Origin of the sequence: Phenylobacterium sp. VNQ135, assembly GCF_049445735.1 — a bacterium.
Classification (GTDB): Bacteria; Pseudomonadota; Alphaproteobacteria; order Caulobacterales; family Caulobacteraceae; genus Phenylobacterium.
The window spans coordinates 495,354-543,698 of sequence record NZ_JBMSDS010000001.1; the positions used below are offsets into that span (position 1 = coordinate 495,354).

Genomic DNA, 48,345 nt, shown 5'->3' on the forward strand with positions numbered 1-48,345 from the left:
TCTGGCGACCTGCGGCTTGGCGCTCGCTGTGCCGGCCCTTCGGCTTCCACTGGGGCTCAAGCCCCTGGCTCGCCATCCCGCGCCCGCCCCGGCCGCGGCCTGACGGACAAAGAAAAAGCCCCGGCCGCTGATGCGACCGGGGCTCTCTCGTCTTGTCAGGCTTCAGCCTTAGTCCGGCAGCGTGAAGCGGATCGGGATCCGCACCGTGCCGCCGTCGACCGGCTGACCGTCCTTGGTCTGAGGCCGCATCTTGAAGAGGCGGCTCATCCGCATCGCAGCTTCACCGAAGCCCATGTCGGCCGGAGTTTCCGACACGACCGAGCAGCCATCCAGCGTACCGCGAGCGTTCACGGTGCAGCTGATCGTGGCGCTGCCGGAGACCTCCATCCGTTGAGCCCGGTCCGGATAGTACCGGGCCAGGTCCTCGGCCGACGGGCGACGCTGCCAGTCGGGGTTGGTGATCACCGACGGACGCGGCGGCTCGGGCGGCGGGGCCCGCGGCGGTTCCGGCGTTTCGATCCGACGCTCAACCGGCGGAACCGGCAGAGGCGGGATCGACGGGATGTCCGGCACCGCGACCGGCGGCCTGGGCTGCAGCTTTGGCGGCGGCGGCGGCGGCGTGTTCGGCGGCGGCGGCGGAGGCGGCGGCGGCGGCGGCGGCGGCACTGGTTTGATCAGCGCCACATCCGTCACCTCGTCCGAGTACTCCTTGTACTTCGGCTCGAAGCGCGTCTTCCAGAGGTAGACGCCCAGAGCCGCGTGAACCGCAATCGACAGGGCGATCGCGACCGTCACACCCTTGCTGCGCTTGGGCTTCGGGTCGTCGAACGGGTTGTGCCGAACGTGGACGGCTTCGTTAGGTGATGTCTCAGCCATGGGTCACCACCTACTGATCTTCGCCGACCAGGGCCACGCTGTAGAACCCGTTGTCCTGCAGCATGTTCATCACGCCCATAAAGTCGCCGTAGAGCACGTCCTTGTCGGCGCGGATGAAGATCCGTTCCTTCGTCGGATTGCGCGTGCCGCCCAGCTGCGTCCGGAGATCGTCGCCCAAGGTCGCCAGATCGGTCCGGAAATCCTGGATGAAGATCCCGCCGTTCGACTGGATCGAGATGTAAACGGGCTTCGGCGGGTTCGTGCCCGGCGGTGCGACGGCGGGCGGCAGGGCCACCTTGACCGTCACGGCCGCCATAGGCGCGGCCACCATGAAGATGATCAGAAGAACCAGCATAACGTCCACGAAGGGTGTGACGTTAATTTCGGCGTTCTGCTCTTCCTGATAGCGGTCCGCCCCCCCGGAACTCGAGAGTTTGGCGGCCATCTAGCTTAGGCCCCCTTGTCGAGCTGGCGGGAGATCGCGTTCATCAGTTCGGCGATGAAGCCTTCGGTGCGGGCGCCGTAGGCCGAAATCCGCGTCTGGAAGAAGTTGTAGAAGATAACCGACGGGATGGCCGCGAAGAGGCCCAGACCGGTGGCGAGCAGCGCTTCGGCGATGCCGGGCGCGACGACGGCCAGGTTGGTCGTGTTGGTGTTCGCGATGCCGATGAACGAGTTCATGATCCCGTACACGGTGCCAAACAGACCGATGAACGGGCCGTTCGAACCGACCGAGGCCAGGAACTGCATGCCGCCCGAGAGGCGACGGGCAAGCGAGGCCTGCACGGCGCCGACGGCGGCCGAAGCGCGCATCAGCGTGGTGTCGCGGTGTTCGCCGGTGATCTGCAGGCCGGCTTGGCGCGACAGTTCGATTTCCTGAGCGGCGGCGGCGGCCATGTCGGCCAGCGGGTTGCCGTCGAACTCTTCCGACATCGCGATGCGGTTCATGTCGTTGATCGACTTCGCGCCGCGGAAGTTTTCGAGGAAGTTGTCGGTGACGCGGTTCAGCGAGCGGAACTCGAGCATCTTGGTCACCAGGATGGTCCAGGTGAACACCGAGGCGAGCGCCAGACCGATCATGATGACCTTAACGACCGGGTCGGCGTCCATGAACATGGTGCCGACGTTCAGCTTGCCGGCGTGCTTCATGGTCGGCGGGTCGGCCGATTCAGGGGCGGCCGGAGCCGCGGCAGGAGCGGCGGCCGGGGCCGCAGCGGCGTCGGCGGCGGCAGGCGCGGCCGGGGCGGCGTCCTGAGCGAACGCCGGCGCGCTCGCCATCAGCGCAACGGCGCCGACGAGAGCGATGAAAGGAGTCTTCAGTTTGTTGTCGAGCATCTGTCGCCAGTTCCTGGTTGGTCTAGCACGATTGGCCGGAGGGTCGTCGCGCGAGAGCGTCTCCACCCTAGTTGAACATGCCCGGCGCCCCCACCAGCTATAAAACCGGCCGAGGCCCCAGAGCCGCTGTCGCTGCGCCCGACCCGAACGCGCCCTCCCAACTTACGTGGGACTTGGCGTTACGAAGGCGGGCGACCTCGAACTCCCGTGAGGAAACCGAAGTCTTACCGCTTTGTTAGACGTGCGGCTCGGGTCCTTTGACAACCCCTTATCGAGGCGTCAAGGGGCAGAAGCTTGCGTGGCTCGGCGAAATTATTGTGTCAGGCGGGATGATTGTGCGCTGCACACTAGGCGATCGCAGTCTGCCACTCGCCTAACCATCAATTGAGCGGCTACAATGCTGCGGCGCAGCAACTGAATGAACTGCGATCTCAGAACAGAGTGCGTGGATACGGGGAAAGTGGTGCCTGGGGGCGGATTCGAACCACCGACACGCGGATTTTCAATCCGCTGCTCTACCAACTGAGCTACCCAGGCCTGAGGCCGCCGTCGCGGGAGCCGCGTCTATAAAAGAGGCGATCCGGGAAGTCCAGCGAGCCCACGCACACATTTCGCGCCTGCGTCATTCGTCGCTGAAATCGTCCTGCGCTCCTCCTTCATCCTCGCTGGTCGGGACGGCGTAGACGCCGGCCAACCAGCGTTGGAGATCGACGTCCGCGCACCGTCGGGAGCAGAACGGGCGGTAGGCCGGATCGGCCGGCTTGCGGCAGATCGGGCACCCTGGCTTGCTCATGCGCGGCCCACGTCCAGGTGGTCGCGCGCGTGGCTTGGATCGGCGCTCACCGAGAACCGGGCGCCCATGCGTTCGCGGAGTTCCGCGATCAACGGCTCGGCGGCCTTGGCGACATCGGGCGCGCAGATCGCATTCAACTGCGCACCGGGCTGCGCTTCGCCCTCCGCCTGCAGGCGCCGCACGAGGCGCTGGGCGAGCGTGCGGTCCGAGAGCGCGCCATCGGCACGGCGAAGTTGCTCAAGCACGGGACAGGCTCGCCGCGGGAGCGAGATCTCCATGGTTCCGAAACGGCCAACGGGTCCTATCGCCACCCCCGGATTGTCGGGGCCGAAGGCCGTCCGGGCGGCGGTCATCAAGGCGTTGCCGTCGTGGCCGCGCCCGACCAGATCGAGGACAACCAGGCCTCCAAGGCCCTTGAGGCGCAGCAGTCGCGCGGACTCCCTCAGAGCTTCCATGTTCGCCTGACGCGTGATCCGCTTTGCGTCTCCCTTGCGCTCGCCGAGGTCGACATCGATCGCGGTCAAGGCGCGCGTCGGCTCGATGGCGAGCGTGCCCCCGCCAGGCAGCGGGTGGACGATCTCGAGAGCCTCGGCCTCCGCGTCATCGGCGGTTCGCCTCGCCTCTGCGCCCTGCACCAGCTCCGCATCCCGTGCGGCAGCTCGCAGCACTTCAGCCACCTGCGGCGGCGGGGTGAGCATCCTGGGCGTCCCCTCGGCGGGACCGATCTGGCGGGCGACTGCAAGCTTGCCCCGACGCGGCTCGCTTCGAAGCTCGATCTCGACGATGGCGCCGCGGATCGGCCGAGCGTCCGCCTTGAACGGAAGGATCGCCTCTGCGCCGTCGCCCAAGTCTAAAAAGGCGGTGTTCAGCGCCGGCTCCACCGATTCCACCCGCGCGGCCAAGCGCGCGCCGAGGAGCAGCCGCTCGTCGTCGCCGTTCCGCCGGATGATGAACCGCTCCGGACGGTCGTCGAGCGTCACGACGCCGCGCGTCTCTCCGATCCCGCGGTCGAGGTAGAGACGGCGAACGCTCATGGCCGTCGGAAGCCGAGGCCGGTCAGCAGGCAATCCGTTTCGTAGAGCGGGAGGCCGACCACGCCTGAATACGAACCGTGCAGCGATGTCACGAACGCCCCTGCCCGCCCCTGGACGGCATAGCCGCCCGCCTTGCCCAGCCCCTCGCGCGAGCGGACGTAGGTTTCGGCATCATCATGGGAGAGATTCTTGAACCGCACCCGGCTCTCCACGAGCCGGACAGCACGGCGGTCGTTGGGCGCGGACACGGCTACCGCTGTCAGCACGCGATGGCCTCGGCCCGAGAGCAAGTGGAGGCAGGCGCGCACCTCGTCCTCGCTCTCGGCTTTTGGGAGGACACGACGGCCGACGGCGACCACCGTGTCGGCGGCGAGCACGAAGGCGTCGGCATGTCGCGCGCCGACCGCCACCGCCTTAGCCGAGGCCAGCCGGACGGCCAGCTGCCGCGGCGTCTCATCTCGTCGGGGGCTTTCGTCCAGATCGGCCGCGTCGATGGCGTCCGGCTCAAGGGCGATCTGACGGAGCAGTTCCAGCCGGCGGGGGCTCGCGGAGGCCAGGACGAGGCGTGGCGTTGGCGGCAAGTGTTCGTCCCTGTGCCGCTCAGCGGACGCGGAAGGTGATGCGACCCTTGGTGAGGTCGTACGGCGTCATCTCGACGAGGACCTTGTCGCCTGCTGCGACGCGGATGCGGTTCTTGCGCATCTTGCCGGCGGTGTGGGCGATGATCTCGTGGTCGTTTTCAAGCTTCACGCGGAACATTGCATTAGGCAGCACCTCACTGACGGTGCCGGGGAACTCCAACAGCTCTTCCTTGGCCATGCAGGCTTCCTGATCGACATAAAACGACGGCTCGCGCCTGCAGGGTGCGAGCCGGATTCTCGTGTCGAATATAGCCCAGGAGCGCTCGGGAGGTCGATAACCGCAGGCTCAGCTTCCGAAGCGCTCGGCGATGCGGGCTGCGAGGGCGTCGCGCACTTGGCGGTAGGCGTCGAGCCTGGCCTCGCGGGAGCCTTCGCAGAGCGTCGGATCGGCAACCGGCCAGTACTCCATCCGAACAGCCCGACCGCGCGCCGTCTCGGCGGCCCGATGATGCGCCTCCGGCGTCAGCGAGATCACCAGATCATAGGAGTCGTCTTCCAGATCCTCGAAGGTCTTGGCCTCGTGGCCGGACACGTCGCAGCCAACTTCGGCCATCACCGCCACCGCCAGCGGGTCGATCTCCGTCTCGTCGTATCCGTCCGCGGGGCCGCGGAGCCCGCAACTGTCGACGAATACCCGGTCGCCCAGAAGGCGTTTGAGCAAGGCCTCAGCCATAGGCGAGCGCACGCGGTTCAGATTGCAGGCGAAGAGCACGGCGTCAGGCAGCCGGCGGGTCTCGTCGATCATGACGCCGCTCATCCCCGCCAGTGCAGCGCGCAGATGAGGGTGAAGAGGCGGCGGGCCGTGTCGAGATCGGTGTCGACCTTGCCGGCCAGACGCGTGCGCAGCAATTCGGAGGCTTCGTTGTGCAGGCCGCGTCGACCCATGTCCAAAGCCTCGATCTGCTGCGGCGTGGAATTGCGGATGGCCTGGTAGTAGCTTTCGCAGATCATGAAGTAGTCGCGGATGAGCCCGCGAAACGGGGAGAGCGAGAGGATGTGGCGCCTCTCGTAGGACGGGCCGCGCACGTCAAGCACGAGTCGGTTGTCGACCAGACCCATCCGCAGGTCGTAGGGACCGCCGTCGGCGCCCTCCGGCGCGAAATAGTTTTCCTCCAGCAGATCGAAGATGGCGATCTGCCGCTCCTGCTCCTGGTCGCGGGAGACCGCCGCGAGCGACTCCTCGTCGAGTTCCACGCTCTGCAGGCGGTGCTTGTTACGCGCGTCGTCAGCCATTGGGTCCGGACGGAGGATTGCCGCGAGCTTTATTGCAAACTGGGGGGCCGCGTCATCCCGCCACCTTCCGAACCCTGGGCACAGATAAAAGAAAACGCCCGGCGCGGGGCGCGCCGGGCGTCATTCTCTCAAGTTTCGGACCTAGTAGCCGTAGGCGTACCGCCGGCCCTCCGGCCGCACGAAGTCGTCGCGGACATATCCGACGCCGACGCCGCCCTGCCCGACCAGGATCCAGTCGCTTCCGCGCACGTGCGCCAGAGCCTCGAAGCGCTCACCGGCCCGCAGGCGGCCGACCCGCGACGAGTTCGTAGTCGGCGCCGCACGCAGATTGACGGAGTCGGTCACCACAAAGGTCCGGCCGATTCGGCTGTAGCTTGCCGGCGCCACATCCGAGGAGAGCCGATAGCCGTTCCGCATGTAGGTTCCGCCGTTCTGTGCGCGGTCCTTCTGCAACTCGCAGCCGATCGCCGAGCCCGCGGCCGCGCCGACACCCGCGCCGACGACGGTCTCAAGGCCGGGCTGGCGGCCGCCGACCTTGTTGCCGATCAGCCCGCCGGCCAGGGCGCCGATCACCGCGCCCACTTCCTGCTTGCCGCCGGGCGCCGTGCAGCCGGTGACGCCCGCGTTCGCCGACGAGGCGCCGCCCAGAGCCAGGGCCCCTGCCAGCATCACTGCGGCCGCGCCGCCGCCGATCGAGGTCTTCATCGAATTGCGCATGATGATCTCCGTCCTTCGCGTTGATCCGATGATGCGAAGGTACGAAGCGCTGCCTGAACCGGTTCGGAGCGGCTCAGACAGCTACTGTTCAGCTTCCCGAACGACTGTTCAGCTTCGGCCCAGACGGATGGCCGCGGACCGTGCGTGGGCCGGCAGGCCCTCCGCCTCGGCGAGCGCGATCGTCGCCGGCGCCAGCCGGGCGAAGGACGCCGCGTCGCACTTGATGATCGAGGTGCGCTTCAGGAAATCGTACAGTGACAGGCCCGAGGAGAAGCGGGCCGCACGGCTGGTGGGCAGGACATGGTTGGATCCCGCCACGTAATCACCCACGGCTTCGGGGGCGTGGCGACCCAGGAAGATGGCTCCGGCGTGGCGGACGCGATCGGCCAGGCGCTCCGGCGCGTCCAACGCGAACTCCACATGCTCCGGCGCAATCAGGTCCACCAACGCGGGCGCCTCGTCCAGCGGCGCGATCACTATGGCGCCGTGGTCCTGCCATGACGCGCGCGCGTCCGCGCCGGTGGACAGTGTGTCGAGTTGCTGTTCCACAGCGAGCGCCACGGCATCGGCGAAACCCGCGTCATCGGTGATGAGGATCGACTGGGCCGCCGGGTCGTGCTCGGCCTGCGACAGCAGATCGGCGGCGATCCAGGCGGGATCGTTCGCTGCGTCCGCGACGACCACGATCTCGGAAGGCCCGGCCAGCGCATCAATACCAACGACGCCATAGACCCGTCGCTTGGCAGCCGTGACGAAGGCGTTGCCCGGACCGACGATCTTGTCGACGGGGAGGATCGGACCGGCGCCATAGGCAAGCGCGGCCACGGCCTGGGCTCCGCCGACGCGCCAGATTTCGGTCACGCCCGCCGCCTGGGCCGCGGCAAGCACCGGGGGCTGGAGTCGGCCCGGCGGCGTCACCATAGCGATCCGTCCAACGCCGGCCGCAGCGGCGGGCACGGCGTTCATCAGCACGGTGGAGGGGTAGGCGGCGCGGCCGCCGGGGACGTAGATTCCGACCGCTTCGAGCGGGGTCCATCGCCAGCCGAGTTCGACCCCTGCCTCGTCGCTGAAGCGCTGATCTTCGGGCCGCTGACGTTCGTGGTACGCGCGGATGCGCTGCGCGGCGAATGCGATCGCGTCACGAACCTCGCTTGGACAGGCGGCCGCCCCCGCCGAAATCTCGTCCTCTGTCACGCGGATGGTGGCCTCGGTCAGTTCGATGCGATCGAACTCGCGCGCGAACCTGAGCAGCGCAGGCAACCCCTCTGCGCGTACCGCCGCCAGCACATCGCGCACAATCGCGTCCACGTCTTCCGGCGTGTCTCGGCGCTCGGCCACGAAACCGGCGAAGGCGGCCTGGAAATCAGGGTCTGTGTAGGCGAAGCGGCGCATGGCGCGCCTCTTTAGCCGCCCCCGCGGCTCGGCGCTATGCCGTCAGGCGTCGTGACCCGGGGTGCGGGGCGTCGGCCACGGGTCGGAGAGGTCCGCCAGGACCGCGTCTACGCATTCGACCTCGGCACGAAGGTCTCCGCCGCCGGCAAAGCTCAGCGTCACCGTGCCGCCCGGCGCATCCGCCGGTTCGAAGGTCAGGGCGAGGAGTTCGACCACCGCTTCAGGTCGCTCGCGTCGCACCTTCCGCGTCTGGACCTTCAGGACGCCGCCAAACTGCAGTGCGGATCGCACCCGCTGGCGGACGCCGGCCTCCCAGCGGAACCGGTTGAACGCCACCGTCAGGCGGCGAGCCTTCGGCTCGTAGTCGATATCGCCGACCTTCCCGACGGCGTCCTGAAGAGCGGCCGAGAGGATCGCCAGGTCGTCGGCGTCCTGCGCGAGGAGCCGGAGCGGCGCAGTGTCGGCCATCCCTATTCTTCCTCCGCCTCGCCGTCGCCTTTCAGCCGGCGGACCTGGGCGCCGCACGCGCCGAGCTTCTCTTCGAGGCGTTCGAAGCCGCGGTCGAGATGATAGACACGATTGACGACCGTTTCTCCTCGCGCCGCCAGACCCGCAATCACGAGACTGACCGAGGCGCGAAGGTCCGTCGCCATCACCTGCGCGCCGTCCAGCGCCGCCACGCCGCGGACCCTGGCCTCGCCACCGTGGACGGTGATGTCGGCGCCGAGCCGACGAAGTTCGGGCGCGTGCATGAAACGGTTCTCGAAGATCGTCTCACGGATAACGCTTTCGCCGTCCGCCAGGGTCATCAACGCCATGAATTGGGCCTGCAGATCCGTCGCGAAGCCCGGATAGGGATCGGTTTCCACCTCGACGGCGCGAAGACGACCGCCGTTGCGTTTGATCGTCATGCCGTCGTTGTGCGGCGTCACGTCCACACCGGCCTCGACCATCTTGTCGATCAGCGCCTGGATGAAATCGGTCCGCGTGCGCGTCAGGCGCACCTCGCCGCCGGCCATGGCGGCGGCGAGTGCGTACGTCCCCGTCTCGATGCGATCCGGCAACACGGCATGCGTCGCGCCCGAGAGCCGGCCGACGCCCTGGATGTGGATTTCAGACGTGCCCGCGCCAGAGACCCGCGCACCCATCTTGTTGAGGCAGTCCGCAAGATCTTCGATCTCGGGTTCGCAGGCGGCATTGCGAACCACCGTCTCGCCGTCCGCAAGGACGGCCGCCAGCAGAGTATGTTCGGTGGCGCCCACCGATACGAACGGGAAATCGATCTCGCCGCCCTTCAGCCCCCGAGGCGCCTGGGCATACACATAGCCCTCGTGCAGATCGATCCGCGCGCCGAGAGCCTCGAGCGCCTGCAGGTGCAGGTCCACCGGCCGCGCGCCGATCGTACATCCGCCGGGCAGCGAGACCTTCGCCTGCCCTGAGCGCGCGAGCAGCGGACCAAGCACGTTGAATGATGCGCGCATCTGACGAACGAGGTCGTAAGGCGCGAAACCGCTGACGATCTCGCGCGTCGTGAGCAGGGTTTCAGAGCCCTCCGGCCCATCGCGCTCGACGACATCGGCGCCCAGCCGCTGCAGCAGCTTGCCGAGGAACCGGGTATCGGCCAAGCGCGGCATGTTGGTGAGCCGTAGCGGCTCCTCGGTCAGCAGGCTGGCCGCCATCAGCTTGATGGCCGAGTTCTTGGCGCCGCTGATCGGGATTTCCCCTTCCAGCCGTGCGCCGCCGGTGATGGCGATGCGGTCCAATCCCGTTCCTTCGTAAGCGGGCGCCGAGCCGCGTCGCCCTGCGCCGATATCTAACGCGCGCGCCGAACGGCGCAATGGCCTCAGTCGGCCGGCCGATTCTTGGCCGACGGCTTTTCGCTAACCGCGCCGCCGGACTTTCGGCGCCTCAGGTTCGCCCGCAAAGCTGCAGCAAGCTTGGCTTCCTTCGATGTCGCGGGCGCTTTGCCGGTGCGGTCCTTGTGGTCCATGCCGGAGGGGTGCGGCGCGAAGTCTCTCCCGTCAAGCGGCCTTGCTTTCGATTGGGGCTTCACGAGCCGCGTCTCGCCCGCTATAGCGCCCGCCTTCGCCGCCGTAGCTCAGTGGTAGAGCGCATCCTTGGTAAGGCTGAGGTCGGCAGTTCAATCCTGCCCGGCGGCACCATCAATAAGCCTTGTCTTTCAAGGCACTTAGACGAGCCGGAGGCCCGAAAGGGTTCTCCGGCTTTTGTCGTTTCGTGCTGATACGTTCCGCGAACATCGACCTCTGGTTGGGAGATTCGTGGGAGGCGACGCGCTAGGCCGAGCGCCTTGACTTGCCATGTCCCCCGTGAACATTTCCAGAACATGAACGACAACCGCCCACCTCCCGGCGCGAAACCCACCCCCATGGTCCCGATCGTCGGGATCGTGGGTGAAGGCGGACGGGTGACGCTCCTACAGCCGATCCGCCGCCCGAAGCCGTCGCTGAGCCTGGTCCCCCGCGAATGACGTTTGAGGTCCCCGGCGCGCTCCTCAGGGACTACACGGTGGGCCATTTGGCTCGCTGCGGCTGGATCCTGCGCGCCCGGTGCGCCTGCGGGCACATCGCGGAGTGGGCGGCGGCGGACCTTCCAGGTCTGCCTCAATACGCCACCGTCGGTGAGCTGGCCGAGCGGCTGAGGTGCCGATCGTGCGGCGGCTCCGAGGGCATCGTAGACCACATGGACGACACGTCGGCGCGTCACGTTGGGCTGAGGGCCAAACGGGAGGCGGAAACGCAAAAGGCCCCCGGCGTGAACCGAGGGCCTTCGTTCGGGGAGGCGTGAGCCTTCAACCCTGGTGATGCTGCGTAGGCCCGCCGGCGTGGTCATCGCGTGGGCGCGGGACAGCTTATGTCCTTCATGCCCACAGAGACGGCCCACCGGCAGAGGCGGTCGACCTGGGCTTCAAGGTCCCTGCCCCACGTCAGCACGGCCGCGCTGTAGTCGTTGGCGGCCTTCTCCGACGTCAGGGCTTCATCGGGAACTCGCGGCTCCGGGGGCGCCAGCAGATCGGCACGGCTCGGGTAGCTTTGATGCACCTCCGGCTTGCTGTGCGCGCACGCGGCACAGGTAAGCGAGGCGAGCAGCACTAGGGCGAGTGTCGTCTTCCTGGTCATCGGCCTTCTCCAGTTCACGTTGCAGGGCGTCGAGGCGTCTCGCGTCGGCCAGCCTCTGTTCGGCGGCGACCTCCTTGGCCGCGGCGTCGATCGTCACGGCTTCGGTGATCGCGGCGGCCCTGCGCTCGGCCTGACGGGCTGCTTCCAGGCGCTCGCCGACATGCACGGCGACGAGCCATGCGACGTAGGCAGCCAGCAGGAGGGCGCAGAAGCCGAGCCCGGCCGACAGCAGCTTGTTGGAGCGGATCCACAGTAAGGCGGTGGCGATCATCGGCCAGTCCTCATCGTTTCGGCGAGGCGGACCGCCCGCCCCTTCACCTGCTTGGCCCACAGGCTCTTGAGCATCGCGTCGGCGGCGCGCTCGTACTCGCCGCGCTCGATCATCCCGAGCGTGTTCTTGAAGCCCAGCAGACCCTTCTTTCCGCCAGGCAAGCCGACGCCGAGGTTGAAGGCCATGTTCTGCAAGACCCGCAGACGGGCGGGGTCGAGGCGATCCACCCACGGCAAGTGGGCGGCGAGCTCGGCATTGTGCTTGATGATGTCAGCCAGCAGCGCGGCCTCGGCCTGGGCCTCTGTCCAGATCAGTCCCCGATGCACCTCCGGCCCTGTATGGCCGTAACCGATCGTCCAGGGCTCAGCGCCGCTCAGCGGGTCCGGATAGGCCTCCAGTCGCAGGCCTTCATCGCGCTTCAGGTCCGCGACCAGCTGCGGGTCGACGTTGTGGACGACGGGCCGATCTCGAAGCAGCTCGGCATCGATCCGCCTCAGGACGTCGTCCAGGGCGTCACGAGCGGCCTGGGCGCCCTCTCGGATCGCCTCCAGCGCCTCCCGGCTCATGCCGGGTCCTCCAGGCTGCGCTCAGGCTCACCGGCCTTCACTGTCGCGGCCGGCGTTTGGATCGCAACCGGGGGCGGCGCTGTCGTCAGCGTCTCCTTGCGCGTCGTCCGGACCGCGCTCACCAGCTGAGCGACGTCGGTGACGGACGCCCCGACGCCGTAGAGCAACACAGCGGCCCAGACGGTGTAGAAGCTGTAGCGGATGATCAGCTGGTAAGTCGGCAGGTGCGGCGGGACGTGCCGCAGCACGGCCCAGACGACGGCCGAGAGGATCACGAGCGAGGCGACGGTGCAGCCGTAGATGAGCCAGCGGCGCCAGAACCATTGCGGCTCAGGCAGGCGCGATGCCTCAGCGTGCTCGACCGTCTTTACGGTGGCTTGTTCCATGTCAGGTGCCCTGGTCGGTGAGCAGCGGCCGGAAGGCCTTGTTGGTGGCGAGGTTGGCCAGCTGCCGGTTCACGCCTTCGATGTGGCGGTTCATGCTCGCGAGCTGATCGTTCGCGTGCTTCATCTCGACTTCGAGGCGGATCACCTTCTCGGTCACGCCGGCCTCACCCGCGGCGCCCTTCTCCAGCACCTCTACCTTCTGGAAGAGCCGGCCCATGAAGAAGGCGAAGGCGGCCGTCTGCAGCAGCGTCGTCACAAAGAGGCCGGCAAGCGCCAGCCATGCCGCGTGAGGCATCGTTCCATCCTGAACTGAGGGGTAAAAGGGATGCCGACGACGCCGGGCGGGTACGGGAGCGATCTATGAAGGTGCGCGAACTGCTCGCAGCGCTCTCAGCGTTTGATCCTGAGTTCCTGGTGATGATCCCAGGACAGGCGGGGCACGTCGATGTGCCAAGTGCTGTTGGACTGGGCCGCGCCTGAAGGTGGACGGCTACAGCTCACCTAGCCTGACGAGCCGGGACAGTCGGTTGTGCGGATGGTTGGTCCGGATGGACCTGGAGAGGACTACTATCGGAACACAGCGCCGGAGGACGACTGAGGCGGTTGACGGCCTGCGCGTCCGGTGCGCCTGCTTAGATGCCGAGCGCAGTCCCTCCGGTTCGCGCGGCACGGCCGGCGCGAAGTCGCATCGCGTCGGCCATCTTGCTCCCGGACATGCCTTCGGCTTAGCTGCGACCGTCGAGCCTTTCGTCCCCGAAAGCCCAACTCGGCAGGCCGGCGCGGAGTTCGACCCCTTCGTGTCGGCTACTCCGCTACGCGATCAGGGCCGCGATCCGCGCATAGTGCGTGTCGTAGAGGTCCGCCGCGACATCGGCGATGGAGCGTTCGGAGAGCGTCAGGTCTTCCCCGTGGAACAGGAAGAAGTCGACGATCGCGTCGCCGCGGAGACGCGTATTCTGCCCCATGGCGCCGCCATAGACGCTCGTCATGGCGACGGAGCTCTTGAGGACGCCGTTGACGTAGAACTGCGCTTGGGTGCCGTTCCAGCCGAAGGTCAGGAAGTTCAGCACGCCGAGCGTTTCGAGCGAGGTCAGCGTGACGCTCTTCGTCGTCGGAACCGCATCCTGCAGGATCATACGGATCGTCTGCCCATCCGCGCCGAGGTCGACGTACCACTCAGCGTCCGTGGTGTTGCTGTTGAGCAGGCTGGCCACCGTCTGATAGGCGCCCGCGTCGTAGCCGCTCGCCGGCACCTTCAGCGCGATCGTCCGCGCGAAGTGGTTGCCGTCGATCCCGTGCCGGTAGGTCTTGCCGAGGTCGAGCCGGTCGGCCACGTCGCCATCCGACCTGACGCCCTTTTTGCCGGTCGGCACGGTCCAACCCGTGGCGGTCAGGGTGGCGTCCGGATAGTTGACCGTGGTGTCACCGCCCCGCGCCACGTTGCGGAAGGTGGCGCCGCTCGCAAGCGCGCCGTCCGCGTGAGGATTGGAGATGTCGCGCGTGAAGTCGAAGAAGAACTCCGTCCCGTCGTTAATGACCGGATCATAGGCCATCAGGGCCGGATCGAAGGCGGCCGCGGCCATGGCCGGCTGCAGGGCAATTCCGTTGTCGCTCATGTGATTACCAGCCCATCTCTAGGTTTTTGCGGAGCAGGGTGAGGAAGACCACGAAGTTCCCGTAGTCGTTCAGGTGCACATCGTCGGTGCGGAGCGACCGGGGAACGATGTCGCGGGAGATGTCCGTCAGGTCGCCAGCGCTCGGGGTGATCCCGCAGATCGCCAAGCCGTCGTCGATCAGGATGCGCCGGATTGGCACGTACCGGTCGCCGTACAGTTCGGCGAGGTCGGCTTCGTAGTCCGTGAAGTAGTGATAGTTGGCGCCCGTGCCGCTGTACTCGCTGGCGTAGTTGCCGTTCAGCGGCGGCAGGACCAGGTAGCGGTCATCGCCCTCCTGACGTGCGGCGACCATGGCGGCGATGTCCGCGAGCACCGTGGTGTAGGCGTTGTAGTTGTTCCGGCCGAGCCAGAGGGTGGTGATCTTGTTGCGCCAGGCCCCGTAGACATCCGGCACGAAGTCGAGGCCATCCGGGCAGGCGATGGGGTTCACCGTCGAGGCTTCGGGCGTGATCGTGTAGGTCTCGGAAGTCGACGGCGGCCCGCCGCTGGGCGTGCGGGTCACCGTGCCGCGGAAGGCGATGTCCGTCCCCGTCACGTAGAAGGTGCCGGTCGAACTGCGGACCGCGTTGTCGGCGGCCGTCGAGAGGAACATGGCGTTGGTGCTCGGGGCCGTCGCCGTCCCAGCCGGGGCTGCGCCCTCGATGCTGGTGACGCTGTTCGAGCCCGCCGCGACGGAGCCGCCGGACACAACCATGTGCGCGCCGAGAAAGCGCCGGCGGATCTGGATCGACGTCTGCCCGCCGATACCGCCGTTCGTGGCCGTGCGGCCCAGCGCCGTGCCCAGCAGCAAACCCCAGCGCAACGAAGCCGTGATGCTGTCGCCGACCAGATAAAGGTTGGGGTCCGCCACCTGACGGGCCATGGCGGCTATGGAAGCCGCGACATCCGGCGCCAGCATGTCGAGCGTGATGCTGCCCGCCGGGGCGGCGAACTTCTGCGGGGCCATTGTGCCGTCGCGCTTGAAGATCCGCGCGAGGCCACTGGGCAGTTGAACGCCCAGAGCCGTGTCGAACTGGGCCGGCAGCGCCGTATCGACGCGCGGACCGATGCGCAACGCCGTGGCGGTCACGCTCGCCATAGCCGCAGGCGTGACCGACTTGGCGGGTTCGGTGCCGGCCTCGACTTCCGTGGGGTTCGACCAGAACGCACCGCCCAGGGCTGCGCCGTCAATCGATCCTGCCGGAGCCTGGAACTTCTGCGGAGCCAGCGTGCCGTCCGGCTTCAGCAGGCGCACCAGGCCCGACGGCAGAAGCGCACCAAGGGCCATTCCGAACCGCCCCGGGATCGTTACGAGCTTCGTCGCAGCTTCCTGCGCTGCTGCCGCATTCGCCTCGACCTGCGGCGCCAGTTCCTCGACCTGCGCCGCCGCGATCTCGACGTTCGTCTCAGCCTCTAGGACAACATCCTGCGCCGCCAGCACGGCCGCGAACTCTGGAGCCTCCGAGAGAGGCCTGCGCGCTACCATCTATTCGCCCTCCGAGTAGTACAGCGCGCCGTCGTTGGGATCGCTGTAGTAGGTCTCTTCGTCCTCATCGCTGACCACCCACGCCGCCCCCTCAGGCGGCACGAACAGGTCCGCGCCCCGGGGCAGTGGCCCGGGGACAGTTCCGATGCGAAATGTCATGGATCTCTCCGATCAGCCGACGATGGCGGCGATCTCGGCCTCGGTGCAGCCGGCTTCGGTCAGGACGGCCAGCAGGCCTTCGTCGTCGAAGTAGACGTTCGGGCAGTCCGGGGCGAACCAGCGGCCGAAGCTGATGGGGTCGGCTTGCAGGACGGCGAACGCAGCGCCCAACTTGCCGATGGCGTTCACGCGCTCCTGGATCACCGACTTGGGGATCAGGCGGCGCTCCACCGGAGGAAGCTCGTCGTGCTCGACCAGCTCGGCTTCCCCGGTTTCGCAGTTCACGACGGTGCTCACGAACATGCTCAGGGCCTCGCGTAGAGAGTGAAGGTTCCGGCGTCGAAGGTGTCCGACGCGACGGAGATGCGGACGCGCTCAATCCCGCTGGCCACGCGCCAGGTCGCGCCCAGCGGCGTGAAGCTGCCGGGCAGGATCAGCGAGTTGTCCGAGGCGTGAACGCCAGCCCCGCCAAGGACCGAGCCCGCATCCTCCCGATAGTGCGGGATCAGCACCGAGCCATAGAAGGCGCCGGAAGCCCCAGACGGTGAGGGACTGATCGCCTGGGCGGTGGAGAAGCTGGAGCGCCCCACGGACAGCTTCACGTCCGAGATGCCGGAAGCGGTGCTCGCACCCTCGATCACCACCAGCAAATCGCTGTAGCCCTGCGGGATGCTCGTGAAGTCGATCGCGCTGGTCCCGCCGGGGGCCGCCTGCGATGCGATCTGGATCCAGCCCACAGGCGTGCGGATCACCTCAAGCTTGTCCCGATCCTCGTTGTACTGCGCCCTAACCTTCGTCCAGGCGCTCGGGCGCAGGTAGGGCGCGCTCTCCGGGCCGAAGTCCCAGATGGCATTCCAGGTGGGCGTGTAGGTCGCCGGGTTGACGTCCAGCGTGTAGATCAGCCCGTCCTTGAGGTTGGAGGGCTCGCCGATCTGGTGGTTGCCGGTCAGCGTCAGGCGGGCGTTCGCGCCTTCCGCGACATCCCAAGCTACCGTCGCCGCGCTGGTCAGCGTCTGCGCCGCCTGGGCCAGGGTTCGAGACCCCGGCGTCGAGTTGACAATCTTGGACTCGCCCGCCCGCTCCTCCTCCACGCTGGCGCCGACGCCCAGCAGAGAGGCCGAGATCACCGCCCATCGATTGTAAGGTCCACCGGAGCCGATGACGCCGCCTTCCGCGACCGTGACGGTCAACGTCTGGCCGGCGATGGCGTCGATTGAACCGATCATGCGGTTCTCGACGTCTCCCAGGTAGATCAACACCACCTGCTCATCGTCTTCGAGCGTTCGGCCGGTCTCCTGCAGGACAACCGTTTTCACGCCAGCAGCCAGCGTCAGGTTGGAATAGCTGGTGGCGACCTTCGTGGACGTGGCTAGGGCGCCTGCTTGCGCGGCGAGAGCAGCGTTGGCGCTTCCCAAGGCCTCTTGAGCGTTCTGGTTCGTGGCCGCGGCTACCTCGTTGATGGCCTCGATGCCGCCAGGGAACCACGCCAGCATGTTGTCGGCGCGAACGTCGAAGTTGCTCGGGTCATCGGTCGACGGGACCGGGGTCGGAACCGGATCGATTGTCGGAGGCGGTGTGATCGGCACGGTCAGGCGTCCTCAAGTTCGAGGTCGATGCGAACGTCGGGGTGCCCCGGCGTGATGGTGAAGCGGGTGAAGACGCCGATGATCGTGGTCGGCTCGAAATACTCGTCGGTCGCGTCTTCAAGGCCGGACCAGAAGCAAGGCACGCCATCCAGCTCGGCGGGCAGCGGACTCACCCTCGGCAGTCGGCTCTTGGGCAGGAACAGCAGCCATTTGTTCGCGGGCTTCGGAGGGCGACGGATCAGGATCGCGTTGCCGTCCAGGTCCCGTTCGAAGGTGACGAAGCTGCGGCGGTCGATGCCGGGCTCGGTCTCTAGTTCGCCCAGATAGACCGCGTCGTTGATCCAGATGCCGCCAACGGTGACGTCGCCATTGTCGCGCTCAAACGTCAGCTCGATCTCAGCTTCCGCATACTTCGGTATGTCGAAGACGCCGGCCACGCTGCGGTAGGTGAAATGGCCGAAGAAGTAGTCTGACCAGGACAGCGTGATCCGCGTGCTCAGCTTCTCGGTGCGCGTCCACTTCACCACCCCGCCGACGCGGACCGTGATCGTGAAGCGGTCGGCCAGCAGGCCGGAGAGTCCGACGGCGCTGATCCGCTTGCCGGGCGTGATGACATAGGTCATCGGGGATGGAGCTGTCGCTCCGGTGTTGCGGAGCACATCCAGCGCCCGCCAGCGGTTCGTCGCGCCCTCGACCTTCCACTTCGATGCGTCCGAAAGCGCCACGCCCGTCGATGCGGCAAGTGCCAGGTACTGAAGGTGCGTCGTCACGTCGATGACGCGGTCGCCCTCGGCGTAGGGCGTCCCCGCGTTGTAGACGCCGTAGGTCTGGCCAACGAACCGCCACCATAGCGGCGAGGAGGCCGGCGTGTGGCCGATGTTCCCCGGCTCAAGGCTCTCGTACACGTCAAGGGCGTTTCCTGCCGCTGCAACGCTGACCTGCGCCCCATCGGCGTAGGTCGTTCCGCTGCTGTAGGCGGCCGGGGCTTCCTCGGGCACCGTCGTTGACGTGAGCATGGCCTCGCTCACGACGAACAGCGCATCTTCCCCGGCGACGCCGGGCGAGATCGCCACCAGAGGCGGAATGACGCGAGCGCTCATGCGGCGACCGTCGTGAGGACGCCAGTGCCCTTTTCGACCCGCGCCAGCGTGTCGGCGCTGTCCTTGGTGTTCCGCTTGATCTGGCGAGCGTCCTCGCTACGCTCCTTGCGCAGGGCGGCCAGTTCGGCCCGCACGGCGCGCAGTTCGGCCACGACTTCGGAGTTGTCCCCGCCCAGCATCTTCGCCGTGTCGCGGGCGCTGTAGTAGCGAGCCGGACCCGTGGCCTCGATCTCGGGGCCTTCCTCGCCCACCATTCGCACGCCGCCGGGGTGCCAGCCGCCGGCCGCGTAGTAGCGCAGTCCGCCCGCGATCTCGTCCTTGCCGGTGCGGCGGTAGTGCTCCCGCGCTGCCTCTTCCAGCGATCCGCCGAGCTGGCGCATGATCCCGCCCGCCATCCAGTTCGCGGCGAGGTCGGGGTTGTTGGCGAGGTAGCGGGTCACGTCGATGTTGTCGTTCGCCGCGCCGCCAAGCTGCTGCTGCACGGCCAGGGCGCTCTGCAGGTTCGCGATCGCCTGGGCCACGGTCATCACGCCGACGTTGAGCTGGACGAGAAGCTCAACCTGGGTTGTGAGAGCGTCGAGCTGCTGTTGCGCCTTGTCCGCCTGATGCTGGGCCGCGATCTCCGAGGCCTCGGTCGCCCGACGAACGGCCTGGATGTCCCGGTTGAAGGCCAGTTCGGTCGGGGACGCGACCTTGCTGGCTTCCGCGAACGCCCTGCCCACGCGCTCAAGGTTCGCCAGCCGCTCGGGATCATCCGCCGCGAGGGCGTTGATCCGCTCGAACTCGCTCTTGGCCAGGCGGTACTGAGCCACGGGGTTCGTCGCCGCCATGCCCTGAAGCTCGCGGTTGAAGCTGCGCAGCCCGTCCGCGATCTGGCGATAGCGGTCCACGGCCTCGCGATGCACCGCAGCCTCGCGCTCGTAGGCCTGCACCAGGGCGTCCTGGGCGCTCGCCACCTGACCCGCCGCCCACTCCTGATCGCGGGCAAGGTCGAAGGTGACTTCGGTGACAGCGTCGGCGTAGCGCTTCAGAACCTCGTCCAGCCGCAGGCCTTCCAGGGTGGCGAGTTGATCGTTGATGGTCGCGAGCTGCTCGGCCGTCAGGTAGCCGTCCTTGGCCAACTGAGCGGCCGCCTTGCGCTGCTCCTCCATGTCCCGCCGCACGGCCTCCAGGTCGAAGGCTTTGGGGTCGGTGAGACGCAGGATTTCGTCCGCCAGGCTCTTGCTGATGCCCTGGGCGGCCTCCCACTTGGCCAGGATCTCCTGAACCGCGTCGAAGCCCTTGCCGGCCGCCAGCGCCGAGTCCACCAACCCCTTCTGCGCATCCGAGACGTAGGTCGCGCTCTCCAGCAGGGCGCGCATGGCCGTGTCGACCGCCGCGCCGCTGTCGCCCACCGCCGAGCGCAGTTCGCGCCCGCTCTGCAGATAGATCTGGGTCTGATCGCGAGTTCCGATGACCAGGCCCGTCACAGCGTCAGTCAGACCTATGCCCGCCGCCTTCAAAGCCTCCTGGATGCCGCGGATCGCTTCTCCGGCTGACCGGGCTGCGTTCTCGGTATCTTCGTCGCGCTTGTTCCCGCTGATCGCCCCGGTGATGAGGTCAAAGCCCGCGCCCTTGTTCGACGGCTTGCCGCCCACGTTCAGGAGCTTCGCGGCCGCGTAGAGCGCGCCGGCGGCGAGGCCGATGGGCCCCGCCACGGCGGCAATGCTGCTCGCTAGCCCGCCAAGGCCGATCGAGCCGAGAGCGGCCGCGCCCGCAGACGTGCCCGCGAAGGCGCCTATGCCAAGGCCGCCAGCGGCGATACCGAGACCGCCACCGATTGCGCGTCCACCCCGGCCGCCGATCGCATTAGCAGCGATCGAGCCCAACGACAGCAGGCCGGCGGGACCCTGCTGAAGCAGCGAACCTACCCCGCTGATGAGGCCCTGAATGTTCATCAGGAAGCCGCCGATGTCGCCGCTCTTGAGCGAGCGGAACATGTCGTCGATGGAGAACCGGACTTCGGAGAAGGCGTCGGCGAGGGCGCGGACGCGATCGTCCAGCGTCTCGATCCGCTTCGCGCCCTCGTTGAGCTTGGTGATGGTCTCCGTCAGCTCGGGGTTCCACGCCTTCTGCTTTTCGGTGACGGCCTCCAGCGAGCGCCAGATGCGGTCCATCTTCTCGCGGTACTCGTCACCGCTGATCGCGCCCTTGTCCAGGTTCGCGCGAAGCGTGACCATCTGCTCGTGCGCGATACGGAGCGCGCGCTCGCCGTCGGTTTCCAGCGCCTCGTTCACGCCCTTCAGCGCCTGAGCCAGCTTGTCCGTCTCGGCCTTGGCCTTGCGGGTCTTCTCGGCCTGCTGGTCCAGAGAGGTCGCGGCGCGTTGAGCAGCGGCGGAGGCTGCGGTGTTCACGCCGGTGGCGGCGCGCGTGGCGGCAGCGGCGGCGTCCGTCGCCGCCGTCAGATCCTCCGTCGCTTTCTGTCCGCGGAGCTGTTGCGACACGATCCGGCCGTAGGATTGAGCCGCCGCGTCCCAGTCCTTGCGGAAGGACTCGCCGATGCGGCCCACGGCGCTGAAATCCAGCCGGGCCAGGGCCGCGGCCGTCGCGACCGTCGCGCCGAGCAGTCGCAGCAGCTGGCCCACGACGTAGATCGTGCCGCCGACTGCGACCTCGACGACCTTGAAGGCCCCGCCCAGACCCACGCCGATGGCTTGCGCCAGTTCCGAGCGGGCGAGCTCCGCCATCATGCCGCGGGCTTCGACGATGGCCGGGGTGAGGCTTTCCGAGACCGCGATGCCAAGCTCCAGCGCCCCGATCTTCAGATCGCCGAAAAGCAGGTTGAGCTGGTAGCCGGAGCCGGCCGCGATCTTCTCGAACGCCTCATCCGTCGCGCCCGTCTTCTGCTCCATCTGACCGAGAATGGCCGTGAGATCGACGCCGGCCTGACCCATGAGGGCCATCACCGGGACGAGCGCCTCGACGCCCCCGAACAGCTTGGACAGCGCAGCGGTGTTGCCGCCGGTCTTGGCCTGAAGGTCGGCCAGGAAGCCGGCCAGGCCCTTGGTCTCGAGCGCCGCAGCGCTGAACTCCAGACCCAGGGCCTTCGCCAGCTTGCGCGCATCGTCCGCCGGATCAGCGACGGCCGCGAGGATCGCCCGCAGGCCTGTGACGGCCACGCTGGTGCTGATGCCACCCTTGGTCAGGGCCGCCGTCGCAGCGGTCAGTTCGTCGAAGCTGACGCCCATCTGGGCCGCCAGCGGGGCGACTTGGCCGAGAGACGCCGACAGTTCTGCGATGGTGGTCTTGCCGGCCCGCACCGCGGTGAACATCGCGTCCGACACGGCCGCGGCGCTCTCCACCTTGGAGCCGTAGGCGTTCAGCACGGACGTGAGACCATCCGCCGCCGTCCTGATGTCGGTGACGCCGCCGACGGCGAGCTTGTTGGCGGCCGTCAGGATCTCGGTGGCCTTCGCGGCGCTCGTCGCCCCCGCCGAGATGATCTGATAGAGCGCCTTCGTCTGCTCGACGGGCGTCGAGTTGAACGCCCGCGCCTGGTCAAGCGCCGCCTTCTCGAGGTGGCGCATGCTGAAAGTGGAGGTGTCGACCAGCGTCGAGACCTCATCCATTGCCGCCTTGAACGCCAGCGTATCGGCCGCGAGCTGCTGCAGGCTGAGAGAGGCCGCCACAGCCCCCGCCGCCCCCGCCGCGATACCGGCAGCAAGGCCGAGCATCGCCGTGCCTGCGCGGCCAGACACCCTCGTGAGGTGCGAAAGGGTCTTGTTCTGTTGGCTCAGCGCGAGGTCGGCTTGCCGAAGCTGACGCTCCAGGCGGGACTCGCTCGACGAAAGGTTGTCGGTCGCCCTCTCCGCCTTGTTGGCGTTCGCCGCGATCCGATCGAGGTCGTTCGCAGCCTCACGACCGCCCTCCACCATGGCGCGCATGATCAGGTCGGCGGGATCAGCTGACATGCGCGTCTCCTATGTGTCTCGGGACTTGGCCTCCTTCTCCACCCGCTTCTGGGTGGCGAGGCCTCGGAAGATCGCCTTGACGCTGTTCGTGTCGCTGACGGGTACGGGCTCGGACTTGTCCGAGGGGGGCGACTTCCGCGCTTCGCCGGCCAGGGCGTCCAGCACCGCATCATCGACCCGCATCAGCAGGTCGGACTCCCAGGCCGTGAAGGTCACCAGAGCCTTGCGCTCGTAGGCCTCGATCTCTGAGTAGGAGATCGGGTTCGCGCCCATGCCCGACTGGCGCCGGCGGGAAAGCCTCAGATACTGCCCCCAGAGCCAGTCAAGCTCGTCAGGGAATGGCGGGAGCGGGTCCGGCTTCTTCTTGCGCTGGACCGCTCCCGCGAACGCGATCAGCTCGTCGGCGACGACTTCAAAAAATTGGTCCGCTCCGAGATCGCTTGCGCCAGGCGCTCGGGGATGAACGAGAGCTTGGTGTTCATGTAGAGCTTCAGGGCCGCCTCGGAGGTGAACGCCGGCTTCTCGCCGCCCATGGTGATGTTCCACCGCTTCGAGAGCTTGGCGAGGTACGCCATGTTCTCCGAGGTGAGCGCCTCGGCGGTGATCTTCACCCGCGCGCCCTGCTGGATGCGCTTGTTGGTGGTCGCGTTCCGGTGGCGCACCGCCTCGTCGCTGTCCTCGCCGATCATGCCGATGGTCATCGGCGTGCCGTCGTCGTTGAACAGCGTGGCGCCGTCGGGGCCGACGAGCTCGACGTCGAAGATCTCGTCCGGGCAGTAGGTCTCGGTCAGGTTGGCCAGGTCAGCCATGGGTCAGCCTCTCAGTTGTGGGGAAAAGGTGGCCGGGCGCGACCCGGCCTTTGCGCTAGTCGTCAGGCGCCTTAGGCGACCGCGTCGCCGAGGTCTTCGAGGACCTCGGTGTCGATCGCGATGTTGAAGGTGCGCCGGGCGGGCGTGTTGGCGTCGCCCGGGTTGAACGGCGCGCTCATCACCTTGCCGGTGAAGTAGAACACGCTGTCGGTGTCGTTCGCGTCGGCGCCGTCCGCGGTCAGCACTTTGAACGCGTAGTTGTACGAGGTCGCGGCGAACCCCTTCATGGCCGCCTGGCTGCTGCTCAGCGGGTCGTGGGCGCAGACGACTTGCACGTCGCCAGCATCACGAGCGCCCTTCAGCTTGCGCACGCGGCCTTCGGAGAGAAGGTTGAACGTCACCGACTGCGAAGAGTCACCGAACTCGCCGATGGTCTCAACGCCGGTCAGCTCCACCCACGTCAGGGCGGCGTACTGCGAGACGGTGGCCGCCGTCGGACCCGCCGTGGTGCAGTAGTAGAACTTCGTGCCAGAGCCACTCGAATAGGCCATGGGCTTCTCCTTTCGTGTCGGAAGGTGTGCAGTTGCGCTTGCCCAAGGCGCGGCCAGGGACAGGAAAGGTCCGCCGGAGCGGGGCCTTGTCAGGTTGGGCGGGGGCCTGGAGCGCTATGCGACCCAGGGGATCGAAATGGCGACGATGGTCTTGTCGCCCTCGGTGAGCGGGGATGCGATCACCGGCTCACGGTTGATCTTCACGGCCGTGGAGCCGGACTTCAGCGTCAGGCCCTTGGGGAAGTGGTCCGCGACCGCTTGCGCAGCCGCGTTCATGGCGATGACGCCCTGGCCCTTCGGCCAGACAACGGAGACCACCAGCAGGCCCTGATCCAGCACGCCCTCGGAGAGGCCCTCCCACGCCGGAGCGTTCCGGAAGTAGCCCGCCTCCAGGTACTTGCCCTGCGGCGCGTCCGTGGCGGGATCGAAACTCACGTCGGGATAGGCGATCGGCAGCGGCGGGGAGCCCACCTCGAGCGAGGTCAGGCGCTCCAGCAGCGCGGCGGGGATTTCGGAAGCCTTCATTTCAGCATGGCCTCCGCCTTGCGGGTGTTCTCTGCAACAACGCTCTCCCAGCGTTGCGCGGCGAGAGCAGCCCACTGATAGCGCCTGTGGACGTGGCGGGCGTAAGCCGCAGTCCACGCCAGGGTCACCGTGTCTCCGATGTCCGCACCCGCGATCACGAGGCTGATCGGACCAGGGTCGTAGCTAGTCGCCTTGCCCGGATTGTCGCGCTTGGCGGGAGGCGTCCCGAGCGTCGCCGTGAACGAAGCCCTGAGGAAGCCCGTCTCGCCTATCGGCATGTGCCCTCCCCGGCCGCCGCCGGGATTGAACACCGACGGGCCGGGCGTTTGGGCGATCTCGGCAATGTCCTGCACCGACTGGCGGAATACCGCCGCCAGCATGTCTTTGCGGGCCTGCACCTTAGCGCTTACCGCAGCGGAGAACGTGCCCATCCTAGAGGAACTTCACCAGGTAGGACGCCACGCAGCGGCAGCCTATGCGCTCGGCCGCCGGGGCCGAGGGGTCGCCGGGATAAAGCAGCCGGGCGCCGCTGGGCGAGACGAACGTCTCCCGAAGCCCGACGGACTGGCCGTCCATGACCCGATGGGTATGTCTCACGCGCAGATCGGAGGCGTCTCTCCAGACCTTGCGGACCGCGCTCTCGGCGATCTTGCCTGCCTCGGCGGCCTGCAGATAGCTCTCGTGCTGGGCGGCCCGCAGAGCGGTGAGCGCCTCGGTTCGGCCGATCATGTCGCCGCGGAGCTTCAGGAGCCGGCCGCGGTAAGCCGCGATGGCCTTGCGGACCGTCTCGGCGGGGATGGCCTCGCCACTCTCGACCGCCTTACGCACAGCCCTGTCGAACACCTTCGAGCGACGGGCCCGCTCCAGGTAGGCGCGCAGCTGGGCGGGGTCGCCGCTTTCGAGCTCGGCCTGGGCGTTGCGGACGTACTGCTCCTGGACGCTGGTCAGCCCGAGGATGCCGTTCTCCCGCTTGCCGGTCTGGCGGTTGAGTCGGCCGACGATGTTCAGCGCCGTGGTGCGGGGGTTCTCGCCGCGCTCCATGCCGGCGGTGAGCGCCTGGCGCACCGCGACGCGCTGGTCCGAGATGATCTCCCGCACGAGGGTCGAGGAGTGGTCGGTCAGCCATCGCTCGGCGCGGGGGTTACGGACGTCGAAGCGGATCGTGGCGAGCCGGATGGCCGATGCGCTCAGGTTGCCGCTCTCGACGTAGCCGCTGCGGATCGCCTCCAGCACTGGGGAATAGCTGGCCTGCTCGATGTTCAGCGCGGCGATGGCCGCTTCCAGGTTGCCCGCCTCGATGGCGGTGATGAGTTGCTGGAGGTCGGCCGCGGTCGCCATGTCCTGCACGGCCGCCACGAAGGCATCAGCGATTTCCCGGCCATAGCGGGTCAGCAGCTCCTCGTAGAGCCGCTCCAACGTCGGTTGTCGGGGCAATTCAGCCTCCGAGGAGGGCCTTGGCGTGGTGAGCGGCCTCGGCGTGAAGGTCGAGGTTGCTGTCCAGGAGCGAGTGGGCCTCGTCGCGGAGCCGCTGGGCTTCCTTGTCGTCGCCGCGGAGGATCGCCGCCTCGTAGGTGTGCTTCAGGCCGTGGAGCTGCGCCCACGCGGCCGTTGCGAGCACCAGGGCCTTCCGAGCTTCGGCGCGATCCGTCATCGCCTGCACTGTAGCCAGATGAACACCGTTGCGCCACCCGGCGCGAAAGGGTCCGTGCGGATGATGGCGTGATCGACGCCGCCGATCTTCAGCTTATCGAGGGTGGTCGGATCGAACGCGAGATCGCCCTTCGCCAAGAGCACCTTCTTGTCGGTCGCCAGCACTCGCGTTCCGTCCACCTCGCGGTTCTCGTACTCCAGCACCGCGAAAGTGCAGTCGTGCTCGGGGAAGGTGATGGTCGGGTTATAGTCCGAGCCAGTCTTCGTGTACTTGAGAACCTTCCCCTCTTGGCCGAACTCCGCGATCAGCTCGTCCGCGTCGGCGCGATCCTCGAGATAGTCGTGGGCCTCGCTCATCCCCGGACCACCCGCCCCGAGAGCCCGTTCGAACCCGTCGCCAGCAGGCCAGACACGATGTCCCGGACCTGCGTCAGCACCGGCCGAACTGCGTCGGCGCTCATCGGGGCGGCGAAATACTCCTTGCGAAGTGGGCCGATGCCCTTGGACTTGACCCGGTTCGTCAGCGTCACGTTCGGCGTCAGACCGCCCGGGTTGGCCCGCTCGTAGGCCGCCGCGACGCAGCAGGCCTGCACGATCTCCACCGGAAGCTCATCGGAGGGCACTTCCTCGCCCTCGCCGTCCTCGACATCCGTGCGGGGGAAGGCCAGCGCCTGATCCCGCCCGTTGGTCCGCGATCCCTTCCAGGTGAAGGCGCTGGACAGCCACGCCGTCGCCCGGCGGATCGCGGCTTCGTCGGCGTCGGGGTCCGACGTGCGCTCCGTCCAGCCGGTCAGGCCGCGGGCCTCGCAGAACGTCGTGCAGTCCGCCACGCTCACGAAGGCGTCGGCGTTCGGCAGACCATCGCCCGTTTCAACCACCAAAGCCATGCGTCAGCCCTCCCGCTTAAGGACAGTGATCTCGCCGCCAGTCTTGCGGTCCCAGACCATGGCCGCTTTGACAGCCTGCACCGGGTCGGCGCCCATCTGCATCGCTCCGAGGGCGTAGTTCGCACCCGAGCCATCCGCATAGAATGGCAGGCCAGATCGGCGCTCAACACCTTCGCAGTGGAAGACGATCAGGTCGTCGTTCGGCGCCACGATGAAGCCGCCGGTCTTGTCGTCGCACCGTTCAGGGGGCGGGCCATAGCAGCCGCGCGAGACCCAGCTTCGGAAGGCCCAGCACCACGCTGTTGTCCCGCTGGCGCCGTAGAGTACACGGCCCGCCTTCCCGATCTTAGGCGTGTAGCCCAGCACCTCGCCGCTGGCGTTGATGAGCGTGTCCGCCGCCAGCACCCCATCGCGATAGGCGATGGTGGTCACCGCCTCCGACGCTCCGCCTCTTCGCTCGAGCACTCGTCGAGCATTTCGACAATCGCGAGCACGTCTTCCTTGCCGATGTCCGCGACCACATAGCGGAGGATGTCCGCGTGGGTGTGCGCCTCGGCGATCACGAGCGCCCCGTCCTCGTCGGCGGTGAACGTCTCGCCCTCAGAAAGGCGCAGCAGCGGGGTCTTGATCTCTGCCACTACTCGCCCGCCTCAGGCTCCGGGTTCACGTCGGCCGCACGGCGCTCCAGCTCAGCCTCGATGACGCTGATCGCCTGCTCCTTGTTCAGGATCGGCTCGGCGCTCAGCTGGGCGGCGATGGCCCGCTGGGTGATGTCCCGGTCGGGCTTCGGCCGGTTGTAGTTCAGCTCCCGCCAGTCGTCGGGGATCACCACGGCGCTGCGATCATCGGCGACGGGCGTCAGTTCGGCCGGCGCAGCGACAGGCTCGCGCACCTCGGGGGCGTCCACGCGCTCGGCGGGAATGCCAGCCGCGGCGTAGGCGGCCAGGATCTGCGGGAAGTCACCGACGATCAGCGCCTTGGTCGCGCCGTCCTGCACGCCCGCGAAGAAGCGGGGGTTCAGGCGAAGACGGCCTTCGGCGAGAGGGTGTCGGGTCTGGCTATAGACGATCTCGGTCAAGCCTCGCCTCCTTCGATCCATTGACGTGTGGGGGCGCCAAGCTCGGCGCGGGTCCAGCCGCTCATAGAGCGGGCGCGGTGGCGAATATGGCTCCACGACTGCTCCCAGCCCTTCCGGTGCGGGTTTGCGGCGGTCCAGGCCTTCTCGTCGAAGAAGTGCGCCTGGTCTTCGCTCATGGGCACGCCGCAGAGGACGGCGCGATCACACCCCAAGTCGATGAGGGCGAACTTCAGGGCGAAGTGACCGGATGAGCCGCTGCCCTTCTGGCCGGGGAACTGGTGGCTGGCGAAGCCCGTGATGCAGTCTGGCAGTCGCGGATTGGCGCGGGCGTTCTCGTGTCCGATTACCCGAACCGGGTCAGGGTAGCCGCGGCGCCGGCGCTGTGTGATCCAGGTCCCGAACTTCTCTGGGTGGAGGCTCACGGCCGCGTCCAGCCTGCCGGGCCACGCCGCGACGACATCATTGCAGGCCACGACCGCCGAAAACTCCCCCAGGTCCAGCGCAGCCTCGACATCGCTCCAGACACAGGCGGCGCCCCCCAGGACCAGCGCGACCGTCAAATCCAGTGCTCGAGGATCGGATGGCCGGCAGGCAACTGATGCGCCTTCCGCTCGCCGTGAAAGTACACCACCCGGGCCTTGCCGAGACCGTTCGCCTCGACGCTGCCTTTGTAGGAGACCACCTCGCCAGGGAACTCATCGTCCAGGAAGCGGTGCGGGTACGAGCGAACGTGATCCATGTCGTTCTCGCCGCGGTGCTCGGTGGCGATCCGCTCCCAGCCAGCCGGAACCAGGGCAACCCCGTTGCAGGCCCGGCTGGGCTTGTAGGGATCTCGCGGCAGGGCGATGCGGTCAGCGGTGAGGCAGTAGTCGGCCAGGTGGTCGATATTGCCGGTGATGACCGTATCGAGCCCCACCAGGATCATCGGCTCGCCAAGGCAGTAAGGCTTGATGCAGTCCGCGTAGGTCGGCTCCGGCGGCAGGTACAGGGCCTGCTCGATGGGCTCGGCGAAGCGGTGTTCGGTGTTGACGAAGCAGACGAACCGGAAGGGCCGGGTCAGGTTGCGGGCGAAGCCTCGGTAGAGCTTCTCGACCCACTCCGTAGTGTACATCGAAGAGAAGGACTTGCTGTGCCGGTTGCCCTTCCAGAAGAGGGTGGCGACCGTAATCACGCAGCCCGCATCCGCCGCTTCGTCCAGGCCGGATTGACCGGGACCATGGAGCCGTCTCGCCTGAACAGGTGACCAGCCGGAACGGAGCGATCGGCAACCGCCCCGGCGGCGATGAAGCAGTCGTCCCCGATGCTCACGCCCGGCAGGATCACGGCGCCCGCGCCGATGCCGACCCGGTTTCCGACCTTCACCGCCACGCAACGGCCGTCGCGGAGCATCTCCACATCCCAGCCGGTCTTGTCCGCCCGCGGCCACATATCGTTCGCCAGCGTGACGTTGGGTCCGACGAACACCTCGTCACCCAGGACGAAGCCCGGGCCCATCATCACGCCGCCCGAGATCACGCAGCGATCGCCGAAGCGGGGGCCGTGGAGCATCGCGAAGGGGCTGACCGAACAGTCCTCACCGAGCACCGTCCCGCCCGTCACCGAAGCGAACTGCCAGACCTTGGTCCGCGCGCCGACGGTGGCGTCCTGGACGTGGGCCTTGGGGTGGATGAAGGCGGTATCGTGGATCACGCTGAGGTCTCAGCCGCAGCGATCTTCTCGCGCAGCGTGCCGGCGCCCCAGCCGTGATAAGGCTTCTTGCCCGTCGCGGTCGCGTAGGCTGCTCGCAGGGCGGTGATGTCTTCCGGCGGCGTCATGGCCGCGATCTTTTCCGCCACGTCAGCGGGCGGCGCGGGCGGCGGCTCGACGGCCTCGCACACCGGCTCGGCGACCGTCGGCATGGCCTCTTCGCCATTCGCGATGCGGGTGGCGCGCTCAGTGGAGCAGCCTGCCTCCAGCGCGGCGAAGAACACCTGGCGGATGGTGCGAGGGTCACGCATAGGGTTGTCTCCCAGGATCGGGAGGCGGGTTCACCCGCCTCCCTTGGCCTGCACTAGGCGAGCTTGTGGACGAACCGCACGATGCGGACGTTCTTCGCCTCGTAGACCCGCTCCCAGTTGCCGACCGTGGCCAGCTCGGCGTTGGTCGGGGTGTTCGCGGCCGGCGTGCCGTCCCACTTGATCCCGCGGGGGTGCAGGATGAAGTGACGGCGCGAAACGAGGTACTCCTCGCCGCCGCCGGTCAGGGCGTTGCGCTCGGTCTCCACCGGGACCTTCGGCTGACCCTCGGCGTAGCCGATGGCGCCTTCGCCGAAGAGGTAGGTGGTGTAGGTGCCGCTCGACACCGGCATGCCGTCATCGACGATCACGCGCTTGCCCATGTAGGTGGGGATCTGCTCCGCACCGTCGAACTCGCGGATGAACTCGATGAGGCCCTGCTTCTTCATCAGGCGGTAGGTCGCCGAGTGAACCGCCACCGCCGAGAGGCGGGTTTCGGCGTCACCCAGCTGGCCCAGCGCGTCGATGAAGGCCTCGCCGTCGAACACCGCCGCAGCACCGGACAGGCCGGAGATGTTGAGGGTGTTCACCGCGGGGGACTCCGCAGCCAGGGCGCCCATCGCACCGTTGACGGTGTTGATCAGGCAGGTCTGGAAGCGGCGGGTCCACTTGTCGGCCACCAGCGTCGCGATGGCGTCCATCGGGTCATCGCCGGCGAGAGCGCCGACAAGGTCCTTGGCGCCGTAGACGAGAGCGCGGGCGTTCAGCACGGCCACGTCCTTGTCCGCGGTGATGTTGCCGACGGTCAGGTTGGCACCCGTGGTGAGGATCTGGTCCTCGCCGGCCAGGTCCTGCCAGAACGGCATCTGCACCTTCTGGCCGCCGTCGCCGAGGGTCAGGCCATCGACTTGGCCCACGATGCCGGATTGCCAGAACGCCGACAGTTCGGCGGTGCGCTCGATGACGTAGGGGTTGAAGACTTCGGGGACGATGACGTCCGAGAGAACGGTCGCAGCCATGGGGAATATCTCCTGTGTCTGGCTGATTTCGAGGTGAAGTCAGCCGTGCCACTGGCAGGCTGCAGGTGGAGGTGCGGGCACTACCCGCGGGGGTGAACCGGGCGTCAGGCCTTCGGTTTGGCCTTCGGCTTCTGGTACTTCTTGCGCCACTCGGGCGAACCGAACTTCGGGGCGTCGCCAGCGTTGCGCGACGCCTTCGGCTTGGCGGCTGTCGCCTTGGCTTTCAGGGCAGGCTTCGCAGCGGCGCTCTTGGGCTTCGCCTTCGGGGCGGCCTTGCGGGCAGCGGGTTTCGCCTTCGGGGCAGGCTTGGCGACCCGCTTGGGGACCGCCTTCGCCTTGGGCTTTGGCTTCAGGGCCACGATCAGGCCGCCATCGGTTCGCGGGCACGCGCCGCGGCGTCGAGGTCCTTGAAGCCCGCCGCCTTGGCCAGGCGCTCGGCCTTGGCGCGGTCGGCGGTGATCATGCGGCCCTGCTCGGTCTTGTTCCAGTTGGCCTTGGCGAAGGGGTTGCCCTCGATGCGCCGGCCGTCCGAGCCCTTGCTGTCCAGGCCGGTCGCCTTGGAGACGTACTCCTTGCCGGCGTCCGAGCCCGCCCAGTCGGCGACGAACTTGGAGATGGGGACCTCGCCCATGTCGGTTTCGACCACGGCGACCAGCTGGCCGTCCTCGTCGAGCACCTTCACCTTGCCCAGCGACTTCAGGTAGGGCGCCAGCATCCGCTTGTGCTTCGGGTCGATGTTGGCCTCGTCCATGGCTGCGGTCAGCTGCGCGTCGGTGATGCTGCGCTGGATCAGGCTGTCCTTGGTCTGGACGTCGCCCTGCAGCTTGCTCACCTCGCGCTGGTGCTTCGCTTCCAGGTTGGCGATCTTGCGGTCGTACTGATCCTTGACCCGCTGGACCTGTTCGTCGGCGTCACCGCCTCCGCCGCCCTCGGCGCGGACCTTCAGTTCCTCGTATTGATCGGCATCGAAGTCGTCAGGCAGGCCTTCCAGGCGTCCTTCGGCCGCGGTGAGCTTGTCGGAGAGCTCCGTCTTCTCCCGGCGGACGCGCTCGAGCGCGTTGCGCAGCGCCGTCGTCTCGGGGTGCTCGCGGATGCCCTCGATCTGGAGGACGAAGGCCCCACTTTGCTCGACGTAATGGTCGTGCAGGCTCGCGTCGATCCCGTCTAGGGACTCGACCTTAGCTTTCAAAGCCACTGGCTCTTTCTCCTTGGTTGGGGTGCCCGCACTGCGGGCGAATGACGAGGCGGCACTGCGCCCCGGCTTGCTCGCGTCCCTACTGGACCCAAGCCCAGTTGCGACGGAGATGGATGAGGCTGACCGCCGAGGTAGAGATCCCGAACTGGGCGCCGATCTCAGCTAAGGTTCGCTGCCCCTGAAGGGCGCGGATATGCCGAACGTCCGCCTCGGTTAGCTTCGCGGACTGGTGCTGTTGGCCGCGTCGTCGCGTGCCGTGCACCAGCATGTCTGCTTTGTTTTCCGCGCTCGTCGCCCATCGAAGGTGGCGCGGGTTGACGCAGCCCTCGTGTCCCTTGCCACAGGAGTGGGCGGCCTCGTGGTCGGGAGACGGCGGCGGCCCATGGGCCTGCTCGCACATCCATCGGTGTGCCGCCCAGGCCTGCCCGTCGATCCTTATGACTCCGTAGCCCTTGCTGCGGGTGGCGAATGGCCAAGGCAAGCAATCGTCACCATCGAAGCTGACGTGGGCTCGGAGCCAGTCAAGCGCGGCGCCTTTCGCAGTCGAGCCGCCTTCGGGGTCGCCGTGGTCCTGCCATCGTTCGTAATGCTGACGACACCAGCCGCGCGCTTTGTGCGGCTTGCCGCAGCCTTCAATCGAGCATACCCGAGGGGTAGCCATCCCGACGCGCTCCTATCGCTCGGTTGGTTAGGGTCGGCGTGGGTGTTGGTAGCACCTGCCCGACCCGACTTGTTCTACACCCGTTCTGGCGTCGCGATCCAGCGCATCAGGCCGCTTCCGGAGGCGACACACCCATTGCCGCGGCCTCTTCCTCTTCGCGGCCGATCTCGTCGGTCTCGATGAGCTTCTGTTCGTCTTCCCAGGTGCGGTCCGGGTTCGCGATGCCACCGGCCTGGAGATTCTCGTAAGCCGTCTCGTAGGAGATCAACGCCTTCTCCCAGAGCCCCAGGATCGCGTTCATGCGCTCCGGGGTCATTTCCTGGTCGACGATGGTCTTCGGGGCGCGGACGGTGATCCCCTCGATCTCCGAGTCCGACAGGCCCATCATCGTGCCGACGTGGCGAAGCGACTTCTCCAGCCCCGCTGCGCTGGCCTGGGCGACAGACAGGAGCGAGGCGGTCTCGGCGGCATAGCGGATGCGCCGGGCGTCCCCGCTCTCCTGCGAGCGCCCCCCGCCCTCCATGTTGAACAGCTTGGCGCCGGCGTTCGCCGCGTTCTTGGCCTCGTCCTCGATGGCCTTGCGGTGGGCCTCGATGCCGTTCCCGCTGGGCCCGACGTACTTTGCGTCGGGCGTGAGGTTCTCCGTCCCCATGAGGGAGATGACCACGCCGGCGCCCACCATGCTCGGGCGCTCGCCGTTGATGATCACGAGGGTTTCCTGACCGCTCATATAGAGCGACCAGCGATAGTCCGCCGAGAGCTGGTACATCGCCACAGCCGCCCGGGCGATGCCGATCAGCGGCGGGGCCTCGGGGGTCAGCGACAGGTCGCGCGGCCCGATGACCACGAGCGGGATTTCGTTCAGCGGCTCCCGGCGGGCCGTGGTGGGCTGCGCCGGGTCGGCGATGCGCTCGCCCGCCCCATCGTACCGGGCGCCAACATAGCGCCCACCTTCGATCAGCAGGGCGAGGTATTGATCCCGCTGCGTCCACTGGAAGCCATCGCGGACCAGCCCGCTCTCGTCGAGGACGAACATGGTCCTGTCGTCGGCCCAGTTGATCAGGGCCTCGGCCTGGTAACCGGCCAGCCAAGGCGTGTCGCCCGTCGAAGCCGCATCCGCCAGCACCGCATACCGGCCCGTCGTCAGCACCTCAGCCGTGATGCGTCGGTGGAACGCCTCAAGCGGCAGGCCGTCCGCCGTGGCCCGCTCCCAGATCCCCGCCATGCGGTCGGGCATCTCGATCTTGTGCTCGGCCTGGTGGATGACGCCCACCATCGACTGAACCGCGGGCGCCAGGATCTCCGGGAACCGCGCGCGGGAGCGGTAGGCGCTGTAGAGTGCGTTACCCTCCTTGGTGCGCGACCAGCCGGACGGTCGCGGGAGGTAGCACTCCCCAGCCTCCTTGATCGCCGCCTCCCCGGCCGCGGCGGCGCGCATGAGGCGCCACTCCGGGACCATCTCCTCATAGAGCGGGTGCTTGGTGGCGACGGCTTCAGCCATTCAGCATCCCTCCCTAGATCAGCCCGGCGACCGTCGAGGCCTCGACCTTCACCTCCCTACGCCGGATCATCGGCGCCAGGGCGTAGCGGATCGCGTCGATGTAGTGGTTATGCGCGTCCACGATGTCGGGGAGCACGTCGCCCGAGAGCCGGTCGACCTTGTGGCTGTAGAGCCGGGCTTCCTTGGCCGTCTCGACGCAGCGCGGATGGATCACGATGCGCTTCAGCGAGCGCATGTAGGCGATCCCATCCTCAACCGATCCGGGCCACTTTGTAACCGCCGACGACCTCGGCAGGCCATGTCGCGAGATGTAGTCGATGTTCTCCGGCCGGGCGCTGTCCCAGCGGGTCGGATACTTGGCGAAATCGGGTATCCGCGCAGGAATGAAGGTGGCGTAGGCGTCCAACCCCAGCCCGACCTTGCCCGCCTCGTACTCGACGTAGAGCGTGTCGTCGGCGATCCAGCAGCGAACCGCGGCTGTCGGGTCCTGGGCGAAGCCAAAGTCGCCGCCCTGATATGGACCATCCCAGCCCTGGGCAGGCGTGAACTCTCGAACCTCCCACTTGCCGCCAAGCACCTGACGGTCGGAGTTGGTGAGATACTCGCCCTCCCAGACGTGGGCGTAGGTGTTCGGGTCTAGGCGCTCCTGCTCACGCCGGCGCAGCTCGTCCAGACCAGGCGGAAAGAACGGGTTGTCGCTCCAGTTGACCTGAACGATAGCCGACCGCTCGGGCGGGTTCTTGCGGAAGCGAGCATCGACCGGCGAGCCCGTCCAGCGCCCATCGGCCCCCTTAGTGGCTTCGGTGCGGGGGTTCCAGATCGCCCACAGCTCGGACCTGGGCTGTCGGAACACCGTGGCTTCTAGCGCGAGCCACGAGGCCTCGGGAACGTCTTCGGCTTCCTCAACGATGGTCAGGTCGATCTTGGCGAGCGACCGGATCGTGTTCACCGTGCGGCGCAGGCCGCGGAAGATGAACTCGGTCCCGTTCCAACCGCGCAGGTAGTCCTTCCCCACGTCGTAGGCATCGGCCAGCCAGGGCTCCGACGCGATCGCCGCCTTCAGTTCGGCGTGGAAACTCTCTGAGATCGACTCCTGGAACTCGCGGGCGCAGAGGATGCGAAGCGGCTCCGCATATCCCCAGATCGCCGCCATCTTCGCGGCGGTGAAGCTCTTCGCGCTGCCGCGCCCACCGTACAGACAACGGTACCTGAACGCGCCCCTCGGCGGGGAGAAGACCGGGACCAGCTTCTCAGGAAGCTGGATCTGAGCCGCTGTCATGCGCCGGCCGCACAGGCACGATCTGGATCACGGTGGGCTGAGACATGCTGCCGTCACTCGACGTCAGGTCCAGCTTGTCGCCGTATTTCCGAGCGTTCCACTTTCCAATCAGACGGAGCCGCGTGTCGATGCGGATGCGCTTATCGGCGGGGTCCCCGTCCCCGTCCGCAATGCGGATGCAGTCGTCCGCCATGTAGTGCGTGCCAAGCTCACGCGCGTGCGTGGAGAGCTTGCGGAACTCCTCGTCTTCCCGCTCCCAACGCCACACTGTGCTGAAGTCCGGCATGTGATCGTCGGCGCAGATTCGCGCCAGCGGCTCGCCGTGGGCAAGGCGTCGGACGATTTCCTCAGCGACCTTTGGGGTCCGCTTGGAGGGGCGCGCCATAGCGGCCTCCTTTGATTTTGCCGTAGCCGCCGACTGGCAACCCGTTCTCATCTTCCTCCCTGTCGGGGAGGTTCGCCCAAATGCCGAACACGTCCGGCCTGTCGATTGCCGCCTGCCGGAGAAGCGCTCTCGTCTTGTTTGAGAGCAGTCCGTCTCGTAAGCGCGACTGCATCTCTCGCTTCAGCACCCAGATCCGCCGGAACTCGTCATCGGTCCTAATTTTCTCGACGAGCCTGTGGCCATTTTCGCTGCGAATTTTCGCCGGGCACGACGGTTGGTCGCCGCCATCCGCCAGGTTTAGGATTCGATCTCCGCGCGCCCTTGCCTCCGCGATGAGGCGTCGCTCAGCCTCTCGCCAATCGCCAACGCAGCGCTCTAGCACCACGACGCCCGGCACCTGGCCAGCGTCAAGCACCTTTCGCATCCAGTCGTAGAGTGGCGTGCGGCGGCGGCGGGTCTCGCGAAGGTGGCCGCGGAAGCGGGCCTCTACGCTGTTGGCTTTTCCGATATAGCGGACGGCGCCCGTTTCTGGATCGGTTAGGCCGTAGATGAAAGCGGCCTTGTCGGTCGTGCTCATAAGGATGTAATACAGCGATCCGCGAGGATGTAATACACAAAATGGCCCAGCCGAAGACGCCGCCGATCTCCATTCGACCGTCCGCCGCCTTGCTCGCCGAAGTCGACGAATGGGCGAAGGCGCGAGGTCTGAAGCGGCACGCCGCCCTCTTGGCGCTAATCGACTTCGGTCTCGGCGTCGCATCGAAGCCCTCGCCGCCCGCGGCCAAGCCGGAGGCCAAGCGTAAGGCGGCAACGCCCAAGCCCGAGCCGTTCAAGACCCGGCTCAAGGGCGAGTGGAAGGCTCCCTAGCGCCTCAGGCTGTCCATGTGGCGGAGGGTTCCCCGGTCGTCAGCGTAGAGCCTGCCGTATTGGTAGCTCCAGGTCCGGCCCTTGCGGTCGGTGATGGTGGTGGGGACGAGACCCATCAGGCGGCCAGTTCCCAGAGCATCTTGTCTTCGGTCGGATGCTTGTCGGCGCGCGGCCGGGAGGGGCAATTCCAGCTGCGCCCCTTCACCTCGGCTATCGGAACCCAGCCCGCACCCCGAAGGCTTGCGCCGCTCTCGCGAGCGAGCGTGTAAGTGCCGATCCGCTGGAACCCGAGAGCCATCGCAGCCTTGGCCGCGCAGCCGTATAGGAAGCTGCACGCATCCTTCGTGCCGTCGGTGCAGAGGCGGGTGACCTCAGCCGTGAAGCCGTCATCCCGATGACGCGCCACAGGCCGGCCGACGATGACCACTCCGCAGAGCCGGTCGCCCTCGTAGGCGCCCAGACTGAAGATGTGGCCGACCGGCGGCCTGTGGTGCCTGTGGTGCTCGGCGACGAAAGCCTTGGCCTCTTCCAGCCGCAGGCGGCGATGCTGGAAGCGTCGAGCCATTCGCATCCTCGCTTGTGGGGGAGAGCCGCCCCGCATCCGCGCCCTTGCGGGTGGCGGCGACCACTAGGGCCGTAGGCGACGGGGCGGCTCTGGATGGGCTCGGAGCCCAAGGTGTTCGCCAGGCGCTGCACCGACTGTGGGCGTAGCAAGGCCTGTGGGTGTGTCGGTCGTGGTCTGGCGAAGGTGGAGCCGCTGGTCGCCCAAGGGCTGCGGCGCGATCTGTCAGGCAAAGCTTGCGGCCAAAGAAAAACCCCGACGCGGAGGCCGGGGTTCTTTCAGGCGCGCGAAGCGACCTTGACCACTATGTGCCGTGATTTGCGCGGAAACCGCAAGCCCTTGTTGATCAGGCTCGCACAGCCCCAAGATAGACCCCCGCCAGGTCCAGCGCGAAGCCAAGTTCCACCACCTTCGCCTCGGCCGCGCGGTCGTCACCCTTCGCGAGCTGGCGCACCGTCTCGCCGCGACCCACCACAGCCTCCAGAAGCGTGAACAGGGCGCCGGCCGTGGTGTGGCCGACCGAGCTTTCCATGTGCAGGCGGACACCCTGAACCTCGAACCGGGCGTGCGAGTTCGAAGCCACCGGGTTCGCATCTCCTCCCCCGCCACCGTCAGCCAGGCACGACTTGACCGGCGCGGCGTGGGCGCGTTCGTACTTCTCCCGGAACATCCGGCCCGACTCCACGCGAGCCGCGCTGAACCGCTTTTTGCCGATGAGCCACAGCCAGCCGTCTCGCGTGGCGACGCCACTTTCGGCCTTCGACGTCGGCGCACCACGCGCTTCGGATAGCCGCTCTTGCTCGGCAAGCTGAGCCTGGGTTGCGGCGGCTTCGTCCTTCTCCTCGATCGTGCGCTCGATCTCGATGATCTGCTCACGAGCGTCGATAATCCGGCCGTCGAGCACGGAGCGCTCGGCGCGGGTCAGCTTCGTTCCCAGGCCGCCATAGCGCTTGGGGTCTCCTTCGATCTTCGAGCGGAGCATCCGCAGGATCGCGTCGAGCTGACGGATGGCCAGTTCATCCTTCATGCGGGGGTTCGATTTCAGAGCGGTCTTCGTCATGGTGTGGGCTCTCGGTGATGTGGGGTGGTGTTCAGAGGCCGTCGGCGACGCGTTCGAGGCGCGGGTTCCTGCCAACGAGTGGTCGGTGAAGGCGGTTGCGGATCGCGCCGATGCACCGTTGGGCGTCCCAGGCGGCCTTGCGGATGGCCTCTTGGAAGGCCCGGCGTTGCGAGGGAGGGATGTGATCGACGAGGCTCACGGCTTCGCTCTCGACTGGGGGTTGATGATCTTCTCGGCGGCACGCCACCGACCGCACCAGTGGTCAGGGCGCACGGGGGTCGGGTCGGGACCCTCGCGACAGGCCAGCCGGTCAGGCTCGCCCATCTCGTCGCGGGCCCATTCGCAGGTCTCACAAGAGCGGGTCATGCGGCGCCTCCCGAGAGCCGCGCCTCGTGGCGTTGAACGGCGTGCCGGACGGTTGTGCGGTCCCAGCCGCCGAGGAGTTGTCCGACGCGCGCCGGGCTGATCCGCCGGGTGGCGCACATCCGCCACATCAGCTCCTGACGGGGCCAGGTGACGCGGCGCGACCGGCTGCGGGACAGCAGTTGGTCGACGGTGATGCCGTGCTTGGCGGCGATCTCGGCCGCCTCCTCCCGCCACGGCCGATGGCGCCGGGGCGGCACGGGAACGAGGCCGCGGTAGAGCGACAGATACCGACCGTCGAGGTCGCAGAGGTTGCCCCCGATCGCGCGTTCGGCTGACCCGGAACTGTGAGTCTGGGGTAGAGGGTTACAAACCCTTCGGGGGTTTGTAACCTCTTGTATAGGTTTGAGATTATAACTCCGCGCGAGGGCGCTCTCGCACGAGGAGACCCCGTTACGCGGTGTTACCGTGACGTTGGCGTGACGCTCGTAACGCTCCCGGTTCATAGGTGGCGCATCCCCTTCTCGGTGACCCAGAGCCACCGGTCATGGCGCCCGATCAGATCGGCTCGCCACAGGGCGTCACCATCGCGGCTCAGCGCCGTTCGGATTGCGCCGGGCTCCTTTCCGGCGCCGCAGACCATCTTGTAGAGGTCGCGGAAGTGGTCCCAGTCGACGCCCCACTGGCTGTCCCCTGGGATCTGCCCGCCGTACTGGGCAATCGCCGCGCTCAGCACCTTCAGGAAGTTGGCCTGGCCCTTCGGCAGGTATCGGACGCCGGCCCGCTCCGTCTCGACCTGGGCGGGGGTGACCACACACGAGGTGATCTCCTTGCCGTCGTCATAGGTCCCCACAGTTACGGGGTGCAGCTCGAATCCCAGCCTCAGACCATCCTCGCCGTCCTTCAGCTTCACCAGGCGGGCGGTTCTGACTTTGCTCTCTTCGTCCTTGGTCACCTCTATGGCTGTGTCGATGTTCGCTCGGAGGCTGGTGTGCCCCCGTTCGCGGTCACCTGCAGCGTTCTTGTGGTGGACCCACATGAGCGCGGCGCCGGTGGCCTTGTTGATGGCTTCGCCCGCGCGGATCAGGCGGGACATATCCTCGGAGGCGTTCTCATTGGCGCCGGGAGAGGCCGTGCTGAACGTGTCGATGACGATCAACGACAGGGGTTCGGGCATGGCCGCCCGCCACGCCAGGCACTCCGCAAGGAAGGCCTCAAGGTCGCCCTCCTCTTCCTCCGGCTTGGCGAACAGGTTGACCCGCTCGGGCAACAGGACGAACGGCACGTCACCGGTGACGCTGTGTTCCTGGCGATAGGCCTTCAGGCGCTTGACCAGCCCCTTTCCACCCTCCCCGGCCTGATAGAGCACCGCGCCCCGACGGGTCTTCTTGCCAAGGAACGGCACGCCGCGGGCGATGCTCAGGCCCATCTCGACGGTGAGGAACGACTTCCCCGAACCGGAGGCGCCGTAGACCATACCCACGTCGCCGCAGAAGATCAGGTCTTCCACGAGCCAGTCCTGTTTGATCGACACGCCGTCGATGTCGTTGAACGCGATCGCGCCGAACCGGCTCTTGGGCGGTTCAGGGGCCCAGACCTTCGACTGGCGCTCCTGAAGCTCTAGGAGCTGTTCCCGGTCGCCGCCCATCGCGAGCCAGTCCGAGAGGTCGCCCTTGGGGCCGAGGTCCGGAAGCTCGAGATAGCGCACCCGCCCCGCGACGCCGCGGAGGGCGGCGGAGACGACGCCGACATGGTTCCGCCCTGCGGTGTCATTGTGCGGGAGGATCACGACGTCCGCGCCGCGGAAGTGCTCGGTGAGTTCGGCCGGCCATTTGCCCGCCCCGCCCGCGTTGCAGGTGGTGGCTAGGCCTTCCTTCGCGCCATTCAGGGCGTCTTTCTCGCCCTCGACGACATAGACCGTCTCGCCTCGTGCGATGGCAGCCTGCAGTTCGTGAAGCCGGAACGGCACCTGACGCACGCCCCTGACAGACCAGGACCAGCCGCCCGCTCCGTCGGGGCAGCGTTGGCGGAAGTCCTTCGGCTCCATCCGGCAGACCTGGAACAGGACTTCGCCGTTCTCATCGACATAGTCGTAGGTCTCGACGATGCGGCCTTTGCCCTTGGGCTTCTCGGCCTTGGGCGGCTCGCGCTCTTCAAAGTGGGCGCCGACCTCCTTTCGGAGCCAGTCGATCGCGTCCTTGCCCTTGTGGCCCGTCTCGCGCTCCAACAGCGCCAGGACGCCACCGCCGGCTTCGGCCTCGTGGTCGTAGAAGGACCCCTTGTCGAGATCGACGGACACCGACCCGCGCGAGCCGAAGCGCAGCTCCCGCCCCGTGGACAGGTGCTTGTTCGGATCGCCCAGCAGTTTGCGGGCGACCGCTTCCATGTGCTCGCTGAAGGGGTCGGCTTCGCGGATCACGCTGCGGCGCTCTTCTCTTGGAGGACTTGCAGGATCGCTTGGCCGACCTCCGCTTCGGAGGCCTCGGACAGGGCGAGGCGAATGGCATTGCGGGCGATCATCAGGGCGGCGGAGCGCCGGCCTTCAGTCGTCTCGCCGTATTTGCGGGCGCCGATGCTGACCATGCGATGCGCCAGCCAGGTCTCGTCGCGGTTCGGTTGTTCGCTCATGCGCCAACTGTCCCCCGCTTCGACCTACGTGCGGTGGGGATGACTGCGCCGTGCCTGTGGAATACTTGGTGATTTCGCGAAAACTGGGGACGCGGAGACACCGCGCCCACCGCAGGGAGCCCGTGAGCAAGGTTGGCAGCTGGCAATGGCCCGCCGACCGAACGTGACAGGTCCCGGGAGTCCCTCAGAACCCTGTCCTTCAGGTCTTCTCGTAGGGCGAGGGACATTAGGCGGCCCTCGCTTCACTGGCGCGGAGCTGGGCATCGATGCGGCGGCCGATCCAGGCCACGACCGGCACGGCCCAGGAGTTGCCAAGGCCCTTGTAGCGTGGGCCGTCAGGGGCCATGCCCTTGCGCCAGGGGATCAGGGTGTAGTCGTCGGGGAAGCCCATCAAACGCTCACACTCCCTTGGGGTGAGACGTCTGACTGCGGAGGTCAGCGGTGCTGATTGACCTTCACGACGTTCGGGTCGCCATGCCGTTTGAAGCGCTGATAGTGCTTCTCGCAGAAGCCCAAGCCCTTCACTGGAGCGCCACAGACCGAGCAGGAACCGCGCTGGCGATGCTCCTTGATGTGACAACTCCGACAGATGCGCACCAAGTTCGACCGCGAGCCGTTCTGGTGGTTGCCATCCTTGTGGTGGACGTCCGACGCGTCCGGCTTGCCACAGACGCTGCACGGGCCCGGTGGAACCTCTTTCCGGGCGTGATGGTGCGTGGTCGCCCAACTCGTCCCGCTGGTCGGACGCGCGTCGAAGGCCGCCGCCATGCACTTCTGGTCGCAGAACTTCCGCCGGCCAAAGTGCAGCAAGGACTCCAAGGCCCCACTCGGAATACGCTTCCGGGCCAACAGCTTCCCGCAGTGCTCGCAGTGCTTGATCGGGTCCGGTTTGCGAGGCATTGGCATGGCTCACACCGTACATGGTTTCAGCGGTTGACGCCATGGCTACGGCACCCGGCCCCTTGGCTTTCACAGTCTGGGCAACGTCCTCCAAGATGCCCAGACCGGAGCGCTCGCCGGGCGTTCCGCCAGCGCCTTCGCCACTGCGGTCCAGTGCATCTCGCGTGATCCCGAACGCCAGCACGCCGATGGTGTGCCCATCCGTATCGAGCGGGCCGCTCTGATCACCATACTGGATCACGTCCGACTGTCGCGCGTCGAAGGCGTGCGCGATCGCGTGGGAAGACCCTTCCCGAAGAGTGAACATGGGCGAGCCGGGCTCTCCGATAGCCGATCCGTCCCGAGAGCCGCGCCGGTCGGTTCGACCCTTGGCCCCATCAAGGATCGGGATCACGCTTTCGCCGATGTCGTCTCGGCTCCAGTCACCGGCTGAGGCCCCGATGGTTCCGGCCACCAGGTTCTCGGCTGTGTCCGCGTCTAGTCGATAGCCGCTGCCGCCTGGAGAGCCTGCTGCAATGGGGGCGGCAACGCCTTCCCCCGCTTCTCGGCGCGACGCAGGATGCCCCGACACGCCGCCCCGCTCAAAAAGTACCGCCGCGGGATCGATCCGGTCTCCAAGATCCGCGACAACGAACACGCGCTTGCGTCGTTGGGCGAGTCCGAAGTGTTGAGCGTCGAGAACCCGCCAAGCCGCCCGTGCCCGTGGCCCGGCAACCATACCCGCACTCGGCCACCGTCCCCCGTGGTCGAGTCCCTCAAGGGGACCATCTGCGCCGACAAGGCCTCCCAGGAAACAGCCGAAGGCGTTGTCCTTGGTGTTGAGGACGCCGGGGACGTTTTCCCAGAGGACGATGGGGGCAGGTAGGCCGAGGGATCGTCGAAGAGCGTGTGTTGCATGGACCTGCCTGATGAACTCGAGGGTGAGGTTCCCGCGGGCGTCGGAAAGGGATTGACGCGCGCCGGCGACAGAGAAGGCCTGGCAAGGCGTGCCGCCGCAGATCACGTCGGGGGCGGTAATGCCGAACCGGCGGAAGTGGCGCGGGCGCAAGGCGGTGAAGTCGCCCCACAGCGGGACCTGACCGTCGCCCTTCGGGCGGCGCACGTCATAGGCGCCGTGGCGTTGCTCCAGCAGCGCGCGCGGAAACGCCTCGATCTCCGAGAAGAAGGCGGGCTCCCAGCCGAGCGGCTTGAAGGCCTGCGAGGCGGCTTCAATCCCGGAGCAGTATGAGCCGAAGGTGATGGTCACGCCGCCTCATCCCCGAAGATGCTGGATTGCTGGTGGCGCCGTTGGTGCGCCTGGATCTGCTGGTGCTGCCGCTCACGGTACGAGAGGTGGGCTGCAGGCTGGGCGGTGAAGCCGGTCGCCTGCTCGTAGGCCCCGAGGCCCGTCGCCAGAGCCGGCGGACAGACCGTCACGCCCTTCTGCTGAAGGTGGAGCTGGATCAGCTCAGCGTCGGTCTTGCCGACCAGGGCCAGCTTGCGCTTCTCGGCGTCGGTCAGAGGCTTGGTGGCCGTGAGGCCAAGGTTACGCCAGCGGCGGCGGACAGCATCCGCCGAGCGGCCGATCTTCCGGCCGATCTCAGCCGCGCTCAGCTTGCCCCGGTTGGCGAGGAGGACCGCATCCTCCTCCTTGGTGAAGGGGGAGTTGCTCATGCGGCCTCCCCATCGAACATGGAGCCCTGGACCGGCTTGGGCGGGGGCTCGTCGAACAGGCGCGGCTGGCGGTAGGCTTCCTCGATCCGGCGGCAGGCGATGTCGAAATACGCCGGCTCCATCTCACATCCGACGAAGGCTCGCCCGGACCGAACCGCCGCCACGCCGGTTGTTCCACTACCGGTAAACGGGTCTAGAACGACGCTACCGGGAGCAACCCACTGGTCGATTATGTGACCGACCTGATCTACCGGACGCGGGCACGGATGGCCCTTCTCGATGTTCTGAGGCGTTGCGACGACCGGCGCCGTGTTGGCGATGTGGAAGTCTCGGCTGGCCGTGCCCGCCGCCCACGGCTTGGCGCCAGGCGTCCACCACGCCACGACGGGATCATAAGCATACTGCATTGCCGTCGGCCGCATCTGGACAAAGTTCTTAGCGGCAACGAACAGGCGCCAGTCGCGCGGGAACCACTCGCCGAAGTGTCGGATGTGCGGCCCTGCTTGCCATACAAAGACAGGCGCGCCAGCGGGTAGCAGTCTCTCGGCCGCCTCGATGATCGACCACAGCCACACGCCGTAGCCGCCCTCGTAGGCCTCGGGCCGATCGTCGTGGCTGGCGTACTTGAAGCCAACGCCAAACGGCGGGTCCGTCACAACCGCGTCCACCTTGCCGAGCGTCGGCAGGATGTCCCGGCAGTCGCCCAGGTACAGCGTGGCGTCGCCGATAATCTCTTTGCGGGTCCAGGGCTCGCTCATGGCCGCTCCGCCTTCTCGCCGCGGATCACGACCCGGTCGCCCTCCTCCATCTTCTCCTGGGAGATTCCGGAGTGGCCTTGGCGGGTGACGATGGTGAAGGTGCCGTCGATGCGCTCGAAGCAGCGGAGGACATAGTCCGGCTTGGCCGAGATGCGGGAGGTCATGCGGCCACCTTCGGGCGGTCGAAGTAGGTCTCGCCGTCAAGGGTGTGGCCGCCCTTGTCCTTGCCGCGGCCGCCGACCTGCTTGAAGTTGAAGACGCGGCCCAGCTCGGCCGACTGGCGCTTCAGCGAGCGGGCCCAGTCGAGATCCATCGGGCGCGCGTTCTTGCCGCTCTCACCGCCCACGATGATCCAGTCCGGCGCAAAGCGATCGAGGATCACCGGGCCGAGCAGAGGCTCGAAGCTGCCGAACGTGAAGAGCGCCCCCAGCTCGCGAGCGGCGTCAAACAGCTTCAGCCGGTCGCGGTCATAGTCGGCCTGATCTCCGAAGGTGGAGCCCAGCGCGGCATTCGGCGGAAGGCCGCCAGCCTCGCGCGCCATCTCGACGGCGTTTCCGATCCGCTTGGAGAGGTAGAGCATGATGAGGTTCGGGCACTTCCGCGCCTCATCGAAGGCGTCCCGACGCCACTCCGGCGGGACCTTGTTGTCCCAAATGTCGCCCAGGCTCAGTGAGAAGACGAGCCGGCGCACGCCCGCGCGCTCGGCCGCAGCGTTCCACTTGCGGAGATTGGCCCAGGTCGCATCCGAAGTGCGGACGCGCTCGCCATGCGGCCCCCAGACGACGCGCCCATAGCGCACGTCCATCAGCTCCTCGGCATAGCAGAAGTCACAGGGGGCGCCGACCTTCTGGCACCCGATCCACGGATTCCAGGTGTGGTCAGCCCATTCGATTTTCGTTTCAGCGCCCATAGGGTCAGACGCCTCCTTCGGGGTGGATGGGGTTCTTGTGGGCGTTGATGGCCGCCTCAGCCGCGCCGGCCGCGAGGGCTCGCAGTCCGTCCTCGCCCGTGATCCGCAGGACCGCGCCGAGGTGGTGGATCACCGCGTCACGATGGGCGACCAGGGTTGCCCCGGTGACGGCCCCGCGTTCGATGGCGGCTTGGACGGCGGCTTCCATGGTCAGGCCGCCCAGCGACGCATGGCCCGCACGAACTGGGCGGGGGTGTACTTCTTCGCGTGCTTGTTCCGGGCCATCTCGCGATGGACGAGGCAGTTGCGGGGGCCTTCCTCGGGGGCGGGCTGGCCGCAGCAGAGGGTGTCGGCCCCTTCCCCGCCGACCGGCCAGGCGCACTGGTTCCAGGTGCGCGAGGTGAACGGCACCGGCTCCGTACCCGGCAGCGGGGAGAAGGCTTCCGTCCGGTCGACCACCACACGGGGCGGCGGAGCTTCGGCAACCTCGAAGACCGTCCCGTTGCCGGCGACGGCCAGGCGGGGCTTGGTCGGCTTCGGCTTGGGCTTGCGGACACCCGGCTTAGCGGGGTGGTAGGCCTTCAGGCGCTGCGGCGCCGAGGCTTTGCCCCCACCGATGGGGCCGAGGCCCATGCGGTTGCATTTCCCGATCACGGCGTTGCGCGAGAACTCGCCCAGGGCCCGCGCGATCTGGCTGGCCGACCGGCCTTCCTTGTGGAGCGCCTTCAGCAACTCCACGCGCTCAGGGGTCCAGGCTGTCATGCTGCACGCTCCGTCACCCGCCAGCGGATCGCCGTGCGGTTGGGGCTGCGCGCCGGACCGCGAAGGCCGCTGTCCTCGATCAGATGGAGGGCCTGAAGTTCGCTCGTGCGAGGCTGGCACGTCTCAAACGGGAGCTTGAGGTACTGCGCCACCTCCCAGGAGGTCATCGGCCGCACGCGAAGCGCGGCGAGAACCTGGGCCTGGATCGTCTTCACGCAGGGCTTCAGAGCCTCGGCGGCCTCGATCGACGTGGAGACGCCGCGATGGCCGGCAGACGAGGGGTATGAAGCGCCGCTCATGCCGCCACGTCCCGCCAGGCCTTGCCTGACTTCACGTTCTTCGCCGTTGTGTAGCTGACGCCAACCTCGCGAGCGGCGCAGCGGGCGGACATTCCGCTCGCCAGACACCGCTTCAGCCGATGGATCACGGGAATGCGCTGACGCCGGTACTCGGCCGACTGCGCATTCGGATGGCTGTCGCCGATCAGGTGGGTCCCGTGGATACGCTTGTCTGCAGCGTTCTCCGTCGGGGTAGCCCAGCGCAGGTTCTTGTAGTGGCAGTTGGACTTGACGCCATCGCCATGCGCGACCTCCCGACCCACTTCGAAGCCGTCCACGAAGTGCTGGGCGACGAGTCGATGGACGTGAATGTGGCGTTGGACGTCACAGCCCTCATCGTTCGTGCGGAGGCAGACCCGGAAGTAACCGTACTCATCCGGCAGGGGCTTAAGGAGCGTGCCGACCTTCGCCGTCATCGCCAGGACCCGGCCGTGGTCCGAGACGTAGTAGCTCGGATAGCCTTCGATCTGCCGCCAGCGCTCGCCGGCCAGGGCAATGAGGGGTGGGAACTCACCGAAGCGCGCCGGGTCTCGGCGGAGGCCGAGCTTGAAGACGCGCAGCTTCACGGCAGGCTTCCCGCGTCCGAGGCGCTTGGCGATCATCTCCATCGGCATCCCGATGGCGTAGAGCTCGGCGAGCGCGTTCACCTCGGCGGACGACCAAACGGTCGATTTCACCGCCTCGTCGCCGAAGATGCTGTGCTGGGCGGAGGGCATGGTCAGCGGCCCTTGCGCGCATTGAACCGCTGCACCTGGCGGCTGATCGGCGGCGCCGGCGTGTTGCGGTAGAACTCGGCGTTGGCGCGAACCTTCGCAGCGAGACGCGCAGCGGCGCGTTCGGCGCCAGTGCGGCCGGGGAACTCGTAAGCTTGGCCGTCGGGTTTCTGCGCGAGCGAGGCTTTGCGGGGCATCGAAGCCCTCCCCTATCTGTGCGGTCCTGGTGCTTGGGGCTGGACCGCTAGGCCCCTCAGTCGAGATGCTTTCCGCCTCGCGCTCTTGGGGCGCGGGTGCGGGGGTAGTCGTCAGACCGCCTTGAGGCGGGGCTGCAGGCGTTGCTCGGCGTTGCGGCGGAGGGCGCGGATGCGCTCAAGCGCGTCGGCCGCTTCCCGCTCTTCCCTCGCGAGACGTTCGATCTCCGAGGCAGACCACTCGCCGTCCGCTTCGGCCTCACGCGCAACTCGCTGCACGTCCATGGCCTTCTCGGCGAAGTCGCAGGCGGCATCCCTGAGGTCGCCAGTGGCGCGGGGCGGATCAAAGCGCCCGGCCAGGGCGGACGAGTAGATCGGGCGCCCGCAGTAGATTTCGAGGTCCGCGATGACGTCGGCCGCCATGAACAGCGGGTCGTGCGGGGTCTGGTAGGCCGACAGCTTGGACTTGCTCACCCGGCAGGCGAGCGAAGCCTCTTCCAGGCCTCCGCAGGCTTCGATGAGGGAGCGGGCCAGCCGCGCGTGCTCACGGGGGGTCATTGCGATGTTCCGGGGGTGTTCCGGCTCAGCTTTCCCGTGACGGGTTGCAGGCCGCGCGTAAAAGGTGCGCCCATCGCAGAAGCGAGGGACTGGGCGTGGACGAGCTGGACGAAGTCGACAGGCTGCTGGGCGTGATGCTCGGCGAGGCGGTCCTGGCCGCGGCCTACCGGACGCACATCCGGCGCGACCCGGCGGTTGCGGCGGGCTTCGGAAAGCTCGCTGAGAAGC

Annotated in this window: 71 protein-coding genes, 2 tRNA genes and 1 pseudogene (2 of these 74 running past the window's edge); 5 read left to right on the plus strand and 69 right to left on the minus strand. The window is 67.5% G+C overall.

Annotated features, from left to right (window positions below; genetic code table 11):
• Window positions 1-103, plus strand: the 3' end of a protein-coding gene (locus ACO2Q0_RS02415; protein ID WP_423349878.1) for an acyltransferase family protein. It extends 1,043 nt beyond the left edge of the window; the window shows 103 of its 1,146 coding nt (coding positions 1,044-1,146); its start codon lies beyond the left edge, outside the window; it ends in the stop codon at window positions 101-103.
• A 65-nt stretch (window positions 104-168) separates the two neighbouring features.
• Here the strand turns inward: ACO2Q0_RS02415 and ACO2Q0_RS02420 are convergent, their stop codons facing one another.
• The 15 genes from ACO2Q0_RS02420 to ACO2Q0_RS02490 all read right to left on the minus strand — a co-directional run bounded on the left by ACO2Q0_RS02420 (window position 169) and on the right by ACO2Q0_RS02490 (window position 10,011).
• The gene (locus ACO2Q0_RS02420) at window positions 169-876 is read right to left on the minus strand and encodes an energy transducer TonB (RefSeq protein ID WP_423349879.1); all 708 of its coding nucleotides are present in this window, start codon (window positions 874-876) and stop codon (window positions 169-171) included.
• Window positions 877-886: 10 nt separating this feature from the next.
• A complete protein-coding gene (locus ACO2Q0_RS02425; RefSeq protein ID WP_423349880.1) occupies window positions 887-1,321 on the minus strand; it encodes a biopolymer transporter ExbD in 435 nt (144 codons plus the stop codon).
• A 5-nt stretch (window positions 1,322-1,326) separates the two neighbouring features.
• On the minus strand, window positions 1,327-2,211 hold the full coding sequence (gene exbB / locus ACO2Q0_RS02430; RefSeq protein WP_423349881.1) for a tonB-system energizer ExbB: 885 nt from the start codon (window positions 2,209-2,211) through the stop codon (window positions 1,327-1,329).
• A 461-nt stretch (window positions 2,212-2,672) separates the two neighbouring features.
• Window positions 2,673-2,748, minus strand: a tRNA-Phe gene (locus ACO2Q0_RS02435).
• 85 nt (window positions 2,749-2,833) lie between these two features.
• On the minus strand, window positions 2,834-3,004 hold the full coding sequence (locus ACO2Q0_RS02440) for a DNA gyrase inhibitor YacG (protein WP_423349882.1): 171 nt from the start codon (window positions 3,002-3,004) through the stop codon (window positions 2,834-2,836).
• Window positions 3,001-4,038, minus strand: coding sequence for a ribonuclease E/G (locus tag ACO2Q0_RS02445; protein ID WP_423349883.1), 1,038 nt, complete (start codon window positions 4,036-4,038; stop codon window positions 3,001-3,003). The genes ACO2Q0_RS02440 and ACO2Q0_RS02445 overlap by 4 nt, the downstream gene beginning before the upstream one ends.
• Window positions 4,035-4,619, minus strand: a complete 585-nt coding sequence (locus ACO2Q0_RS02450) for a Maf family protein (protein WP_423349884.1) — start codon at window positions 4,617-4,619, stop codon at window positions 4,035-4,037. Before ACO2Q0_RS02450 ends, ACO2Q0_RS02445 begins: the two co-directional genes overlap by 4 nt.
• Window positions 4,620-4,638: 19 nt before the next feature.
• Entirely contained in the window at window positions 4,639-4,857 is a 219-nt protein-coding gene (gene infA / locus ACO2Q0_RS02455; RefSeq protein ID WP_423349885.1) for a translation initiation factor IF-1, read from the minus strand.
• A 108-nt stretch (window positions 4,858-4,965) separates the two neighbouring features.
• Entirely contained in the window at window positions 4,966-5,424 is a 459-nt protein-coding gene (locus ACO2Q0_RS02460) for a low molecular weight phosphatase family protein (protein WP_423349886.1), read from the minus strand.
• A gap of 8 nt (window positions 5,425-5,432) precedes the next feature.
• On the minus strand, window positions 5,433-5,912 hold the full coding sequence (locus ACO2Q0_RS02465) for a UPF0262 family protein (RefSeq protein WP_423349887.1): 480 nt from the start codon (window positions 5,910-5,912) through the stop codon (window positions 5,433-5,435).
• A 141-nt stretch (window positions 5,913-6,053) separates the two neighbouring features.
• Window positions 6,054-6,629 carry an SH3 domain-containing protein gene (locus ACO2Q0_RS02470; RefSeq protein WP_423349888.1) on the minus strand — a complete coding sequence of 192 codons (576 nt, stop codon included), beginning with the start codon at window positions 6,627-6,629 and terminating at the stop codon, window positions 6,054-6,056.
• Window positions 6,630-6,737: 108 nt separating this feature from the next.
• Window positions 6,738-8,021: a histidinol dehydrogenase gene (hisD, locus tag ACO2Q0_RS02475; RefSeq protein WP_423349889.1), complete on the minus strand. Its 1,284-nt coding sequence runs from the start codon at window positions 8,019-8,021 to the stop codon at window positions 6,738-6,740.
• Window positions 8,022-8,063: 42 nt separating this feature from the next.
• Window positions 8,064-8,489 (minus strand): DUF2948 family protein, encoded by a 426-nt coding sequence (locus ACO2Q0_RS02480; protein WP_423349890.1) that lies wholly within the window; start codon window positions 8,487-8,489, stop codon window positions 8,064-8,066.
• A 2-nt stretch (window positions 8,490-8,491) separates the two neighbouring features.
• Window positions 8,492-9,784 carry a UDP-N-acetylglucosamine 1-carboxyvinyltransferase gene (murA, locus tag ACO2Q0_RS02485; RefSeq protein WP_423349891.1) on the minus strand — a complete coding sequence of 431 codons (1,293 nt, stop codon included), beginning with the start codon at window positions 9,782-9,784 and terminating at the stop codon, window positions 8,492-8,494.
• A gap of 80 nt (window positions 9,785-9,864) precedes the next feature.
• The gene (locus ACO2Q0_RS02490; RefSeq protein ID WP_423349892.1) at window positions 9,865-10,011 is read right to left on the minus strand and encodes a hypothetical protein; all 147 of its coding nucleotides are present in this window, start codon (window positions 10,009-10,011) and stop codon (window positions 9,865-9,867) included.
• A 97-nt stretch (window positions 10,012-10,108) separates the two neighbouring features.
• Between ACO2Q0_RS02490 and ACO2Q0_RS02495 the strand changes: the two genes are divergently transcribed.
• Together ACO2Q0_RS02495 and ACO2Q0_RS02500 are read left to right on the plus strand one after the other, a co-directional pair.
• Window positions 10,109-10,183: transfer RNA gene (locus ACO2Q0_RS02495), tRNA-Thr, on the plus strand.
• 182 nt (window positions 10,184-10,365) lie between these two features.
• The gene (locus ACO2Q0_RS02500; RefSeq protein WP_423349893.1) at window positions 10,366-10,509 is read left to right on the plus strand and encodes a hypothetical protein; all 144 of its coding nucleotides are present in this window, start codon (window positions 10,366-10,368) and stop codon (window positions 10,507-10,509) included.
• 506 nt (window positions 10,510-11,015) lie between these two features.
• Here the strand turns inward: ACO2Q0_RS02500 and ACO2Q0_RS02505 are convergent.
• From ACO2Q0_RS02505 to ACO2Q0_RS02675, 35 genes are all read right to left on the minus strand, one after another.
• Window positions 11,016-11,429, minus strand: coding sequence for a hypothetical protein (locus ACO2Q0_RS02505; protein ID WP_423349894.1), 414 nt, complete (start codon window positions 11,427-11,429; stop codon window positions 11,016-11,018).
• Window positions 11,426-11,995, minus strand: a complete 570-nt coding sequence (locus ACO2Q0_RS02510) for a glycoside hydrolase family protein (protein WP_423349895.1) — start codon at window positions 11,993-11,995, stop codon at window positions 11,426-11,428. The genes ACO2Q0_RS02505 and ACO2Q0_RS02510 overlap by 4 nt, the downstream gene beginning before the upstream one ends.
• Complete coding sequence (locus ACO2Q0_RS02515; RefSeq protein ID WP_423349896.1) at window positions 11,992-12,381, minus strand: hypothetical protein; 390 nt, start codon at window positions 12,379-12,381, stop codon at window positions 11,992-11,994. The genes ACO2Q0_RS02510 and ACO2Q0_RS02515 overlap by 4 nt, the downstream gene beginning before the upstream one ends.
• A gap of 1 nt (window position 12,382) precedes the next feature.
• Window positions 12,383-12,676, minus strand: coding sequence for a hypothetical protein (locus ACO2Q0_RS02520; RefSeq protein WP_423349897.1), 294 nt, complete (start codon window positions 12,674-12,676; stop codon window positions 12,383-12,385).
• 517 nt (window positions 12,677-13,193) lie between these two features.
• Window positions 13,194-13,997 carry a hypothetical protein gene (locus ACO2Q0_RS02525; protein WP_423349898.1) on the minus strand — a complete coding sequence of 268 codons (804 nt, stop codon included), beginning with the start codon at window positions 13,995-13,997 and terminating at the stop codon, window positions 13,194-13,196.
• 4 nt (window positions 13,998-14,001) lie between these two features.
• Window positions 14,002-15,522 (minus strand): hypothetical protein, encoded by a 1,521-nt coding sequence (locus tag ACO2Q0_RS02530; protein WP_423349899.1) that lies wholly within the window; start codon window positions 15,520-15,522, stop codon window positions 14,002-14,004.
• Window positions 15,523-15,681, minus strand: coding sequence for a hypothetical protein (locus ACO2Q0_RS02535; RefSeq protein ID WP_423349900.1), 159 nt, complete (start codon window positions 15,679-15,681; stop codon window positions 15,523-15,525).
• A 12-nt stretch (window positions 15,682-15,693) separates the two neighbouring features.
• A complete protein-coding gene (locus tag ACO2Q0_RS02540; RefSeq protein WP_423349901.1) occupies window positions 15,694-15,984 on the minus strand; it encodes a hypothetical protein in 291 nt (96 codons plus the stop codon).
• A 2-nt stretch (window positions 15,985-15,986) separates the two neighbouring features.
• Window positions 15,987-17,267 (minus strand): hypothetical protein, encoded by a 1,281-nt coding sequence (locus ACO2Q0_RS02545; RefSeq protein WP_423349902.1) that lies wholly within the window; start codon window positions 17,265-17,267, stop codon window positions 15,987-15,989.
• A 2-nt stretch (window positions 17,268-17,269) separates the two neighbouring features.
• Window positions 17,270-18,367: a hypothetical protein gene (locus tag ACO2Q0_RS02550; RefSeq protein WP_423349903.1), complete on the minus strand. Its 1,098-nt coding sequence runs from the start codon at window positions 18,365-18,367 to the stop codon at window positions 17,270-17,272.
• The gene (locus tag ACO2Q0_RS02555) at window positions 18,364-22,317 is read right to left on the minus strand and encodes a phage tail tape measure protein (protein WP_423349904.1); all 3,954 of its coding nucleotides are present in this window, start codon (window positions 22,315-22,317) and stop codon (window positions 18,364-18,366) included. The genes ACO2Q0_RS02550 and ACO2Q0_RS02555 overlap by 4 nt, the downstream gene beginning before the upstream one ends.
• A 9-nt stretch (window positions 22,318-22,326) precedes the next feature.
• A complete protein-coding gene (locus tag ACO2Q0_RS02560; protein WP_423350514.1) occupies window positions 22,327-22,713 on the minus strand; it encodes a phage tail assembly chaperone in 387 nt (128 codons plus the stop codon).
• On the minus strand, window positions 22,710-23,126 hold the full coding sequence (locus tag ACO2Q0_RS02565; protein WP_423349905.1) for a hypothetical protein: 417 nt from the start codon (window positions 23,124-23,126) through the stop codon (window positions 22,710-22,712). Before ACO2Q0_RS02565 ends, ACO2Q0_RS02560 begins: the two co-directional genes overlap by 4 nt.
• Before the next feature lie 71 nt (window positions 23,127-23,197).
• Entirely contained in the window at window positions 23,198-23,677 is a 480-nt protein-coding gene (locus tag ACO2Q0_RS02570; RefSeq protein ID WP_423349906.1) for a phage tail tube protein, read from the minus strand.
• Window positions 23,678-23,791: 114 nt separating this feature from the next.
• Window positions 23,792-24,202 carry a phage tail terminator-like protein gene (locus ACO2Q0_RS02575; protein WP_423349907.1) on the minus strand — a complete coding sequence of 137 codons (411 nt, stop codon included), beginning with the start codon at window positions 24,200-24,202 and terminating at the stop codon, window positions 23,792-23,794.
• Complete coding sequence (locus ACO2Q0_RS02580; RefSeq protein WP_423349908.1) at window positions 24,199-24,633, minus strand: hypothetical protein; 435 nt, start codon at window positions 24,631-24,633, stop codon at window positions 24,199-24,201. Before ACO2Q0_RS02580 ends, ACO2Q0_RS02575 begins: the two co-directional genes overlap by 4 nt.
• A gap of 1 nt (window position 24,634) precedes the next feature.
• Window positions 24,635-25,636: a phage minor head protein gene (locus tag ACO2Q0_RS02585; protein ID WP_423349909.1), complete on the minus strand. Its 1,002-nt coding sequence runs from the start codon at window positions 25,634-25,636 to the stop codon at window positions 24,635-24,637.
• A 1-nt stretch (window position 25,637) separates the two neighbouring features.
• A complete protein-coding gene (locus tag ACO2Q0_RS02590; RefSeq protein ID WP_423349910.1) occupies window positions 25,638-25,853 on the minus strand; it encodes a hypothetical protein in 216 nt (71 codons plus the stop codon).
• Window positions 25,850-26,209 carry a hypothetical protein gene (locus tag ACO2Q0_RS02595; protein ID WP_423349911.1) on the minus strand — a complete coding sequence of 120 codons (360 nt, stop codon included), beginning with the start codon at window positions 26,207-26,209 and terminating at the stop codon, window positions 25,850-25,852. The genes ACO2Q0_RS02590 and ACO2Q0_RS02595 overlap by 4 nt, the downstream gene beginning before the upstream one ends.
• Window positions 26,206-26,739 carry a DnaT-like ssDNA-binding protein gene (locus ACO2Q0_RS02600; protein WP_423349912.1) on the minus strand — a complete coding sequence of 178 codons (534 nt, stop codon included), beginning with the start codon at window positions 26,737-26,739 and terminating at the stop codon, window positions 26,206-26,208. The genes ACO2Q0_RS02595 and ACO2Q0_RS02600 overlap by 4 nt, the downstream gene beginning before the upstream one ends.
• A 3-nt stretch (window positions 26,740-26,742) precedes the next feature.
• On the minus strand, window positions 26,743-27,171 hold the full coding sequence (locus ACO2Q0_RS02605; RefSeq protein WP_423349913.1) for a hypothetical protein: 429 nt from the start codon (window positions 27,169-27,171) through the stop codon (window positions 26,743-26,745).
• Window positions 27,168-27,377: a hypothetical protein gene (locus ACO2Q0_RS02610; protein WP_423349914.1), complete on the minus strand. Its 210-nt coding sequence runs from the start codon at window positions 27,375-27,377 to the stop codon at window positions 27,168-27,170. The genes ACO2Q0_RS02605 and ACO2Q0_RS02610 overlap by 4 nt, the downstream gene beginning before the upstream one ends.
• Window positions 27,377-27,817: a hypothetical protein gene (locus ACO2Q0_RS02615; RefSeq protein WP_423349915.1), complete on the minus strand. Its 441-nt coding sequence runs from the start codon at window positions 27,815-27,817 to the stop codon at window positions 27,377-27,379. Before ACO2Q0_RS02615 ends, ACO2Q0_RS02610 begins: the two co-directional genes overlap by 1 nt.
• Window positions 27,814-28,377, minus strand: a complete 564-nt coding sequence (locus tag ACO2Q0_RS02620; protein ID WP_423349916.1) for a hypothetical protein — start codon at window positions 28,375-28,377, stop codon at window positions 27,814-27,816. The genes ACO2Q0_RS02615 and ACO2Q0_RS02620 overlap by 4 nt, the downstream gene beginning before the upstream one ends.
• On the minus strand, window positions 28,374-28,928 hold the full coding sequence (locus ACO2Q0_RS02625) for a hypothetical protein (protein WP_423349917.1): 555 nt from the start codon (window positions 28,926-28,928) through the stop codon (window positions 28,374-28,376). Before ACO2Q0_RS02625 ends, ACO2Q0_RS02620 begins: the two co-directional genes overlap by 4 nt.
• A gap of 56 nt (window positions 28,929-28,984) precedes the next feature.
• The gene (locus tag ACO2Q0_RS02630; protein WP_423349918.1) at window positions 28,985-29,506 is read right to left on the minus strand and encodes a DapH/DapD/GlmU-related protein; all 522 of its coding nucleotides are present in this window, start codon (window positions 29,504-29,506) and stop codon (window positions 28,985-28,987) included.
• On the minus strand, window positions 29,503-29,814 hold the full coding sequence (locus ACO2Q0_RS02635; protein ID WP_423349919.1) for a hypothetical protein: 312 nt from the start codon (window positions 29,812-29,814) through the stop codon (window positions 29,503-29,505). Before ACO2Q0_RS02635 ends, ACO2Q0_RS02630 begins: the two co-directional genes overlap by 4 nt.
• A 53-nt stretch (window positions 29,815-29,867) precedes the next feature.
• Window positions 29,868-30,830 carry a major capsid protein gene (locus ACO2Q0_RS02640; protein WP_423349920.1) on the minus strand — a complete coding sequence of 321 codons (963 nt, stop codon included), beginning with the start codon at window positions 30,828-30,830 and terminating at the stop codon, window positions 29,868-29,870.
• A 104-nt stretch (window positions 30,831-30,934) separates the two neighbouring features.
• Window positions 30,935-31,189 carry a hypothetical protein gene (locus ACO2Q0_RS02645; RefSeq protein ID WP_423349921.1) on the minus strand — a complete coding sequence of 85 codons (255 nt, stop codon included), beginning with the start codon at window positions 31,187-31,189 and terminating at the stop codon, window positions 30,935-30,937.
• Between the two features lie 2 nt (window positions 31,190-31,191).
• Window positions 31,192-32,025, minus strand: a complete 834-nt coding sequence (locus ACO2Q0_RS02650) for a hypothetical protein (protein ID WP_423349922.1) — start codon at window positions 32,023-32,025, stop codon at window positions 31,192-31,194.
• Window positions 32,026-32,104: 79 nt separating this feature from the next.
• The gene (locus ACO2Q0_RS02655) at window positions 32,105-32,686 is read right to left on the minus strand and encodes an HNH endonuclease (protein WP_423349923.1); all 582 of its coding nucleotides are present in this window, start codon (window positions 32,684-32,686) and stop codon (window positions 32,105-32,107) included.
• Window positions 32,687-32,792: 106 nt separating this feature from the next.
• Complete coding sequence (locus tag ACO2Q0_RS02660) at window positions 32,793-34,187, minus strand: DUF4055 domain-containing protein (RefSeq protein WP_423349924.1); 1,395 nt, start codon at window positions 34,185-34,187, stop codon at window positions 32,793-32,795.
• 13 nt (window positions 34,188-34,200) lie between these two features.
• The gene (locus tag ACO2Q0_RS02665) at window positions 34,201-35,466 is read right to left on the minus strand and encodes a PBSX family phage terminase large subunit (RefSeq protein ID WP_423349925.1); all 1,266 of its coding nucleotides are present in this window, start codon (window positions 35,464-35,466) and stop codon (window positions 34,201-34,203) included.
• Entirely contained in the window at window positions 35,438-35,851 is a 414-nt protein-coding gene (locus tag ACO2Q0_RS02670; protein WP_423349926.1) for a hypothetical protein, read from the minus strand. The genes ACO2Q0_RS02665 and ACO2Q0_RS02670 overlap by 29 nt, the downstream gene beginning before the upstream one ends.
• Window positions 35,814-36,428 (minus strand): hypothetical protein, encoded by a 615-nt coding sequence (locus ACO2Q0_RS02675; protein WP_423349927.1) that lies wholly within the window; start codon window positions 36,426-36,428, stop codon window positions 35,814-35,816. The genes ACO2Q0_RS02670 and ACO2Q0_RS02675 overlap by 38 nt, the downstream gene beginning before the upstream one ends.
• Window positions 36,429-36,469: 41 nt before the next feature.
• Between ACO2Q0_RS02675 and ACO2Q0_RS02680 the strand changes: the two genes are divergently transcribed.
• Complete coding sequence (locus ACO2Q0_RS02680; RefSeq protein WP_423349928.1) at window positions 36,470-36,718, plus strand: hypothetical protein; 249 nt, start codon at window positions 36,470-36,472, stop codon at window positions 36,716-36,718.
• A 115-nt stretch (window positions 36,719-36,833) separates the two neighbouring features.
• On the opposite strand, the gene ACO2Q0_RS02685 is transcribed toward ACO2Q0_RS02680, so the two are convergent.
• The 19 genes and pseudogenes from ACO2Q0_RS02685 to ACO2Q0_RS02775 all read right to left on the minus strand — a co-directional run bounded on the left by ACO2Q0_RS02685 (window position 36,834) and on the right by ACO2Q0_RS02775 (window position 48,117).
• Window positions 36,834-37,283, minus strand: coding sequence for an XF1762 family protein (locus tag ACO2Q0_RS02685; protein WP_423349929.1), 450 nt, complete (start codon window positions 37,281-37,283; stop codon window positions 36,834-36,836).
• A gap of 343 nt (window positions 37,284-37,626) precedes the next feature.
• On the minus strand, window positions 37,627-38,340 hold the full coding sequence (locus ACO2Q0_RS02690; protein ID WP_423349930.1) for a hypothetical protein: 714 nt from the start codon (window positions 38,338-38,340) through the stop codon (window positions 37,627-37,629).
• A gap of 195 nt (window positions 38,341-38,535) precedes the next feature.
• On the minus strand, window positions 38,536-38,706 hold the full coding sequence (locus tag ACO2Q0_RS02695; protein WP_423349931.1) for a hypothetical protein: 171 nt from the start codon (window positions 38,704-38,706) through the stop codon (window positions 38,536-38,538).
• Window positions 38,703-38,963 (minus strand): helix-turn-helix domain-containing protein, encoded by a 261-nt coding sequence (locus tag ACO2Q0_RS02700; RefSeq protein ID WP_423349932.1) that lies wholly within the window; start codon window positions 38,961-38,963, stop codon window positions 38,703-38,705. The genes ACO2Q0_RS02695 and ACO2Q0_RS02700 overlap by 4 nt, the downstream gene beginning before the upstream one ends.
• 242 nt (window positions 38,964-39,205) lie before the next feature.
• Window positions 39,206-41,122 carry an AAA family ATPase gene (locus ACO2Q0_RS02705; protein ID WP_423349933.1) on the minus strand — a complete coding sequence of 639 codons (1,917 nt, stop codon included), beginning with the start codon at window positions 41,120-41,122 and terminating at the stop codon, window positions 39,206-39,208.
• Window positions 41,119-41,331, minus strand: coding sequence for a hypothetical protein (locus ACO2Q0_RS02710; RefSeq protein WP_423349934.1), 213 nt, complete (start codon window positions 41,329-41,331; stop codon window positions 41,119-41,121). Before ACO2Q0_RS02710 ends, ACO2Q0_RS02705 begins: the two co-directional genes overlap by 4 nt.
• Before the next feature lie 226 nt (window positions 41,332-41,557).
• A complete protein-coding gene (locus ACO2Q0_RS02715) occupies window positions 41,558-41,878 on the minus strand; it encodes a DNA cytosine methyltransferase (protein ID WP_423350515.1) in 321 nt (106 codons plus the stop codon).
• Window positions 41,767-42,237: an HNH endonuclease signature motif containing protein gene (locus tag ACO2Q0_RS02720; protein ID WP_423350516.1), complete on the minus strand. Its 471-nt coding sequence runs from the start codon at window positions 42,235-42,237 to the stop codon at window positions 41,767-41,769. The genes ACO2Q0_RS02715 and ACO2Q0_RS02720 overlap by 112 nt, the downstream gene beginning before the upstream one ends.
• A gap of 811 nt (window positions 42,238-43,048) precedes the next feature.
• Window positions 43,049-43,477: pseudogene (locus ACO2Q0_RS02725) on the minus strand (DNA cytosine methyltransferase); the annotation flags it as partial.
• On the minus strand, window positions 43,474-43,884 hold the full coding sequence (locus ACO2Q0_RS02730) for an AsnC family protein (RefSeq protein ID WP_423349935.1): 411 nt from the start codon (window positions 43,882-43,884) through the stop codon (window positions 43,474-43,476). The pseudogene ACO2Q0_RS02725 and the gene ACO2Q0_RS02730, both read right to left, overlap by 4 nt.
• Window positions 43,881-44,642 (minus strand): DNA-methyltransferase, encoded by a 762-nt coding sequence (locus ACO2Q0_RS02735; protein WP_423349936.1) that lies wholly within the window; start codon window positions 44,640-44,642, stop codon window positions 43,881-43,883. The genes ACO2Q0_RS02730 and ACO2Q0_RS02735 overlap by 4 nt, the downstream gene beginning before the upstream one ends.
• Window positions 44,639-44,806, minus strand: coding sequence for a hypothetical protein (locus ACO2Q0_RS02740; RefSeq protein ID WP_423349937.1), 168 nt, complete (start codon window positions 44,804-44,806; stop codon window positions 44,639-44,641). Before ACO2Q0_RS02740 ends, ACO2Q0_RS02735 begins: the two co-directional genes overlap by 4 nt.
• On the minus strand, window positions 44,803-45,552 hold the full coding sequence (locus ACO2Q0_RS02745) for a DUF5131 family protein (RefSeq protein ID WP_423349938.1): 750 nt from the start codon (window positions 45,550-45,552) through the stop codon (window positions 44,803-44,805). The genes ACO2Q0_RS02740 and ACO2Q0_RS02745 overlap by 4 nt, the downstream gene beginning before the upstream one ends.
• A 4-nt stretch (window positions 45,553-45,556) precedes the next feature.
• Window positions 45,557-45,760 (minus strand): hypothetical protein, encoded by a 204-nt coding sequence (locus ACO2Q0_RS02750; RefSeq protein ID WP_423349939.1) that lies wholly within the window; start codon window positions 45,758-45,760, stop codon window positions 45,557-45,559.
• Window positions 45,761-45,762: 2 nt separating this feature from the next.
• Window positions 45,763-46,314 (minus strand): GcrA family cell cycle regulator, encoded by a 552-nt coding sequence (locus ACO2Q0_RS02755; RefSeq protein ID WP_423349940.1) that lies wholly within the window; start codon window positions 46,312-46,314, stop codon window positions 45,763-45,765.
• Window positions 46,311-46,613 (minus strand): hypothetical protein, encoded by a 303-nt coding sequence (locus tag ACO2Q0_RS02760; RefSeq protein ID WP_423349941.1) that lies wholly within the window; start codon window positions 46,611-46,613, stop codon window positions 46,311-46,313. The genes ACO2Q0_RS02755 and ACO2Q0_RS02760 overlap by 4 nt, the downstream gene beginning before the upstream one ends.
• Entirely contained in the window at window positions 46,610-47,368 is a 759-nt protein-coding gene (locus ACO2Q0_RS02765) for an NUMOD4 motif-containing HNH endonuclease (protein WP_423349942.1), read from the minus strand. The genes ACO2Q0_RS02760 and ACO2Q0_RS02765 overlap by 4 nt, the downstream gene beginning before the upstream one ends.
• Window positions 47,369-47,370: 2 nt before the next feature.
• A complete protein-coding gene (locus ACO2Q0_RS02770; RefSeq protein ID WP_423349943.1) occupies window positions 47,371-47,562 on the minus strand; it encodes a hypothetical protein in 192 nt (63 codons plus the stop codon).
• Window positions 47,563-47,673: 111 nt separating this feature from the next.
• On the minus strand, window positions 47,674-48,117 hold the full coding sequence (locus ACO2Q0_RS02775) for a hypothetical protein (protein WP_423349944.1): 444 nt from the start codon (window positions 48,115-48,117) through the stop codon (window positions 47,674-47,676).
• 95 nt (window positions 48,118-48,212) lie between these two features.
• Between ACO2Q0_RS02775 and ACO2Q0_RS02780 the strand changes: the two genes are divergently transcribed.
• Window positions 48,213-48,345, plus strand: the 5' portion of a protein-coding gene (locus ACO2Q0_RS02780; protein ID WP_423349945.1) for a hypothetical protein. 56 nt of this gene lie beyond the right edge of the window; the window shows 133 of its 189 coding nt (coding positions 1-133); it begins with the start codon at window positions 48,213-48,215; the stop codon falls past the right edge of the window.

Excerpts from the sequence above, each read along its gene's own strand:
- ACO2Q0_RS02775 (WP_423349944.1), bottom strand. The coding sequence starts at position 48,117 with ATGACCCCCCGTGAGCACGCGCGGCTGGCCCGCTCCCTCATCGAAGCC.
- ACO2Q0_RS02480 (WP_423349890.1), bottom strand. The coding sequence starts at position 8,489 with ATGGCCGACACTGCGCCGCTCCGGCTCCTCGCGCAGGACGCCGACGAC.
- ACO2Q0_RS02690 (WP_423349930.1), bottom strand. The coding sequence starts at position 38,340 with ATGACGAAGACCGCTCTGAAATCGAACCCCCGCATGAAGGATGAACTG.
- ACO2Q0_RS02550 (WP_423349903.1), bottom strand. The coding sequence starts at position 18,367 with ATGAGCGCTCGCGTCATTCCGCCTCTGGTGGCGATCTCGCCCGGCGTC.
- exbB (WP_423349881.1), bottom strand. The coding sequence starts at position 2,211 with ATGCTCGACAACAAACTGAAGACTCCTTTCATCGCTCTCGTCGGCGCC.
- ACO2Q0_RS02640 (WP_423349920.1), bottom strand. The coding sequence starts at position 30,830 with ATGGCTGCGACCGTTCTCTCGGACGTCATCGTCCCCGAAGTCTTCAAC.
- ACO2Q0_RS02565 (WP_423349905.1), bottom strand. The coding sequence starts at position 23,126 with ATGGCTGACCTGGCCAACCTGACCGAGACCTACTGCCCGGACGAGATC.
- ACO2Q0_RS02500 (WP_423349893.1), top strand. The coding sequence starts at position 10,366 with ATGAACGACAACCGCCCACCTCCCGGCGCGAAACCCACCCCCATGGTC.
- ACO2Q0_RS02670 (WP_423349926.1), bottom strand. The coding sequence starts at position 35,851 with ATGGCGCGCCCCTCCAAGCGGACCCCAAAGGTCGCTGAGGAAATCGTC.
- ACO2Q0_RS02745 (WP_423349938.1), bottom strand. The coding sequence starts at position 45,552 with ATGGGCGCTGAAACGAAAATCGAATGGGCTGACCACACCTGGAATCCG.
- ACO2Q0_RS02685 (WP_423349929.1), bottom strand. The coding sequence starts at position 37,283 with ATGGCTCGACGCTTCCAGCATCGCCGCCTGCGGCTGGAAGAGGCCAAG.
- ACO2Q0_RS02470 (WP_423349888.1), bottom strand. The coding sequence starts at position 6,629 with ATGCGCAATTCGATGAAGACCTCGATCGGCGGCGGCGCGGCCGCAGTG.
- ACO2Q0_RS02740 (WP_423349937.1), bottom strand. The coding sequence starts at position 44,806 with ATGACCTCCCGCATCTCGGCCAAGCCGGACTATGTCCTCCGCTGCTTC.
- ACO2Q0_RS02590 (WP_423349910.1), bottom strand. The coding sequence starts at position 25,853 with ATGACGGATCGCGCCGAAGCTCGGAAGGCCCTGGTGCTCGCAACGGCC.
- hisD (WP_423349889.1), bottom strand. The coding sequence starts at position 8,021 with ATGCGCCGCTTCGCCTACACAGACCCTGATTTCCAGGCCGCCTTCGCC.
- ACO2Q0_RS02660 (WP_423349924.1), bottom strand. The coding sequence starts at position 34,187 with ATGGCTGAAGCCGTCGCCACCAAGCACCCGCTCTATGAGGAGATGGTC.
- ACO2Q0_RS02755 (WP_423349940.1), bottom strand. The coding sequence starts at position 46,314 with ATGACAGCCTGGACCCCTGAGCGCGTGGAGTTGCTGAAGGCGCTCCAC.
- ACO2Q0_RS02665 (WP_423349925.1), bottom strand. The coding sequence starts at position 35,466 with ATGACAGCGGCTCAGATCCAGCTTCCTGAGAAGCTGGTCCCGGTCTTC.
- ACO2Q0_RS02445 (WP_423349883.1), bottom strand. The coding sequence starts at position 4,038 with ATGAGCGTTCGCCGTCTCTACCTCGACCGCGGGATCGGAGAGACGCGC.
- ACO2Q0_RS02680 (WP_423349928.1), top strand. The coding sequence starts at position 36,470 with ATGGCCCAGCCGAAGACGCCGCCGATCTCCATTCGACCGTCCGCCGCC.
- ACO2Q0_RS02525 (WP_423349898.1), bottom strand. The coding sequence starts at position 13,997 with ATGAGCGACAACGGAATTGCCCTGCAGCCGGCCATGGCCGCGGCCGCC.
- ACO2Q0_RS02555 (WP_423349904.1), bottom strand. The coding sequence starts at position 22,317 with ATGTCAGCTGATCCCGCCGACCTGATCATGCGCGCCATGGTGGAGGGC.
- ACO2Q0_RS02425 (WP_423349880.1), bottom strand. The coding sequence starts at position 1,321 with ATGGCCGCCAAACTCTCGAGTTCCGGGGGGGCGGACCGCTATCAGGAA.
- ACO2Q0_RS02625 (WP_423349917.1), bottom strand. The coding sequence starts at position 28,928 with ATGTACACTACGGAGTGGGTCGAGAAGCTCTACCGAGGCTTCGCCCGC.
- ACO2Q0_RS02770 (WP_423349943.1), bottom strand. The coding sequence starts at position 47,562 with ATGCCCCGCAAAGCCTCGCTCGCGCAGAAACCCGACGGCCAAGCTTAC.
- ACO2Q0_RS02540 (WP_423349901.1), bottom strand. The coding sequence starts at position 15,984 with ATGTTCGTGAGCACCGTCGTGAACTGCGAAACCGGGGAAGCCGAGCTG.
- ACO2Q0_RS02465 (WP_423349887.1), bottom strand. The coding sequence starts at position 5,912 with ATGGCTGACGACGCGCGTAACAAGCACCGCCTGCAGAGCGTGGAACTC.
- ACO2Q0_RS02760 (WP_423349941.1), bottom strand. The coding sequence starts at position 46,613 with ATGAGCGGCGCTTCATACCCCTCGTCTGCCGGCCATCGCGGCGTCTCC.
- ACO2Q0_RS02535 (WP_423349900.1), bottom strand. The coding sequence starts at position 15,681 with ATGACATTTCGCATCGGAACTGTCCCCGGGCCACTGCCCCGGGGCGCG.
- ACO2Q0_RS02735 (WP_423349936.1), bottom strand. The coding sequence starts at position 44,642 with ATGAGCGAGCCCTGGACCCGCAAAGAGATTATCGGCGACGCCACGCTG.
- ACO2Q0_RS02595 (WP_423349911.1), bottom strand. The coding sequence starts at position 26,209 with ATGAGCGAGGCCCACGACTATCTCGAGGATCGCGCCGACGCGGACGAG.
- ACO2Q0_RS02710 (WP_423349934.1), bottom strand. The coding sequence starts at position 41,331 with ATGAGCGAACAACCGAACCGCGACGAGACCTGGCTGGCGCATCGCATG.
- ACO2Q0_RS02600 (WP_423349912.1), bottom strand. The coding sequence starts at position 26,739 with ATGGCTTTGGTGGTTGAAACGGGCGATGGTCTGCCGAACGCCGACGCC.
- infA (WP_423349885.1), bottom strand. The coding sequence starts at position 4,857 with ATGGCCAAGGAAGAGCTGTTGGAGTTCCCCGGCACCGTCAGTGAGGTG.
- ACO2Q0_RS02420 (WP_423349879.1), bottom strand. The coding sequence starts at position 876 with ATGGCTGAGACATCACCTAACGAAGCCGTCCACGTTCGGCACAACCCG.
- ACO2Q0_RS02575 (WP_423349907.1), bottom strand. The coding sequence starts at position 24,202 with ATGAAGGCTTCCGAAATCCCCGCCGCGCTGCTGGAGCGCCTGACCTCG.
- ACO2Q0_RS02580 (WP_423349908.1), bottom strand. The coding sequence starts at position 24,633 with ATGGGCACGTTCTCCGCTGCGGTAAGCGCTAAGGTGCAGGCCCGCAAA.
- ACO2Q0_RS02675 (WP_423349927.1), bottom strand. The coding sequence starts at position 36,428 with ATGAGCACGACCGACAAGGCCGCTTTCATCTACGGCCTAACCGATCCA.
- ACO2Q0_RS02510 (WP_423349895.1), bottom strand. The coding sequence starts at position 11,995 with ATGAGCCGGGAGGCGCTGGAGGCGATCCGAGAGGGCGCCCAGGCCGCT.
- ACO2Q0_RS02570 (WP_423349906.1), bottom strand. The coding sequence starts at position 23,677 with ATGGCCTATTCGAGTGGCTCTGGCACGAAGTTCTACTACTGCACCACG.
- ACO2Q0_RS02655 (WP_423349923.1), bottom strand. The coding sequence starts at position 32,686 with ATGGCTACCCCTCGGGTATGCTCGATTGAAGGCTGCGGCAAGCCGCAC.
- ACO2Q0_RS02520 (WP_423349897.1), bottom strand. The coding sequence starts at position 12,676 with ATGCCTCACGCGGCATGGCTGGCGCTTGCCGGCCTCTTTGTGACGACG.
- ACO2Q0_RS02515 (WP_423349896.1), bottom strand. The coding sequence starts at position 12,381 with ATGGAACAAGCCACCGTAAAGACGGTCGAGCACGCTGAGGCATCGCGC.
- ACO2Q0_RS02440 (WP_423349882.1), bottom strand. The coding sequence starts at position 3,004 with ATGAGCAAGCCAGGGTGCCCGATCTGCCGCAAGCCGGCCGATCCGGCC.
- ACO2Q0_RS02750 (WP_423349939.1), bottom strand. The coding sequence starts at position 45,760 with ATGGAAGCCGCCGTCCAAGCCGCCATCGAACGCGGGGCCGTCACCGGG.
- ACO2Q0_RS02460 (WP_423349886.1), bottom strand. The coding sequence starts at position 5,424 with ATGATCGACGAGACCCGCCGGCTGCCTGACGCCGTGCTCTTCGCCTGC.
- ACO2Q0_RS02765 (WP_423349942.1), bottom strand. The coding sequence starts at position 47,368 with ATGCCCTCCGCCCAGCACAGCATCTTCGGCGACGAGGCGGTGAAATCG.
- ACO2Q0_RS02730 (WP_423349935.1), bottom strand. The coding sequence starts at position 43,884 with ATGAGCAACTCCCCCTTCACCAAGGAGGAGGATGCGGTCCTCCTCGCC.
- ACO2Q0_RS02720 (WP_423350516.1), bottom strand. The coding sequence starts at position 42,237 with ATGCCAATGCCTCGCAAACCGGACCCGATCAAGCACTGCGAGCACTGC.
- ACO2Q0_RS02695 (WP_423349931.1), bottom strand. The coding sequence starts at position 38,706 with ATGACCCGCTCTTGTGAGACCTGCGAATGGGCCCGCGACGAGATGGGC.
- ACO2Q0_RS02635 (WP_423349919.1), bottom strand. The coding sequence starts at position 29,814 with ATGCGTGACCCTCGCACCATCCGCCAGGTGTTCTTCGCCGCGCTGGAG.
- ACO2Q0_RS02505 (WP_423349894.1), bottom strand. The coding sequence starts at position 11,429 with ATGATCGCCACCGCCTTACTGTGGATCCGCTCCAACAAGCTGCTGTCG.
- ACO2Q0_RS02530 (WP_423349899.1), bottom strand. The coding sequence starts at position 15,522 with ATGGTAGCGCGCAGGCCTCTCTCGGAGGCTCCAGAGTTCGCGGCCGTG.
- ACO2Q0_RS02490 (WP_423349892.1), bottom strand. The coding sequence starts at position 10,011 with ATGGACCACAAGGACCGCACCGGCAAAGCGCCCGCGACATCGAAGGAA.